The 56,412-nt window shown below is 45.2% G+C and carries 60 protein-coding genes and 4 tRNA genes (2 of these 64 only partly in view); 32 read left to right on the forward strand and 32 right to left on the reverse strand.

What is annotated here, in order from left to right; all coding sequences use genetic code 11:
- The 7 genes from ICN31_RS03235 to ICN31_RS03265 all read left to right on the forward strand — a co-directional run.
- On the forward strand, positions 1-503 hold the 3' portion of the coding sequence (locus tag ICN31_RS03235; RefSeq protein WP_216258525.1) for an acetyl-CoA carboxylase carboxyltransferase subunit alpha. Its footprint begins 469 nt before the window's first position; the window shows 503 of its 972 coding nt (coding positions 470-972); its start codon lies off the left edge, out of view; it ends in the stop codon at positions 501-503.
- A complete protein-coding gene (gene tilS, locus ICN31_RS03240; RefSeq protein ID WP_216258526.1) occupies positions 469-1,764 on the forward strand; it encodes a tRNA lysidine(34) synthetase TilS in 1,296 nt (431 codons plus the stop codon). The genes ICN31_RS03235 and tilS overlap by 35 nt, the downstream gene beginning before the upstream one ends.
- A gap of 84 nt (positions 1,765-1,848) precedes the next feature.
- The gene (locus ICN31_RS03245; protein WP_216258528.1) at positions 1,849-3,099 is read left to right on the forward strand and encodes an aspartate kinase; all 1,251 of its coding nucleotides are present in this window, start codon (positions 1,849-1,851) and stop codon (positions 3,097-3,099) included.
- Positions 3,100-3,176: 77 nt separating this feature from the next.
- Positions 3,177-3,271 (forward strand) — tRNA-Ser (locus ICN31_RS03250).
- Between the two features lie 171 nt (positions 3,272-3,442).
- The gene (locus tag ICN31_RS03255) at positions 3,443-4,018 is read left to right on the forward strand and encodes a phasin family protein (protein ID WP_216258530.1); all 576 of its coding nucleotides are present in this window, start codon (positions 3,443-3,445) and stop codon (positions 4,016-4,018) included.
- Positions 4,019-4,366: 348 nt separating this feature from the next.
- The gene (locus ICN31_RS03260; RefSeq protein ID WP_216258531.1) at positions 4,367-4,663 is read left to right on the forward strand and encodes a hypothetical protein; all 297 of its coding nucleotides are present in this window, start codon (positions 4,367-4,369) and stop codon (positions 4,661-4,663) included.
- A gap of 27 nt (positions 4,664-4,690) precedes the next feature.
- Positions 4,691-5,164: a Smr/MutS family protein gene (locus tag ICN31_RS03265; RefSeq protein ID WP_216258533.1), complete on the forward strand. Its 474-nt coding sequence runs from the start codon at positions 4,691-4,693 to the stop codon at positions 5,162-5,164.
- Here the strand turns inward: ICN31_RS03265 and ICN31_RS03270 are convergent.
- Complete coding sequence (locus tag ICN31_RS03270; protein WP_216258535.1) at positions 5,157-5,675, reverse strand: adenine phosphoribosyltransferase; 519 nt, start codon at positions 5,673-5,675, stop codon at positions 5,157-5,159. The genes ICN31_RS03265 and ICN31_RS03270 overlap by 8 nt on opposite strands.
- An 11-nt stretch (positions 5,676-5,686) precedes the next feature.
- Between ICN31_RS03270 and ICN31_RS03275 the strand changes: the two genes are divergently transcribed.
- Positions 5,687-6,244, forward strand: coding sequence for a 5'-methylthioadenosine nucleosidase (locus tag ICN31_RS03275; RefSeq protein WP_216258536.1), 558 nt, complete (start codon positions 5,687-5,689; stop codon positions 6,242-6,244).
- 7 nt (positions 6,245-6,251) lie between these two features.
- Positions 6,252-7,928 carry an AMP-binding protein gene (locus ICN31_RS03280; protein WP_216258539.1) on the forward strand — a complete coding sequence of 559 codons (1,677 nt, stop codon included), beginning with the start codon at positions 6,252-6,254 and terminating at the stop codon, positions 7,926-7,928.
- Between the two features lie 25 nt (positions 7,929-7,953).
- Here ICN31_RS03280 and ICN31_RS03285 read toward each other — a convergent pair whose 3' ends face one another.
- From ICN31_RS03285 to ICN31_RS03300, 4 genes are all read right to left on the reverse strand, one after another.
- Positions 7,954-9,702, reverse strand: a complete 1,749-nt coding sequence (locus ICN31_RS03285) for an IlvD/Edd family dehydratase (protein WP_216258542.1) — start codon at positions 9,700-9,702, stop codon at positions 7,954-7,956.
- Between the two features lie 70 nt (positions 9,703-9,772).
- Complete coding sequence (locus tag ICN31_RS03290; protein ID WP_216258549.1) at positions 9,773-10,651, reverse strand: transporter; 879 nt, start codon at positions 10,649-10,651, stop codon at positions 9,773-9,775.
- A 19-nt stretch (positions 10,652-10,670) separates the two neighbouring features.
- A complete protein-coding gene (locus ICN31_RS03295) occupies positions 10,671-11,207 on the reverse strand; it encodes a hypothetical protein (RefSeq protein WP_216258551.1) in 537 nt (178 codons plus the stop codon).
- Between the two features lie 113 nt (positions 11,208-11,320).
- On the reverse strand, positions 11,321-12,631 hold the full coding sequence (locus ICN31_RS03300; RefSeq protein ID WP_216258553.1) for a U32 family peptidase: 1,311 nt from the start codon (positions 12,629-12,631) through the stop codon (positions 11,321-11,323).
- A 158-nt stretch (positions 12,632-12,789) separates the two neighbouring features.
- Here ICN31_RS03300 and ICN31_RS03305 point away from each other — a divergent pair, with 158 nt between their 5' ends.
- The 6 genes from ICN31_RS03305 (at position 12,790) to ICN31_RS03330 (ending at position 17,312) form a co-directional block, all read left to right on the forward strand.
- Positions 12,790-13,833, forward strand: a complete 1,044-nt coding sequence (locus ICN31_RS03305) for an alpha/beta hydrolase (RefSeq protein ID WP_370624257.1) — start codon at positions 12,790-12,792, stop codon at positions 13,831-13,833.
- Between the two features lie 87 nt (positions 13,834-13,920).
- Positions 13,921-14,286, forward strand: coding sequence for a hypothetical protein (locus ICN31_RS03310; protein ID WP_216258557.1), 366 nt, complete (start codon positions 13,921-13,923; stop codon positions 14,284-14,286).
- A gap of 80 nt (positions 14,287-14,366) precedes the next feature.
- On the forward strand, positions 14,367-15,050 hold the full coding sequence (locus ICN31_RS03315) for a DUF3313 domain-containing protein (protein WP_216258559.1): 684 nt from the start codon (positions 14,367-14,369) through the stop codon (positions 15,048-15,050).
- A gap of 9 nt (positions 15,051-15,059) precedes the next feature.
- The gene (locus ICN31_RS03320) at positions 15,060-15,320 is read left to right on the forward strand and encodes an EF-hand domain-containing protein (RefSeq protein WP_255530899.1); all 261 of its coding nucleotides are present in this window, start codon (positions 15,060-15,062) and stop codon (positions 15,318-15,320) included.
- Positions 15,321-15,363: 43 nt separating this feature from the next.
- Positions 15,364-16,257 carry an alpha/beta fold hydrolase gene (locus ICN31_RS03325; RefSeq protein WP_216258561.1) on the forward strand — a complete coding sequence of 298 codons (894 nt, stop codon included), beginning with the start codon at positions 15,364-15,366 and terminating at the stop codon, positions 16,255-16,257.
- A 53-nt stretch (positions 16,258-16,310) separates the two neighbouring features.
- Positions 16,311-17,312 (forward strand): sulfurtransferase, encoded by a 1,002-nt coding sequence (locus tag ICN31_RS03330; RefSeq protein ID WP_216258563.1) that lies wholly within the window; start codon positions 16,311-16,313, stop codon positions 17,310-17,312.
- A 73-nt stretch (positions 17,313-17,385) separates the two neighbouring features.
- Here the strand turns inward: ICN31_RS03330 and ICN31_RS03335 are convergent, their stop codons facing one another.
- The 4 genes from ICN31_RS03335 to wrbA form a co-directional block, all read right to left on the reverse strand.
- On the reverse strand, positions 17,386-17,571 hold the full coding sequence (locus ICN31_RS03335; RefSeq protein ID WP_216258564.1) for a hypothetical protein: 186 nt from the start codon (positions 17,569-17,571) through the stop codon (positions 17,386-17,388).
- Positions 17,572-17,666: 95 nt separating this feature from the next.
- Positions 17,667-19,085: an FAD-binding oxidoreductase gene (locus tag ICN31_RS03340; RefSeq protein ID WP_216258566.1), complete on the reverse strand. Its 1,419-nt coding sequence runs from the start codon at positions 19,083-19,085 to the stop codon at positions 17,667-17,669.
- Positions 19,085-19,474 carry a DUF2069 domain-containing protein gene (locus ICN31_RS03345; RefSeq protein ID WP_216258569.1) on the reverse strand — a complete coding sequence of 130 codons (390 nt, stop codon included), beginning with the start codon at positions 19,472-19,474 and terminating at the stop codon, positions 19,085-19,087. The genes ICN31_RS03340 and ICN31_RS03345 overlap by 1 nt, the downstream gene beginning before the upstream one ends.
- A 5-nt stretch (positions 19,475-19,479) precedes the next feature.
- The gene (wrbA, locus tag ICN31_RS03350; RefSeq protein WP_216258570.1) at positions 19,480-20,085 is read right to left on the reverse strand and encodes an NAD(P)H:quinone oxidoreductase; all 606 of its coding nucleotides are present in this window, start codon (positions 20,083-20,085) and stop codon (positions 19,480-19,482) included.
- Positions 20,086-20,104: 19 nt separating this feature from the next.
- Between wrbA and ICN31_RS03355 the strand changes: the two genes are divergently transcribed.
- The 4 genes from ICN31_RS03355 (at position 20,105) to ICN31_RS03370 (ending at position 23,838) form a co-directional block, all read left to right on the forward strand.
- The gene (locus ICN31_RS03355; RefSeq protein ID WP_216258572.1) at positions 20,105-20,953 is read left to right on the forward strand and encodes a YhjD/YihY/BrkB family envelope integrity protein; all 849 of its coding nucleotides are present in this window, start codon (positions 20,105-20,107) and stop codon (positions 20,951-20,953) included.
- A gap of 88 nt (positions 20,954-21,041) precedes the next feature.
- Complete coding sequence (locus ICN31_RS03360; protein WP_216258575.1) at positions 21,042-21,497, forward strand: CBS domain-containing protein; 456 nt, start codon at positions 21,042-21,044, stop codon at positions 21,495-21,497.
- Between the two features lie 53 nt (positions 21,498-21,550).
- Positions 21,551-22,666, forward strand: a complete 1,116-nt coding sequence (gene aroC, locus ICN31_RS03365; protein ID WP_216258577.1) for a chorismate synthase — start codon at positions 21,551-21,553, stop codon at positions 22,664-22,666.
- A 14-nt stretch (positions 22,667-22,680) separates the two neighbouring features.
- Positions 22,681-23,838, forward strand: a complete 1,158-nt coding sequence (locus tag ICN31_RS03370; protein WP_216258579.1) for an MFS transporter — start codon at positions 22,681-22,683, stop codon at positions 23,836-23,838.
- Between the two features lie 12 nt (positions 23,839-23,850).
- On the opposite strand, the gene ICN31_RS03375 is transcribed toward ICN31_RS03370, so the two are convergent.
- Genes ICN31_RS03375 through ICN31_RS03395 form a run of 5 tightly spaced genes read right to left on the reverse strand, consistent with a single transcriptional unit; the run spans position 23,851 to position 27,488 of the window.
- The gene (locus ICN31_RS03375; RefSeq protein WP_216258581.1) at positions 23,851-24,642 is read right to left on the reverse strand and encodes a peptidylprolyl isomerase; all 792 of its coding nucleotides are present in this window, start codon (positions 24,640-24,642) and stop codon (positions 23,851-23,853) included.
- 60 nt (positions 24,643-24,702) lie between these two features.
- Complete coding sequence (locus ICN31_RS03380) at positions 24,703-24,993, reverse strand: BolA family transcriptional regulator (RefSeq protein ID WP_216258583.1); 291 nt, start codon at positions 24,991-24,993, stop codon at positions 24,703-24,705.
- Positions 24,990-25,538, reverse strand: coding sequence for a septation protein A (locus tag ICN31_RS03385; protein WP_216258586.1), 549 nt, complete (start codon positions 25,536-25,538; stop codon positions 24,990-24,992). Before ICN31_RS03385 ends, ICN31_RS03380 begins: the two co-directional genes overlap by 4 nt.
- 38 nt (positions 25,539-25,576) lie before the next feature.
- Entirely contained in the window at positions 25,577-25,987 is a 411-nt protein-coding gene (gene msrB / locus ICN31_RS03390) for a peptide-methionine (R)-S-oxide reductase MsrB (RefSeq protein ID WP_216258588.1), read from the reverse strand.
- A gap of 34 nt (positions 25,988-26,021) precedes the next feature.
- Positions 26,022-27,488: a YdiU family protein gene (locus ICN31_RS03395; RefSeq protein ID WP_216258590.1), complete on the reverse strand. Its 1,467-nt coding sequence runs from the start codon at positions 27,486-27,488 to the stop codon at positions 26,022-26,024.
- 55 nt (positions 27,489-27,543) lie between these two features.
- Here ICN31_RS03395 and ICN31_RS03400 point away from each other — a divergent pair, with 55 nt between their 5' ends.
- Entirely contained in the window at positions 27,544-28,035 is a 492-nt protein-coding gene (locus ICN31_RS03400; RefSeq protein WP_216258592.1) for a PaaI family thioesterase, read from the forward strand.
- Positions 28,036-28,038: 3 nt separating this feature from the next.
- Here ICN31_RS03400 and ICN31_RS03405 read toward each other — a convergent pair whose 3' ends face one another.
- On the reverse strand, positions 28,039-28,896 hold the full coding sequence (locus ICN31_RS03405) for an NRDE family protein (protein WP_216258593.1): 858 nt from the start codon (positions 28,894-28,896) through the stop codon (positions 28,039-28,041).
- Positions 28,897-28,910: 14 nt separating this feature from the next.
- Positions 28,911-29,888 (reverse strand): folate-binding protein YgfZ, encoded by a 978-nt coding sequence (locus tag ICN31_RS03410; RefSeq protein ID WP_216258595.1) that lies wholly within the window; start codon positions 29,886-29,888, stop codon positions 28,911-28,913.
- Positions 29,889-29,908: 20 nt separating this feature from the next.
- Here ICN31_RS03410 and mltG point away from each other — a divergent pair, with 20 nt between their 5' ends.
- From mltG to ICN31_RS03440, 6 genes are all read left to right on the forward strand, one after another.
- Entirely contained in the window at positions 29,909-30,976 is a 1,068-nt protein-coding gene (mltG, locus tag ICN31_RS03415; protein ID WP_216258596.1) for an endolytic transglycosylase MltG, read from the forward strand.
- A 16-nt stretch (positions 30,977-30,992) separates the two neighbouring features.
- On the forward strand, positions 30,993-31,631 hold the full coding sequence (gene tmk, locus ICN31_RS03420) for a dTMP kinase (protein ID WP_370624258.1): 639 nt from the start codon (positions 30,993-30,995) through the stop codon (positions 31,629-31,631).
- Entirely contained in the window at positions 31,632-32,774 is a 1,143-nt protein-coding gene (locus tag ICN31_RS03425) for a DNA polymerase III subunit delta' (protein WP_255530900.1), read from the forward strand.
- Between the two features lie 31 nt (positions 32,775-32,805).
- The gene (locus ICN31_RS03430) at positions 32,806-33,597 is read left to right on the forward strand and encodes a TatD family hydrolase (RefSeq protein WP_216258598.1); all 792 of its coding nucleotides are present in this window, start codon (positions 32,806-32,808) and stop codon (positions 33,595-33,597) included.
- Positions 33,594-34,295 carry an ankyrin repeat domain-containing protein gene (locus tag ICN31_RS03435; protein WP_216258601.1) on the forward strand — a complete coding sequence of 234 codons (702 nt, stop codon included), beginning with the start codon at positions 33,594-33,596 and terminating at the stop codon, positions 34,293-34,295. Before ICN31_RS03430 ends, ICN31_RS03435 begins: the two co-directional genes overlap by 4 nt.
- Positions 34,296-34,361: 66 nt before the next feature.
- Complete coding sequence (locus ICN31_RS03440; protein WP_216258603.1) at positions 34,362-34,889, forward strand: ion channel; 528 nt, start codon at positions 34,362-34,364, stop codon at positions 34,887-34,889.
- Here the strand turns inward: ICN31_RS03440 and ICN31_RS03445 are convergent.
- From ICN31_RS03445 to hyi, 5 genes are all read right to left on the reverse strand, one after another.
- Positions 34,886-35,683: a DUF3108 domain-containing protein gene (locus ICN31_RS03445; protein ID WP_255530901.1), complete on the reverse strand. Its 798-nt coding sequence runs from the start codon at positions 35,681-35,683 to the stop codon at positions 34,886-34,888. The two genes, ICN31_RS03440 and ICN31_RS03445, sit on opposite strands and share 4 nt — an antisense overlap.
- Before the next feature lie 215 nt (positions 35,684-35,898).
- Positions 35,899-36,468 (reverse strand): HNH endonuclease, encoded by a 570-nt coding sequence (locus tag ICN31_RS03450; protein WP_216258607.1) that lies wholly within the window; start codon positions 36,466-36,468, stop codon positions 35,899-35,901.
- A gap of 79 nt (positions 36,469-36,547) precedes the next feature.
- Complete coding sequence (locus ICN31_RS03455; protein ID WP_216258609.1) at positions 36,548-37,135, reverse strand: YqiA/YcfP family alpha/beta fold hydrolase; 588 nt, start codon at positions 37,133-37,135, stop codon at positions 36,548-36,550.
- Positions 37,136-37,144: 9 nt separating this feature from the next.
- Entirely contained in the window at positions 37,145-38,044 is a 900-nt protein-coding gene (glxR, locus tag ICN31_RS03460; RefSeq protein ID WP_216258611.1) for a 2-hydroxy-3-oxopropionate reductase, read from the reverse strand.
- Positions 38,045-38,076: 32 nt separating this feature from the next.
- Entirely contained in the window at positions 38,077-38,856 is a 780-nt protein-coding gene (gene hyi, locus ICN31_RS03465; protein WP_216258614.1) for a hydroxypyruvate isomerase, read from the reverse strand.
- Positions 38,857-39,007: 151 nt separating this feature from the next.
- Here hyi and ICN31_RS03470 point away from each other — a divergent pair, with 151 nt between their 5' ends.
- Both ICN31_RS03470 and ICN31_RS03475 read left to right on the forward strand, forming a co-directional pair.
- Entirely contained in the window at positions 39,008-39,613 is a 606-nt protein-coding gene (locus tag ICN31_RS03470; protein ID WP_216258616.1) for a DUF1344 domain-containing protein, read from the forward strand.
- Between the two features lie 127 nt (positions 39,614-39,740).
- Complete coding sequence (locus ICN31_RS03475; RefSeq protein WP_255530902.1) at positions 39,741-40,460, forward strand: M48 family metallopeptidase; 720 nt, start codon at positions 39,741-39,743, stop codon at positions 40,458-40,460.
- Positions 40,461-40,622: 162 nt separating this feature from the next.
- Here the strand turns inward: ICN31_RS03475 and ICN31_RS03480 are convergent.
- The 4 genes from ICN31_RS03480 to gltX form a co-directional block, all read right to left on the reverse strand.
- A tRNA-Asp gene (locus ICN31_RS03480) sits at positions 40,623-40,699 on the reverse strand.
- Positions 40,700-40,749: 50 nt separating this feature from the next.
- Positions 40,750-40,825, reverse strand: a tRNA-Glu gene (locus ICN31_RS03485).
- Between the two features lie 35 nt (positions 40,826-40,860).
- A tRNA-Ala gene (locus ICN31_RS03490) sits at positions 40,861-40,936 on the reverse strand.
- A gap of 81 nt (positions 40,937-41,017) precedes the next feature.
- A complete protein-coding gene (gene gltX, locus ICN31_RS03495) occupies positions 41,018-42,412 on the reverse strand; it encodes a glutamate--tRNA ligase (protein WP_216258625.1) in 1,395 nt (464 codons plus the stop codon).
- A 64-nt stretch (positions 42,413-42,476) separates the two neighbouring features.
- On the opposite strand from gltX, the gene ICN31_RS03500 reads away from it, so the two are divergent.
- A complete protein-coding gene (locus tag ICN31_RS03500) occupies positions 42,477-43,442 on the forward strand; it encodes an Hsp33 family molecular chaperone HslO (RefSeq protein WP_216258627.1) in 966 nt (321 codons plus the stop codon).
- 15 nt (positions 43,443-43,457) lie between these two features.
- On the opposite strand, the gene ftsB is transcribed toward ICN31_RS03500, so the two are convergent.
- Genes ftsB through ICN31_RS03520 form a run of 4 tightly spaced genes read right to left on the reverse strand, consistent with a single transcriptional unit; the run spans position 43,458 to position 47,683 of the window.
- On the reverse strand, positions 43,458-43,787 hold the full coding sequence (gene ftsB / locus ICN31_RS03505; RefSeq protein ID WP_216258629.1) for a cell division protein FtsB: 330 nt from the start codon (positions 43,785-43,787) through the stop codon (positions 43,458-43,460).
- 21 nt (positions 43,788-43,808) lie between these two features.
- Positions 43,809-45,095, reverse strand: coding sequence for a phosphopyruvate hydratase (gene eno / locus ICN31_RS03510; protein WP_216258631.1), 1,287 nt, complete (start codon positions 45,093-45,095; stop codon positions 43,809-43,811).
- A 53-nt stretch (positions 45,096-45,148) separates the two neighbouring features.
- Positions 45,149-46,012: a 3-deoxy-8-phosphooctulonate synthase gene (kdsA, locus tag ICN31_RS03515; protein ID WP_216258639.1), complete on the reverse strand. Its 864-nt coding sequence runs from the start codon at positions 46,010-46,012 to the stop codon at positions 45,149-45,151.
- A 9-nt stretch (positions 46,013-46,021) separates the two neighbouring features.
- Positions 46,022-47,683: a CTP synthase gene (locus ICN31_RS03520; protein WP_216258640.1), complete on the reverse strand. Its 1,662-nt coding sequence runs from the start codon at positions 47,681-47,683 to the stop codon at positions 46,022-46,024.
- A 122-nt stretch (positions 47,684-47,805) separates the two neighbouring features.
- On the opposite strand from ICN31_RS03520, the gene ICN31_RS03525 reads away from it, so the two are divergent.
- The gene (locus tag ICN31_RS03525; RefSeq protein WP_216258642.1) at positions 47,806-47,994 is read left to right on the forward strand and encodes a superinfection immunity protein; all 189 of its coding nucleotides are present in this window, start codon (positions 47,806-47,808) and stop codon (positions 47,992-47,994) included.
- A 177-nt stretch (positions 47,995-48,171) separates the two neighbouring features.
- A complete protein-coding gene (locus tag ICN31_RS03530) occupies positions 48,172-50,757 on the forward strand; it encodes a bifunctional aconitate hydratase 2/2-methylisocitrate dehydratase (protein ID WP_216258644.1) in 2,586 nt (861 codons plus the stop codon).
- 45 nt (positions 50,758-50,802) lie between these two features.
- Here ICN31_RS03530 and ICN31_RS03535 read toward each other — a convergent pair whose 3' ends face one another.
- Genes ICN31_RS03535 through ICN31_RS03545 form a run of 3 tightly spaced genes read right to left on the reverse strand, consistent with a single transcriptional unit; the run spans position 50,803 to position 56,280 of the window.
- Complete coding sequence (locus tag ICN31_RS03535) at positions 50,803-51,564, reverse strand: spermidine synthase (RefSeq protein WP_255530903.1); 762 nt, start codon at positions 51,562-51,564, stop codon at positions 50,803-50,805.
- An 18-nt stretch (positions 51,565-51,582) separates the two neighbouring features.
- Positions 51,583-55,584 carry a phosphoribosylformylglycinamidine synthase gene (purL, locus tag ICN31_RS03540; RefSeq protein ID WP_216258646.1) on the reverse strand — a complete coding sequence of 1,334 codons (4,002 nt, stop codon included), beginning with the start codon at positions 55,582-55,584 and terminating at the stop codon, positions 51,583-51,585.
- Between the two features lie 21 nt (positions 55,585-55,605).
- Complete coding sequence (locus ICN31_RS03545) at positions 55,606-56,280, reverse strand: ABC transporter ATP-binding protein (RefSeq protein WP_216258648.1); 675 nt, start codon at positions 56,278-56,280, stop codon at positions 55,606-55,608.
- A gap of 50 nt (positions 56,281-56,330) precedes the next feature.
- Between ICN31_RS03545 and ICN31_RS03550 the strand changes: the two genes are divergently transcribed.
- Positions 56,331-56,412: the beginning of an arylesterase gene (locus ICN31_RS03550; RefSeq protein ID WP_216258651.1), read on the forward strand. The gene runs 587 nt beyond the window's last position; only the first 82 of its 669 coding nucleotides appear in the window; the start codon lies at positions 56,331-56,333; the stop codon falls past the right edge of the window.

Raw genomic sequence — 56,412 nt, forward strand, 5'->3', positions numbered from 1 at the left:
TCGTTGATACGCCTGGCGCATTCCCCGGTATTGATGCGGAAGAGCGCAATCAATCTGAAGCGATTGGTCGTAACCTCTATGTTCAGGCGGAATTGGAAGTGCCCATCATTGCTACGATTATTGGTGAAGGTGGATCAGGCGGAGCTTTAGCAATTGCGATGGGTGATGTAGTGTTGATGTTGCAAAACTCCACCTATTCTGTAATCTCTCCAGAAGGATGTGCCTCGATTTTGTGGAAGACTGCCGATAAGGCGCCTGAGGCCGCTGAGCAACTCGGTTTAACTGCTCAAAGACTCAAAACTTTGGGCTTGATTGACAAGATTGTGTCTGAGCCGGTTGGTGGTGCTCATCGAGACTACGACACCATGATGGCAAATATGCGTAAGGCCCTGAGCGAGTCCTTGAAGACTTTTGATGGCATGAAAATAGATGCACTTCTGGAGCGTCGTCATGAGCGTCTGATGAGTTATGGCAAGTTCAAGGAAATCACAGCAAAGTCCTAAGTCAGGAAAGCGAATTGCGGTTGCCTTGAGTGGTGGCCTCGATTCGGTTGTGCTACTGGACACCGTTTGTAAAGCGCAAACTAAAAATCAGCCTTCCCAAATCTTTGCCTTTCATATTCATCACGGTCTACAAAAGCAGGCTGATGATTGGCTGATCTTTTGCGAGAAGCTTGCGAAAAGATATCAAATCCATTTTGATTTCAGGCTTCTCCATTTAATTGGGGAAGAGCGGGGAAATATTGAATCCCGAGCAAGGGCAGGGCGTTATGAGGCCCTTGCTGATCTCTGTATTGAGTATGGCATTGAGGACTTACTCTTGGCGCATCATCAAAATGATCAAGCAGAAACGGTACTTCTTCAACTCCTCCGCGGTGCTGGTGTAGCTGGCGCGTCAGGCATGCCTCATAGCCGAGTCTTTGATACCAAAGAAGGCGAGATCACACTCTGGCGACCTCTACTTAATCAAAATAGAAAAGAGCTTGAGGCTTATGCCAAAGAGCACAAATTGAAGTGGATCGAGGATCCGAGTAATCAAGACGTTCAATACCGTCGCAATGCAATCCGAAAAACAATCATCCCGGCCTTAGAAAAGATTCAGCCCGAAGCTATCGCTAATCTAGCGCGTAGCGCAGGATTACTGGGTGAAGCGCAAGCCTTGCTTGATCGATTGGCTAGCCAAGACGGCAAAACCATCATCCTTAAAGACGGGCTTCAGCTAAAGCCACTGCTTGAACTTGCAAAAAAAGATTTACCTGCAGCCAATAATGTTCTGAGATATTGGTTAAGGACAAATGGGCTGGCGATGCCATCGCAAGAACGACTTGCCGCTTGGTGGAGTGACCTCAATACAGTCAAGGCCGGCGCTCAATTGGAATGGGCCCATGATGAAAAGCGTATTCGGTTTTGGCGTGGATTTTTGCAAATTGAAAATATGAATGCTGGTATGTGGGTTTTTAAAGCAATCCCCAGCTCAAGTAAAACTCCTGGGATTCCAAGTCAATTGGTCAAAGAGGCTCAGAAAGCTGGCCTCATCACTCAAAAAGACAGGTCCGGCTCAGAAAAAATTCAGATCAAAGCAAATACGCCGCGCAAGAGCCTTAAAAATCTCTTTCAGGAGGGTGATGTTCCACCGTGGCATCGCAATGCCCCCCTCTTGTATATCAACGGGGATTTGATTGCTGTGGCAGGGGTCGGCTTGAGCTACCCCCATCTAGTTCATTCGGGGCCCAGGGTACGACCCGAGTGGCAACAGCAGGCTTAACAGGTTTAAAACCCTGTAAAATAAGCCTTTTTTGATCCTCAGGAAATTCGTTTCCTGCTACAGATAGTGAAATAGACAGTTTTTATGGCTCTAATCGTTCATAAATATGGTGGCACCTCAATGGGCTCAACGGAGCGTATTGGGAATGTTGCTAAACGCGTTGCCAAATGGATGCGTGCTGGCCATCAAGTGGTCGTAGTGCCTTCTGCAATGTCAGGCGAAACCAATCGCCTGCTGGGCTTAGCAAAAGAAATTAATTCTGATGCAAATCCTCGTGAGTTGGATCAGATTGCCTCAACAGGTGAGCAGGTCAGCTCTGGCTTGCTTGCGTTGGCATTGATGCGTGAGGGTGTTGATGCAGTGAGTTACGCTGGCTGGCAGGTGACTGTTCATACCGATTCTGCTTTTACTAAAGCGCGCATTAAGAGTATTGACGACAAAAAAATTCTGAGTGATTTGAATGCTGGCAAAGCAGTAGTAGTTACTGGTTTCCAAGGCGTTGATCCAGATGGCAACATCACAACATTAGGTCGTGGTGGTTCAGATACATCTGCAGTGGCGATGGCTGCTGCGCTCAAAGCAGATGAGTGCTTAATCTACACCGATGTCGATGGGGTTTATACAACCGACCCTCGTGTTTGTGAAGATGCGCGGCGCCTAGATAAGATTACCTTTGAAGAGATGCTAGAAATGGCTAGCTTAGGTTCTAAGGTATTGCAGATTCGTTCAGTTGAATTTGCTGGTAAGTACAAAGTTAAAACCCGGGTTCTGTCTTCCTTGACAGACCCTTTGATGCCTTTAGACATAGAGATGAAGTCAGGCACCTTGATTACATTTGAAGAGGACAGCACTATGGAAGCCGCAGTTATTTCCGGCATCGCCTTTGCGCGTGATGAAGCGAAGATTACCGTCTTGGGAGTTCCAGATCGCCCAGGTATTGCATATCAAATTTTGGGACCAATCGCTGACGCCAATATTGACGTTGATATGATTATTCAGAACCAATCAGTGGATGGTAAAACAGACTTTACCTTTACAGTTCCTCGTGCTGATTATCAGAAGGCATTAGATCTACTGAAGAACAGCGTGCAAGCACACATCGAAGCGAAAGAGATCTCTGGTGACCCTAAGGTCTCTAAAGTTTCAGTAGTTGGCGTAGGTATGCGTTCGCATGTAGGAGTTGCTAGCAAAATGTTTCGCACATTATCTGAAGAGGGCATCAATATTCTGATGATCTCCACTAGTGAAATCAAAATTTCAGTTGTGATTGATGAGAAATATATGGAATTAGCAGTACGTGCTCTTCATAAGGCATTTGAGCTAGACCAGAAGTAAGGCGGTAAAAGGGCGGTAAAACCCCACAGAAGCGGTTATCCGTTAAACTGTTGGTCGTTGTAAAGAGTTAGAAATACGGAGACGTGGCCGAGCTGGTCGAAGGCACTCCCCTGCTAAGGGAGCATCGGGGCTAAAACTCTGATCGGAGGTTCGAATCCTCTCGTCTCCGCCAGTGCTTTCAAATAAACCCAGTAAATTCAATGACTTACTGGGTTTTTTGTTGTCCTTAATCCTCCTAATATTGATATTTGTCGGTATTTTTACAACTAAATGTTGCACCACAGCAAATTTGTGTTTAAAATGACGCATCGCAACAAATAAACCAACCTTATTAGGAGAAGTCATGTTTCAAACTCAATTAAACGATCAAATCGCTCAAACTCAAGCTAAAGCAGTTGAAAAAGCGAAACACTTGGCTCAAGTAGCTGTTGAAAGTGCTCAAGAATTAGCTGAAATCAACCAAGCTGCTGCTAAAGATGCATTGGCTGCTGCACAAGATGCAAGCACACAATTGTTAGCAATCAAAGATCCACAGCAATTTACTAAGTTGGCTCAGCCAGAAGTTGCTCAAGAAGCTGCTAAGTACGCTACTGCGTATCAAGCTAAAGTAAACAAAGTCATTCGCAACAGCAACAAAGAAGTTGCTCAAGTATTCGATGCTTCTATTGATGATGCACGCGATGACTTGGTTAAGTTCGTTAAAGAGTCTACTAAGACTGCACCTGCTGGATCTGAGGCTTTTGTATCAGCATTCCACACTGCATTTGATGCTTCACTCCAACAGTTTGACCAAATTCGCGCTACAGCAACTGATGCCTTCTCAAACTTTGAGAAGAGTGTTGACGCTGCTTTTGCAAATATTCAAGGTCAATATGCTCCTAAGTCAGCAAAGAAATCTGCTGCTAAGTTAGCTGCCTAATCAAGCTTTAATGCTTTCCGAAAGCCGCCTTAGGGCGGCTTTTTTCTTACCTCAATTTCCCTAATTTCTAGAAATTAACCCCTGTGTCCTACTACGGGTTTGTCCTATATAAATAAACTTCACAACTTCACAACTTCTGTAGTATAGTAGGTTTACTGGGAGAAGAAATGAAGAGACAAGTACCAAAAACACATCAAGCCTTGCAGTGGGTAGACAAGGGATTAAGCGCTGCGCAAGCGGCGAGGAAGATGGAGATTTCAGAATCCAGTGTGTATGCCGCTCTCAGAAAATCAAAAGCAAAAGATTCGGGCTGTTGCCCAACCTGTGGTCACAAACTAAGGAACTAAGATGAAAAAGACTCTATTAGCAGCGGTATCCATTTCTGTTGCTGCATTTGCTTACGCCAATACGGTTTCAGATTCATCAGCGCTGGTAAGTCAACAGTGCAAAATTTCAGCAGAGGCTGTGTCAACACTAAAGGGCTTGCGATACGGCAATACCTCAATTAAAAAAGATGTCTCTAGCCTGATTAATGCTCACTTGAAGGCGCCAGAGAATCGTGAGATAGCGCAGAAGGCTTTAATCCTGATGATTGATGACAAATCTACGGATGTTGGCACCTTAGAAGGCAAGTACTGCTCATAATATCCTCGGTCCAGTAGATTCTTCAGAGTGTCATTTGCTGCTGAGTGTCCTGATTGTGGGAACGCACGGACATTGTTTGATCAATGCCCGCATTGCGGCTCTGAACAATTACCAACCCTAAATACGGATACGATCGAGATCAATATCAAACAGGGTGGCCCCTATGTTGAGGAGGCTTTGGATCAGCTAACAGAGCAGCTGCGTAAATGTTTGGAGCTGGGAATTAAAGCCATCATTCTGATCCATGGATATGGATCGAGTGGGGAGGGCGGTCGTATCAAATGGGCGATTCATGATGCCCTAGAAAATAACCGATATTCGGATCGCGTAGAGGAGTACTTCTTTGGAGAGAATGTAGCCTACGGTAGTGAGTCTTATCATGCCCTATTAAAACGTCGACCAGGTCTTAAAAGATATTTAAAGCGCTTTAAAGAAGGTAATGCTGGAATGACAGTTCTCTTGCTAGGCACTCACAACACGAGAGGATTTGTTATTAGCTAACCAATACAGATATATTGGCGATGCCGTGTTGATCAAGCATTTGTTTGCCATTTAAGCTTGCTATCTCTAGCAAGGTAATTGCGCCGCATACCTCAAAGCCTGCGCTACGTAATAATTTATCGGCTGCGATGAGCGTTCCACCAGTGGCCAGAACATCATCAATCAGCAAAACCTTAGCATTTTTAGGAATGCTTGATTGCGCAATTTCTAGACAATCAGAGCCGTATTCAAGTCCATAGAATTCTTTGTGACTTGCCAAGGGAAGTTTATTTGGTTTGCGGGCAAGAGCTAAACCTTTATGGGCATGATGAGCCAGAGCTGATCCAAAGATAAATCCACGAGATTCAATGCCCAAAATATGGGTATAGTCAAAGTTCTGAGCCAGAGCCCCCATTTGAGCGATGGCCTCCTTGAAGGCGGCTGGGTTTGCAAGCAAAGGGGAGATGTCCCTAAAGAGAATTCCGGGTTTCGGAAAGTTCGGCACACCGGGTAGATAATCTAATAAATTCATTATTGGCAGACATGAAAACAGATCTCCTCATTATCACCGCATTGGAATCAGAGCTCAAGCGCGATGTACTCCCATCTGGAGTGGAGATGGTTTACTCTGGCATTGGTAAGATAAATGCTGTGCTAGCTAGCACTAAAGCAATTCATCAATTTAGCCCACGCAAAATCATGAACTTCGGCACAGCAGGAAAAGTAAATCCCCAGTTAGATGGTTTACTAGAGATTGGGAAGGTCATTCAACGGGACATGATGGCAGAACCTCTTGCGCCACGAGGAAAGACACCTTTTTGCGATAGGCCTCAGGAATATTTATCATCAGGAAAATATATCTGTGGCTCTGGCGATAGTTTTGTAACTGCTCCTGATCCCTGGCTGCTGAGCCAAGGAGTAGATGTAGTCGATATGGAGTTATTCGCCATAGCCTATGTTGCTAGTCACCATCAGATTCCATGGCACTCCTATAAATACATTACAGATGATGCCAATGAGAGCTCAGGCAATGACTGGCAGCAAAAAGTTCACCACGGGCAAGATTTATTTGTTGAAAAGTTAAAGCAACTCTTGAGCTAAAAAAGATATGGCCATCAATCCTTCTAAGCCTTGGCTAAAAAATTACCCTGAAGGCGTTCCTCATGAAATCGGGCCGCTGATTCATACATCTTTGACCCAATTTTTGGATGAGTGCTTTGACCGCTTTGGAAATCGTAAGGCTATTGAGGCTATGGGAAAGTTTTTCTCATATAAAGAACTTGATAGGCTCTCTAAAGACTTTGCTTCTTATCTACAAACTCTGAATTTAGAGAAGGGTGCCCGCGTTGCATTGATGTATCCTAATGTAATTGAGTATGTTGTCGCAATGATTGGCACTTTGCGTGCTGGCTATACAGTGGTGAACATTAACCCGCTTTATACAGCTCGAGAGCTCGAGGCCCAATTGCTTGATAGTGGAGCATCAGTTTTGGTTGTGATGGAAAACTTTGCTTACAGATATCAAGAAATTAATCCTATAGCGGGTATTGTGCAGGTGATTGTGAGTAGCCCAGGCGAATTAATGGGTCTGAAGGGCTATGTAATCAATTGGGTGGCTAGGAAAGTTAAAAAGTTAATTCCTGCCTGGCAGTTCGCCCACATGAGTTTCAAAGAAGCACTTCAGAAGGGCAGTCAGCAGCATTTTCACAAACCCAATATTGGCCTAGATGACATTGCGTTCTTGCAATACACCGGAGGTACGACTGGAACCTCTAAAGGAGCGGTATTACTTCACCGTAATATTCTTTCTAACGTGATGCAGATCGAGAGCTGGCTCAATCCAGGTCTAAAGCAAAAGCCAGAACAGCAATTGGTATTTCTGTGTGCATTGCCGATGACCCATATTTTTGCTTTAACTGCCTGTGCGTTGTTAGGTATCGCCAAAGGGAGTCTTTTAATACTTGTTCCTAATCCGCGTGACATTACTGGCTTTATCAAAATGCTCATCAAGCATCCAAATATCAATATATTCCCAGGTGTTAACACCCTTTTTCATGCGCTGATTCATCGTCCTGAGTTTAAAAAAGTGAAGCTTCCTAATCTATTAGTTACGATTGGTGGGGGCATGGCGGTTCACAAGAAAACTGCAGACCATTGGCAGGCCCTTACAGGTTCGCCTATTGCACAGGGATACGGTTTATCGGAAACATCTCCTGTTGTCTGCGTGAATACTCCACTAGAGAAGCATTTCACAGGACATATTGGTATGCCGCTACCAAGTACCAATGTTGTGATTCTCGATGACGATGAAGTTGAGTTGCCATATGGCACGCCTGGAGAGATTTGCATTTCAGGGCCACAAGTTATGCCAGGCTATTGGAATAAGCCAGAAGAAACTAGTCATTGCATGACAGCCGATGGTTTTTTTAAGTCGGGTGATATTGGATTTATCACCGATGAAGGCTACGTCGAAATCGTTGATCGTAAGAAAGATATGATCGTGGTGGCGGGGTTCAAGGTCTTTCCGAATGATGTGGAAGATAACCTATCCCAAATGGATGGCATTAGAGAATGTGCTGTGATTGGGGTGCCGCACCGTAAGCTAGGAGAGATTGTTAAGGCTTATGTGGTTAGGGACAACCACCATTTAACTGAAGCAGATATCTTGCAATACTGCAAAGATCATATGACCAGCTATAAACGTCCTCGAAAAGTCGTTTTCATCAATGAGCTCCCAAAATCTAATGTCGGCAAGATTTTGCGCCGAGAGCTCAGAAATATTTAAGAAAACAACACGTGCTATTAGATACTTATTTTCGAGGAGTTTTGCCAACCATCTTGGCTGCTCTTAAGAAATCAAAGTCCACGCCTTGATCTGCCTGTGTCACCGTATCTAAGAATAGCTTCTTATATCCACGCTCAGCAGTAGGCGATGTAATTGGATTTGCTTTGGCGCGCTTAGCCAGCTCTTCATCAGAAATGAGTAAGCTAATTTCTCGATTCTTGACGCTTAAGCGAATGCGATCGCCGTTATGTACATGAGCTAGTGGACCACCAATAGCTGATTCGGGGGTAACGTGCAGCACAATCGTTCCAAATGCCGTACCGCTCATGCGTCCATCAGAGATGCGAACGATGTCTTTTACACCAGAACGCGCTAATTTCATGGGGATGGGAATATAGCCTGCTTCAGGCATACCAGGCGCACCTTTAGGGCCAATGTTCTTGAGCACTAAAATATCATCGGCAGTGACATCTAAATCGGGGCTATCAATCCGACTCGCTAGATCTTCGGCGTTCTCAAACACCACGGCGCGGCCTTCATGCTCCATGAGTTTTTCGTTAGCAGCAGACTGCTTAATGATCGCACCACCAGGAGCGAGGTTGCCATGGAGAACAGCGATACTGCCGCGGGGATAGATTGGCTGATTAAATGGACGCACCACATCTTGATTGAAGCTTGGCGGTGCTGCATCGATTTCCTCGCCAAGCGTTCTGCCAGACACTGTCATGGTGTTGAGTTTTAACTGAGGCTTTAGTTCGCGTAACAAAGTAGCCATACCACCAGCATCATGGAAATTTTCCATGTAATGATCACCAGAGGGTTTTAGATCTACAAGGACTGGAGTTTCATTACCCATTTTGTCTAAGGCGTCTAGATCAATCTCAAGACCCATACGACCGGCAATAGCAGTTAGGTGAACAATCGCATTTGTAGAGCCACCAATCGCTAGTAATACACGAATCGCATTCTCAAAGGCATCTGCCGTCAGAATCTTATCTATAGTTAAGCCATCTTTAGCCATTTGGACTGCACAAGTACCCGTTTCTTCTGCAACCCGAATGCGATCTGCAGTCACGGCGGGTGGGGTGGCGCCACCTGGAACCGTCATACCCAAGGCCTCAGAGATGCAAGCCATCGTACTGGCAGTACCCATGACAGAACAAGTACCAACACTGGCTACTAGCTGATCATTGACCTCATCTTTTTCAATTTCATCGATCTCACCAGCGCGGAACTTTCCCCAATAACGGCGACAGTCAGTGCACGCGCCAACACGCTCGCTGCGATGTGAGCCAGTGAGCATTGAGCCAGTGATTAGCTGAATTGCTGGTAATCCTGCAGAAGCGGCGCCCATCATTTGTGCGGGGACTGTTTTGTCGCAACCACCAATCATCACTACCGCATCCATAGGCTGTGCAAGCAACATTTCTTCCGTATCCATCGACATCAGATTGCGCAAGTACATGCTGGTAGGTGCAGCAAAACTTTCATGAATTGAGATAGTCGGAAATTCCATTGGTAAGCCACCAGCAAGCATGACGCCGCGCTTGACTGCTTCAATGAGCTGCGGCATATTTCCGTGGCAAGGGTTGTAGGCGCTACCAGTATTGATAATCCCAATGACAGGGCGATCTAGGGCGCTATTGGTATAGCCAGCTCCCTTGATAAATGCTTTGCGTAAAAATAAAGAGAAGCCTTTATCGCCATAGCTTGTTAAGCCTTTACGTAAACCCGTCTCAGGTGCTGTTTTAGAATCTTTTGGCTTGGTGCTCATATTTGTCTCAATAAATGATTCATTTAAATACTATTTAATGCTAATTGTAGTCATGCAATCACTGGCTTGCCTATAAGCCTGCGCCCCAGCGATACTGCCAGGAAATACCAACAGCGTTATAGCTCGTATCAGTACGAGAATAGACACCAGTACTGCCAGTCAGACGAATGGCATTGCGCTTATCAACCGGATAAGAGATGGTGCTGCCAAAACGCCAGTTTTCTTGTGAACCACTCACGGCCGAGCCATTGACATAGGTCTGCCCGCCAAAAAAGTAGGTAGCATCAGCCGATATCCAAGCGGTATTGGGGAAGTAATAGATCACATGAGTTTCGGTTGAATACACGGGATTTTGGGATAGGGTGTTATTACCCATATAGTTAGAGTTGTTGGTATAGATCGATGCCATTCCAGCCAATTCTAAGCGCCATGAACCAACCGCTTTTGAAGCACCGATACCAGGTTGAATTACGGTGCGGTTTCCGCCAACATTGAGCATTTGATCGCTGTTGTACTTACCCCATGGAATGGAAGCAGCGAGACTTGCACCAATGATGAGATCTTGTTGATAGTTTTTGAACTCACTTGCCGAAAGAGCAGGTGCACCATATAAGTTAACAGAAGCCTTAATCATGGGGTCTGAGAGACCTTCAGCGGATGCATTGATCGCTTGGCCACCTAAGGTGCCAGTACCAGATAATTCAGAATAGGGTAGCACTAGACTAATTCGCCCGGACTGGCCGGCAACATCTAGGATATGAGTCAAGCTGATTGCTTCAGTGGTTAATTTATAGGGGCCACTCTTGACTTGGGCAATACCGCCCGTAACAAAGTTAATACCAATTGGTGCATTGGAATAGGCGCGGGCTTCAATTTCTTGAGCATTAGACTTAACAGATAGAAATGCGAGAATGCAAAAACAAAATAGTTTTTTAAGGAATGAGTCCACAGCAAACAACTTCAAATATCTACTGATCTGAAGAATCTCTTTTGCCAAAAAGAATATTCATCGTTGTATCTTCACCTAAGGCCAATCTCAAACCAACCAAGACGAGATACGGCCAAACGATTAACCAATAGACGATGGTCATCGCCAAGACATGCAGGGGATTTTTTTGGCCAAAACTTGCCATCGCATCAATAAAGTTTTTACCATGCATGAGTCCATCGATACCTGCTTCGACATAGTTCAAGCTAAGAACAACAAAAATATAGAAAAGCGATTCCAGGAAGAGAGATTTAATAATCCCATTGTTTTTGCTTACCTTAATTGGAAAGATAGCCTGCGCTATCAACATAAACTTAGCGCAGAGTCCTGCCTTAATGAGGGCAATTCCAAAAATGGATAAGGAAACAGGATGTTGTAAGTTAGTAACAGCTAAAAAAGTAATGGCGCAGAACCAAGTAGCAAAATAAGCGGTGAGGGCTAGAGCTTCCTTAGCTTCCGCCTCAACTTTTTTCTTAATGCTGGGCAAATGGCCTTCACTGCTTGCAGGTGTATTCATTACTTCATTTTCTTCATTGAGTTAGTGCCTTTACAGCCTTAGATGTTGAGCAGGGAAATCAAAATAACTACCGGGGTCTTGGTGGAACCATAGGAATGCGCTACAGCGGGTAGCTAATTCGCTTCGCAGCTCGCACAAGAAGAGGCAGTCTCAACTGGAGCTGGCTCTTGGGTATAGCGAGCAATAAATGCGTGCTTACTCTGCAGTGGTAACTTGATCCATACAAAGTGGCCAGAGCCAGGTGCTACATCAATTGGTTCGCCGCTCATATTCCACATGGCATCTAAAACGATATCTTGATTGCCTTGTGGCTCGATGATCTCTAGTTTGTCACCAACAGAAAAACGGTTTTTAACATCTACCTTAACGCGACCAGTAGCCGGGTCGACCACCAGGGTTTCAGCAACATATAGGCTTCTGCCTGAGAGTGAGTAGCCTCTCATATACAGTTGGTACTCCTTATCATGGTGACGCTCATAAAAACCGTCGGTATAGCCGCGATTAGCAAGGCCTTCTAGGTTGCCAAGTAATGTAGTGTTAAATGGTCGGCCAGCAACTGCATCATCAATTGCTGAACGATATGCTTGGCATGTACGTGAAACGTAATAGGGAGATTTAGTGCGACCTTCGATTTTGAAGGAGTCGACACCCATCTTCGTGAGTCTTTCAATATGCTCAACCGCACGTAAATCTTTAGAATTCATGATGTAGGTGCCATGCTCGTCTTCTTCCATCGGCATTAAGTCATCTGGCCTTTTAGCTTCTTGCAGGAGAACGACATCGCCACTAGAAGTTTGTTGGCCTGGTTTGACTTTGTAATCCCAGCGACAGGCATTAGTACAGGCGCCTTGATTGGAATCGCGATGAGACATGTAGCCTGATAAGAGACAGCGTCCTGAATAGGCAATACATAAAGCACCATGCACAAATACTTCAAGCTCCATTTCAGGGCAGTCTTGACGTACTTCTTCAATCTCATCAAAAGAGAGTTCGCGAGATAAAATTACTCGGCTGATGCCAACTGAGCGCCAGAACTTGGCAGATGCACCATTCACTGTATTAGCTTGGACAGATAAATGGATGGGCATATCTGGCCAAGCCTCTCTGGCCATCATGATCAAACCTGGATCAGACATGATGAGTGCGTCAGGCTTTAAAGCAACAACCGGCGACATATCTTTAATATAGGTGCGCGTCTTTGCACCATGCGGCAATAGGTTAGAGACCAAGAAAAACTTTTTGCCTAATTCATGGGCGGTATCAATACCTTGCTTGAGCACTTCAATCTTGCCGAAGTCATTATTGCGAACCCGCAAGGAATAACGAGGTTGGCCAGCATAAATTGCATCCGCTCCAAATTCAAAAGCAGTTCGCAACATGGCAAGGCTACCGGCAGGGGCTAAAAGTTCTGGGGTTTTGGTCATAGGGGGTTATTTTAAAGCTCTTGGCAAGTTTTGGGTTCTTGCTTCTTATGCGGGTAAAAACACGTAAAAAGAGGCTTTTCCTTGCCTGGTCGATCTTTGGGAATGCTATAGTGGCCGAACAATATCAATATAAGGGCATAAGCCCAAAGGGAGACAAAGTGAAATTCATAGCACGATCACTAGTAGCGCTGATTTCTTGTTTATTTCTCGGTCAAGCATTTGCAGCTGGAAAAATCCAGATGAACGAGTACATGGTGCAAAGCGATACGCCAGGTATTTCCCTCTATGTACGCAATAAGCACTTAGTTGGCATGAAGAAATTCACAGCTGAAAAAACCTTGCTCTACGTTCATGGCTCTACTTATCCTGCAGAAACTGCCTTTGATTTATCGCTTGGTGGAACCTCTTGGATGGAATACATGGCAGCAAGAGGCTACGATGTTTGGTTGGTGGATCTGCGTGGCTATGGCAAATCTACCCGACCTCCCGAAATGGATCAGCCCGCCGACCAAAATCCTCCTATTGTCAGAACAGATACTGCGGTCAAGGATGTCTCTAGCGCAGTAGATTACATCTTGAAAAAGCGCAATATTCAGAAGATGAATTTACTTGGTTGGTCTTGGGGCACAACCATTATGGGTAAATACACTACTGAGAATAATGAGAAGGTTAATAAGTTAGTTCTCTATGCACCACAGTGGTTGCGTCAAGGTGGAGCACCTTTAACCGATAAAGGTGGCCCATTGGGCGCCTATCGTGTGGCCTCAATTGCAGATGCTAAAAATCGTTGGCTGACAGGCGTTCCTGAAAGTGCAAAAGCCACCCTCATTCCACCAGGTTGGTTTGAAAAATGGTCTGAAGCTACTTTTGATACAGACCCATGGGGCAGAACGCAAACTCCTAAAAAGCTCAGAGCTCCCAACGGCACAGTTCAAGATGCGCGCGAGTTTTGGACGGCCGGAATTCCTGTATATGAACCTAAAAATATTCGTGTACCAGTCATGCTAGTGCACGCAGAGTGGGATGCGGATTTGCCAAGCTACATGCTTTATGAGTACTTCACAAAATTAGAAAATGCACCCTACAAAATTATGCTGCAGATCAGTGAGGGTACTCACACCATCATTATGGAAAAGAACCGGATGTTGATGTTTACGGGAGTGCAAGAATTCTTGGACAGCAATTTCAAACCAGAGAAGTAGTCGTCCGCAGTAGGGTGTGCCACAAATAGGTAGCAGTGTGCTGCTCACTCTTGGGTTTGATGAATTGGTTTATCTGGAAATGGCTATATGAATCTAAAGCTCAGCTGGAGCACTAGCACTACAGTCTTGATTGCTCTTAGTCTTTCAGCCTGTTCTACAGCTAAATTAGAGGCTCGCCTGGAGGCTAATCCTCAGTGCAAAGAGGCTATCAATCCTAAGACTGGGGCATTAATGCCGTGTCCTGGATCAGATCGGTCGTTTTATGTCGCGGCCGGTCTAGAGGCGCCAAGGCCAGCTAAGATAGCAGCTACCTCCACCATCGGATCTGATTCTCCTGGTATTTCAAATTCAGGGGCAGTAACGCCTACCGCAGCGAAGCAAGCTACAGTTAATTGCAAGCCCCAGATACACAAAAAGACGGGTGGAGTGTTACCTTGTCCTCCTGAGGATTAATTTAGTAGAGATTTGCGCCAGAGCGTTATGATCACTGTGAAGAAGCAAACCACCTTGGATTTATTAAATTGGGTTTAAAAATGAAAAAATTTGGTCTATTGGCAGTGTCTATTTCCACTGTATTTTTATTGGCTGCCTGTAGTAATACTCCCAAGCTTGCTTCTGAGGCAATGCCTAGGTCTGGTTTTTTACCGGACTACTCCGTGCTAGTTCCAATGGCTACTAGCGTTCCTGATGCACGTATTTGGAGATATAGAATCTCTGGTGTTAATCCTAGCTCTTACACAGCAGTCATTTTGGATCCAATTTATTTGAATCAAAGCGCCACTAAAGATGTCAGTGCTGAAGCTATTAATAAGGCAAGGGCAGCATTACAGTCCTCAATGGTTGAAGCAGTAAGTGCGCGCGGCAATATCCAGATTGTTACTAAGCCAGGTCCTGGCGTTGCCCGTGTATCTGTGGGGATTACCGGCGCTGAAAGTTCTAACGATTATTTAAAGCCATGGAACTTCACACCAATTGGACTGGCTGCCAATGCTGCGGCTTTTGCAGGTGGCGTTAATGCTAAAACTCCGGCACTTTTAATTGAGAGCAAAATTACCGATAGTCAAAACAATAAGCTCCTAGGCGAAGGTTTAGTGACTGTTCAAGGTGAATCCTTTAGAACTGCTAGCGGCTCCGTTGAGTCATTTATAGCAATGGCAAAGAAAGCCGTTCAGGTAGCTATGGAAACTTCTGCAAACCCTACACCAACTGGTAAATAAGAGATCTTGATGTATTTTGCTAAAAATATTTTTCTAGTAGCGGCTTGTGCATTATCTTCTTTGCCAATGAGTGCGCATGCAGATGATGCATCTCGTAACAAGGAAATTGCTGAGCGTTTCGCGAAATGCGATACAAACCGTGATGGTAAGTTGACTTTAGCTGAAGCAAAAGGATGTATGCCTCGTATCTACGATCACTTTAGCTATATAGATACTACTAATAAGGGGTATGTCACTGTTGCGCAAATTCAAGCAATGGCGTCTCGCTAGTGACTGCAAGGGCCTCTCGAGGCCCTTTTCTATTGGATAGAATATGCCTGTAATCATTCCCAAGTTTGAGCAAAAAAGAGTCACTGTTAGCTCTGGAGATGGCCCCATAGAAATTGCCTGTCAAGTTGGCGGCAATGGCCCACCGATTTTGTTGCTCCATGGTTTTCCTCAAACTAAGGCTATTTGGGAAATCGTTGCCCCTGAATTAGCTAAAAACTTTACTGTTGTTGCTTCTGACCTGCGTGGCTATGGAGAGTCATCCAAGCCGCATGGCAAGACAGATCATTCAACTTATTCCAAAAGATCTATGGCATCTGACCAGCATGCGCTCATGAAAGCATTGGGCCATGAGCAATTTTTCTTGCTGGGTCACGATAGAGGCGGCAGAGTCTCTCATCGTCTTGCAATGGATTATCCGGAGAGTGTTTTGCGTTTGATGGTCTTGGATATCTCTCCAACTCTCACAATGTATGAGAACACTACGATGGAGTTTGCCAAGGGCTATTGGCACTGGTTTTTCTTAATTCAAGCTGAGCCTATTCCAGAAACCTTAATTGGCGCAAATCCCGAGTTTTGGATCAATAAACACATGGGCCGTCATGCCGGTACAGGTATATTTTCTGCTGAGCGCTGGGCAGAATATCTTGCGGGTGCGAGCAATCCCCAGAGTATGCATGCCATGTGTGAAGACTACCGCGCTGCGGCAACGATTGATTTAATGCATGATCGTGCAGATAGGGCGGCTGGCAAAAAACTCAAAATGCCTTTAAGGGTACTTTGGGGTGAGCATGGTATCGTCAATAAATGCTTTAAACCGATTGAGGACTGGGAAGTAGTAGCTCATGATGTATCTGGGCGGGCGGTCTCTTGTGGGCACTATATTCCAGAGGAGCTCCCAACAGAACTCATTGCTGAAGCCCAATCCTTCTTTAAGTAAGGTTGAGTGTTAAGCTCATTGCTTATTATCTATTCCTAGTTGAAAGTCCTCTCATGAATCAATCTATCAAAAAACTGTTCCTAATCAGTGCTGCACTCATTTCTATGTCTGCATATGCACAGAAAAATGATGCCATTCTTAACACTGCGCAAGTGCAGCAAGCGATTGCTCGAGGAGCCATCATTTGGGATGTGCGTGATGAAAAAAGTTTCTTAGAGGGGCATATACCCGGGGCAATCAATATTGGTGAAGTGGGAAGCGTTCTAAGAGACCCCAACAAAGAGGATTACATCGCTACAGAAAAGATACAAAAGATCTTTAATGATGCTGGCCTGAGTATTAATCGAGACATTGTTGTCTATGGGGCACGTGGCAACCCTTATGCATATTTTGGTCTGTACACCATTCAATATTTTGGCGGCAAGCAAGCTCAGATTTATCACGATGGCTTTGATGGCTGGAAATCGGCTGGGCTACCTATTCAGAAGGAGCGTCAAACATCTGCTCCTGTATCGGTAACTCTTGTACCTCAAGCTCAGCTGGTGGTATCGAACGAAGAAATGGTCAAACTTGCCCAATCTAAGACCATACAGATTTTGGATGTTCGAACACCAGATGAATACTCGGGCAAGGATGTCCGCGCAATTCGGGGCGGTCATATTCCTAACTCGGTCAACATTCCTTTCGAGGATAACTGGCAGGATCCTGCAACGGCAATCAAACTCAGCAAAAAACAGCTTACAGATAACTCTGGCATGAGCTTGAAAAATGAGGCAGACCTTAAAAAGCTCTACGCCAACTTAGACCCTGACAAGGAAACGGTCGTATATTGCCAAAGCGGCGTTCGGGCCGCTGAAACTGCAGTTGTCTTGAAAAATCTGGGATTTAAAAAGGTGAAGGTTTACGACTCTTCCTGGCTTGGGTGGGGCAATAACTTAAAAGCGCCAGTTGCTGATGAGTCCTTTCTCAACGTTGGGGCATTAAATGCCAAGTTGAGCGCAATGCAAAATAAGATTAATCAGCTAGAAGAGGCATTGAAGGCCAAAAGCAATTAAGTATTGAACTTGATGTTTAAAAAACCCTAAATAATTCAATTATTTAGGGTTTTAGCTAATGCTTTGCTGCTGATTACTCTGGATGGAAGTTATTGCTGGCCATGAAGCTGATGGTTCTTTCAAAGCCCAAAATGCGGATATAACGCCAAGCGATATTGCGGTATTTGTTGTCTAGATAGCCAATAGCGACCTCAGGAGTCCTTTTGGACAGGTCGATTTGTTCAATTGCACGGGCCCAGCGTTTGAGTCTTGTTGACATATTTGTCACCTCCATGACCATACAACGCTCCAGAATTGGGTGGAGATGACAAGAATTTCTAAATATTTAACAAATATCTTAAGCGCTTAAAACCCTTAAATTGAGACCACTTTATGGGGGTTGAGGATATTTTGGGGGTCCAGAGCCCTTTTTAAGGCCTTCATCAGATCGTGAGCCACAGCACCCTTATGCGCTCTTAAGTCAGCCAATTTAAGTTGCCCAACCCCATGTTCTGCCGATATTGAGCCCTGGCAACGCTCCACTTGGGCATAAACCAGCTCGTGGATGGCTTTTTCATGGCTGAGATTGAATGCCTTTGGGTCTAATCCCAGAGGCGGGGCAATGTTGTAGTGGAGGTTGCCATCACCCAAATGCCCAAAATTAATGATCCTGACCCCCGGGTACTTTTGTCTCATCAGAGAGTCAGTGTCCTGAATAAAGCTTTCTAAAAAGGAAAGGGGGATGGTGATGTCATGCTTGAGATTAGCGCCTTCCTCGGCTTGTGCCAGAGTAATGTGCTCACGCATATGCCAAAACGCATTAGCTTGACTCAGGTTATTAGCGATGACTGCATCGCTAATGAGATTGCTTGAAAAAGCTTCCTCCAAAATAGTTTCGAGTAGTTTTCGAACATGCTCCTCACTTTCGTGATCGGAGAGTTCAATCAACACAGTGAAGGGCGGATTTCCTTTTAAGGGATTGGCCATCTGTGGAAAGTGTTTTTCATTTAAGGCTAATGATTCTTGAGTCATCATTTCAAAACCCGTGAGCAATGATGTTGCACGCTTCTGAAATAGAGTCAGTAGAGCAATCGTAGATGCAATATTGTCAGTAGCAACGAGTGTTGTCCATTGAGAGACAGGCAGCGGATAAAGCTTCATGACTGCTGCTGTGATGATTCCTAGAGTACCTTCTGAACCAATGAAAAGATCACGCAAATCATAACCAGTGTTGTCTTTACGTAAACCTTTTATGCCATTCCAGATTTCACCTTGGGCGGTAACAACCTCAAGGCCTAGGCAAAGATCGCGAGTATTGCCATAGCGCAGTACATTCGTACCACCCGCATTGGTAGCTAAGTTGCCGCCAATCATACAGCTACCTTCTGCGCCAAGACTGAGTGGAAACAAAAAATCATGTGCTGCGGCTTTTTCTTGAACAGCCTGCAAAATACATCCCGCTTCTAGCGTAATAGTTTGGTTAGCAGTATCAATCGCACGGATTTGGTTCATCCGCTTGAGATTAAGAATGATTTGATTGCCGCTATTGTCAGGAGTAGCACCACCACAAAAACCAGTATGTCCGCCTTGCGGAACGATGGCGACATGATGAGCGGCACAAAGCTTCACAATACTAGCTACTTCATCCGTTTTTTTAGGTAGAAGGACTGCCAAGGCTTTGCCGGTGTAACGTTTGCGCCAATCGGTGAGGTAGGGCACTTTATCTGCATCGTCAGTTAGAACATATTGCTTGCCTAATGCTGCTTCAAATTGTTCGATCAAGCCTTGAATCATTACTCAGCCTGCCTCTTTTGTTTCGCTAAGATTTTTGCTTGCTGCTTAATGGGCTTGAGGTAGAGCAGTAGGCAAATAAAACCAGTTGTAGCGAGGATGGTCTCTAACAGAGCCATCCAAAAATTGCTACCAGTCTCCAGAATGCGAACTAAACCCTCAGTGATATAGAGGAGGATTAACATTGAAGCCCATTGCATGGTGTAGACCTTGCCTTTCCAGAGACCTGGAATTGCAAAGAGCAGGGGGATGCCTTTGAGTATCAACCAAGAACCACCGGGACGAAGTGGAGAAATAAACCATTCCCAGCACACGCACAGAATAAATAAATCGACAAATGCTGCTGTTGCCAGTAGTTGGTAGGGATTCTTTTCAAGCAATTTCTTGAACATCTTGCTTACTTTTTCTGCAAAAGCTTGAGGGCAGTTTCTGCTAAGCGCTTACCTTGGGCTTTTGCTAAACGCTGCTCTTCAGGGCTAATCGGAGCTCGACCATCTGCGTGCGCCAAGTGAGTAACACCATAAGGGCTGCCACCTGTATTCGAGGACATCAAATCAGACTCGCTATAGGGCAGACCGACAATGACCATGCCATGATGCAATAGAGGAATCATCATGGTGAGCAAAGTGCTTTCTTGTCCGCCGTGCATGCTGCCTGTGCTGGTAAATACGCAAGCAGGCTTTCCAATTAAAGCGCCGTTAAGCCATTCGGATGAGCTGCCATCCCAAAAATATTTCATAGGGGCTGCCATATTGCCAAAGCGAGTAGGGGAGCCTAGGGCTAAACCAACACATTCCTGAAGATCAGTGTATTCAACATAGGGTGCACCCTCATTTGGTACAGGAGCTTCTGTGGCCTCACAAACGGTGGAGATTGCAGGAACAGTTCTGAGTCGCGCATTGATTCCAGGAACGCTTTCGATGCCTTCGGCGATCAGGCGAGCCAGATCCCTGGTGGCACCATAACGGGAGTAGTACAAAACTAAAATTTCAGCTTGGTTCATATTCTCTTATGATACGGCGATGCGCCTTATTCGTAATCCTCAATTATGGCTTGCTCTGGGCAAACAGCTCTGGGAGCGTAATCGCGGCCTCAATCTGAATCAGATTGCCGCCAGTTTGGCATTTACGACCACTTTGTCTCTAGTGCCAATGATCACCATCGCCACCATTCTGATTGGCTATCTACCCAGCGTCATCCAGGTAAAAAATACTTTCAGAACATGGTTGCTTGATACCTATATGCCGGGCGGCCTTAATCAGCAAGTATTTACCTATCTGGAACAGTTTTCATCTAAAGCAAGTGGATTAACTTTCATTGGTTTAATTGGCTTAGTGATCACCACCATCATGACATTGGCAGTGATTGAAGCAGCATTTAATCAGATCTTCAAAGTACAAGAACGCCGTCCTTTATTGAAAAAGGTCATCATTTATAGTGCGGCAACTTTTTTGGGGCCAGTACTCTTAGGCGTAGGCGTCTATTTAAGCGGTGTTTTATTTAGCGCCTCTGAGGGATGGATTGAAGCGATATCAATCGGCTTTCGCCTGATGGCAGCAATTGCACCTATTTTTCTGGCTATCGCGGTCTTCACTGTGGTTTATAAAGTGTTGCCTTACTCTAAGATTCTTTGGTCAGATGCTTTTTCAGGCGCCTTCTTTGCAGCCATCAGCTTCGAGTTGATGAAGTTTGGCTATGCTATTTTTCTGAGTCACACCGCCTTCTATAAGACTGTTTATGGCGCCTTCGCCATCTTTCCCCTAGGGCTGCTCTGGATCTATATGACCTGGTGGATCACCCTGGCTGGCGCAATCTTAGTAGCCAATTTGCCTAACATCCGCAGTGGTGTCATTAGGGTTATTCGTTACTAAAAAGAGATCCTCCAGCCCTTGATTGATAGAGATCTTCGGCATATATTGAAACTATCAATACAGTCTTGGCACTGTTTCTGGAGATGAGATGAAAGTTCGCGATATATTGCGCGTAAAGGGCAGCACCTTATTTACTGTTGCTCCCGAGACTGCGCTGCAAACTGCGGTGTTGGTGATGAGTGAACATGACATAGGCTCTTTGGTCGTCATGCAGTACGACAAACTGGTCGGTATTTTGACTTTCCGTGAAGTGATTGCAGCTTTAGCAACACATCAAGGCAAGCTCGATGATCTGCAAGTGAGCGCAGTGATGAATCAAAACCCACTGACTTGCAATATGGAAACGGAGATCGATGAAGTTCGCCGCATGATGTTGGTAGATCACGCACGCTATTTACCTGTAGTGGATCAAAAAATGCTGATGGGCGTAATCTCTTTTTATGATGTTGCCAAGTCTGTAGTTGAGGCGCAAGACTTCGAAAACACCATGTTAAAAGCCTATATTCGGGATTGGCCAGAAGACACTGAAAAGGCTGCCAGCTAGCCCCTAACTGCTTGTTTTAAGCTGATATTCCTGACAAATGACATAATGTCGTTATGTCAGGAAATACTTTAGGCCTCCTCTTTACTGTTACCACTTTTGGCGAATCTCACGGTCCCGCTATCGGAGCGGTGGTTGATGGTTGCCCGCCAGGCATGCCTTTATCGGAGGCGGACCTCCAGTTAGACCTAGATCGTCGTAAGCCAGGCACTTCCCGTCATGTGACTCAGCGCAAAGAAGAAGATCAGGTTGAGATTCTTTCTGGCGTCTTTGAGGGCAAGACTACCGGCGCACCAATTGGCCTATTAATTCGGAATACCGATCAGCGTAGTCAAGACTATGGTGATATCTTGCAAACATTTAGGCCGGGCCATGCTGACTATGCTTATCACCATAAATATGGTTTTCGTGATCCCCGTGGTGGCGGGAGATCTTCTGCGCGCTTAACTGCACCTGTTGTTGCGGCAGCAGCCATTGCAAAAAAATGGCTGCATCAACAATATGGTACGCAGTTCTATGGTTATATGAGCCAATTGGGTTCGCTAGAAATTCCGTTTAAGGATCTTTCTCAGGTTGAAAAGAATCCATTTTTTGCAGCTAACGCTGACATCATCCCGCAACTTGAGACTTATATGGATGAGCTGCGTAAGGCAGGGGACTCTTGCGGTGCACGCATTGAGGTGCGTGCACGTAATGTACCTATTGGCTTAGGCGAGCCCCTCTTTGATAAATTGGATGCAGATATTGCACACGCCATGATGGGAATCAATGCTGTTAAAGGTGTTGAGATCGGTGCTGGCTTTAAATCAGTTGCTCAGCGTGGCAGTGAGCATGGTGATGAAATGCATCCCGATGGCTTTGCTAGCAATCATTCGGGTGGCACCTTGGGCGGTATCAGTAGTGGTCAAGACCTGCGGGTTTCAATTGCTATTAAACCGACCTCTAGCATCATGAGTCCAAAGCAATCGATTGACTTAGATGGCAAGGCTATTACTGTTCAAACCAAGGGGCGTCATGATCCTTGTGTTGGTATTCGTGCTACACCCATCGCTGAGGCGATGTTGGCTTTAGTGGTGATGGATCACGCATTACGTCATCGCGCTCAGTGCGCTGATGTCAATGTGGCAGTTAAGCCTATCCCTGCAGCTCGTCCAGGATCAACATCAGATTGATGGTTAATGTTTAGATGACGCCATCTCTTCGTTGGGCCTTCGGGTCCTTTTTCTTTTTATATTTTGCTTATGTTGGTCTCGTTTCACCGTACGCTAGCCTGTTCTTTTTAGAGCGCGGATTTAGCGTGATAGAGATTGCAGTATTGATGTCAATGCTGCAAATTACCCGCATTATCGGTCCATTTTCTTGGGGCTGGCTCTCTGACTTTTTATCTAACCGCGTTGGGATTATTCGATTTTGCGCCTGCTTTGCGGCGTTAGTCTTTTTATCGATTTACTTTTTACAAAGCTACATCAGCTTTTTTATCTGGATGTTTGTACTCCACACCATCCTGAGCAGTCTGATGCCTCTTGGAGAATCTGCAACCGTACACGCTTTATTTAAAGACAATTCTTTTGATAAACGTTATGGTCGTCTGCGCCTGTGGGGATCCCTAGGCTTCATTTTTATGGTGCTGACTGCTGGTGAACTCTTTCAACGAAAATCAATAGAGCTCTATCCTGCGGTAGGTGCAATAGTTTTGGTATCACTAGCCTTAGTCACTTTCTTGCTCCATGAGCCGAAGATGGAGCGCCGCAAAATGGTCAAAGGTGAACTGCTAGTGGTACTCTTGAATCCAGATGTTCGCTGGTTTTTAATCTCTGGTTTCTTTATGGTGTTTGCTCACGCAGCTCTATATGTTTTTTATTCCCTCTATCTGGCTAATCTTGGGTACGATAAATTTCAAATTGGATTGTTCTGGGCGCTAGGTGTATTTGCAGAAGTCATTTTCTTTTACTTCCAAAGTAAAGTACTGAGTCGTTTAGATGCCGAGGTTATTCTTCAGGCAGCTTTTGGGATTGGGGTGATACGCTTTATTCTGATTGCATTCTTGCCAACCACATCGATTCTGATCTTTGCGCAAGTTTTACATGCAGGTACATTTGCGGCTCACCATAGTGCCGCCACGAAATTACTCCAACGCTGGTTTACTGGGCCTTTACAGGCTAGAGGACAAGCCTTAATGGCAACTGTCTCTTATGGTCTAGGCGGCACCATAGGTGGATTATGCGCAGGCTGGATCTGGGAGCTATCTCAACCACGTGATGTGTTTGTCATGGCAGCATTTGCCTGCGGTTTAGCTGGCATGGCGATTCAAAAACTGAGACCACGCCACTATCAAAGCAGATAAAGAAAATTCTGCTTACTGAATCTTTGCCTTAGCGCGAAGTTTTTGCATCATTTCTGAAAACTTTTCTTTTTGCCAATTCTGATCAGACATGATCATTTGTTTTAGCTGATCTTTCATCTCATCAAAGCTAGGAGCCTTAGCATCACGAGAATCTAGGGTCTTGATAATGTGGTATCCAAATTGAGATTTCACTGGCTTATCCGTAATCTGGCCATTCTTGAGTTGCACCATGGCTTTTGAAAACTCAGGAACCAGGGCTTTATCAGATACCCACCCGAGGTCGCCACCATTTTTAGCCGAACCAGGATCTTTAGATTTAGCTTTGGCCATATCTTCAAAATTAGCGCCAGCCTTGAGTTGAACGATGATTGCTTTGGCATCTGCTTCTTTATCCACCAAGATATGCTCTACGTGATATTCCTTGCCGGCATACTGACCTTTGATGTTTTCATAGGCAGCTTTGAGGTCTGAATCAGTAACGCCTTCGCGCTCTACATAGTCTTCAAAAACAGCCCCTACCAAAACTCCCACGCGGGCTTGCTCTAATTGCTCGCGTACTGCTTCTTTTTGGATGACTCCACGCTTATCAGCATCTTGCAAAATCAATTCACGGGTGATTAGCATCTCGCGGGCTTGATCTCGCACTTGAGGATCATCCGGCTTGCCCATTTTTTCTACTAATTTATCTAATTGAGCCTTAGGAACAGCTTTGCCATTGACGATGACGGCATTCTGAGCAACTGCATTTGCCGATAAGAAGAGGGTAAAAAAACTGATGGTAAATAAGGAGTGAGATTTCAACATAGTGGAGGATTATTTAATAAGTAGTCTGAGTGATCAGGTTTCAATGGCTGTCAGTGTAAATCAAACTGAAGAACCAGACTCACCCGGTGCTATGGCATTAATCGTTAAGGCATGAATCTCTGTTGGGATGTGTCGATTTAAGGCAGCATAGACCGCACGATGTCTAGCGACTAAGCCCAAACCCTTAAATTCTGGGGCAACGATAGTCAGTTTAAAGTGGCCGCCACCAGTGGCTGCACCAGCATGCCCAGCATGAAGATGGCTTTCATCTTCAATCTGAAGATGCTCAATTGCAAAGGATTTATGTAAGTCCTGCTCAAATAGCGTAATACGTGTTTGATTGATACTCATTCAGAAGGATGCTCCATATGACGCGATAGCCACACACCTTGGATAATGACAAAGGCGACTAGTAAACCTGTACTGCCAAAGAGTTTGAAATTGACCCAAGTTTCTTCGGAGAATTCAAAAGCGATATAGAGATTGAGGATGCCCATCAAAAAGAAGAATGCAGCCCAGGCCATATTAAGTCGATGCCAAACAGAGTGCGAATTTTCTGGTTTGAGAGTAACTTGCTTACCCATGAGAACTTGAATCCAATTTTTACTAAAGAATTGGGCGCTAATAAATAAAGCGCCAGAAAATAGCCAGTAAAGGGCAGTCGGTTTTAGTTGAATAAAAGTCTTGTCATGCAAAAAAATAGTCAGACTACCAAACACCAGAATCATGACCAAACTAACCCATTGCATGGCATCGATCTTACGGTGGCGATAGTAAACCCACAAAATCTGTCCGATGGTCGCAACCATGGCAACAATCGTTGCGGTATAGATATCGCCAAATTTGAAGGCGATAAAGAATAGAATGATAGGGAATAGGTCGAATAAAAATTTCATAAGAGGCATTATCCAGCTATTTAATATTTCAGCTCTTTTTAAGATTCGTTTGTAGGCTTAGCATTAGAGCTAGGCTCAAAACTCAAAGATGCAGAATTGATGCAATAGCGTAAACCAGTAGGGTTTGGGCCATCATCAAAGACATGACCTAAATGGGCATCACAGTTGGCGCAACGTACTTCAGTACGAATCATTCCATGACTAACATCTTTAATTTCTTTGATGGCCGATTCTTCCTCTGCTTGGTTGTAACTAGGCCATCCGCAGCCAGCATCAAATTTAGTATCTGAGAGGAAGAGCGGGGTTTCACAGCAAACGCAGTTATATCTACCTTTATCCCAATGGTCCCAATACTTTCCAGAAAATGGCCTTTCAGTAGCAGCCTCTCTAGTGACGCGATACTCAATATCGGTGAGTATTTTTTTGTATTCCGGGTTCGTTTTTTTCATAATAATTCTCTTGGTTTAAATCTATCACAAGGCACTAAGAAGAGCAGCTAACTTCAATGAACTCTAAATCGGGAGGCGGGGGATTTGCGTACTCTTGGTATTGCTCTTGCTCATCAAACGGCCTCTCTAAAACACTCAAGAGTTTCGCTACTTCAGAAAAGTCTTGCTGTTGAGCCTTTTCAATAGCAACTTGAGCTAAATGATTGCGTAATATATATTTTGGATTGACTGCATTCATTCTTTGTTTGCGATCAGCATCAACACTTAATTCTGCCTGTAAGCGAGCGATGTAATCACTAAACCATTGATCAATCGCATCTCGATCAATGAAGTCATTACGTGCCTCGATTTGGTTGATAGGGGCATTTGTATTAATATCTGCAAGCCCTCTAAACAGCTTTGTAAAATCGACTCTTGCGTCATGCATCATCTGGAGCAATCTTTCAATGAGCTCAATATCTTCTTCTTGCGCGTTAACAAAGCCGAGCTTCTGCCTAAATAGTGTCTGCCAAGCTTTCTCAAAGATGGTTGGAAATTCGCTGAGCGCATTAGTGAGTAGCTTTTGGGCTTCTTCTTTAGAGTGATCCAATTCCAGTAAAAGTATAAATGCGCTTGCTAAGCAGGCCATATTCCAATGCATGATCTGAGGCTGGCGATGATAGGCATAGCGGCCACCATGATCACTATGATTACAAATGTGGTCCATTTGAAATCGATCTAGAAAGCCAAAAGGACCATAGTCAATAGTCAGTCCTAATACGCTGATATTGTCACTGTTGAGAACTCCATGACAAAAGCCAACAGCTTGCCACTGAGCAACCAGTATTGCATTACGCTCAGATATCTTTTGAAATAGCGCTAAGTAAGGATCTTTATTATTGCGACATTCAGAATAATGCTGATCCATTAGTAAATCGGCCAGCTCTTTCAGGCGAGCGATATTTTGTGTTGAAGCAAAGTGTTCAAAATGACCAATACGTATAAAACTGGGTGCTAAACGAGCGCATACGGCAGCAGTCTCTAGAGTCTCTCGTAAGACTGGCATTTTTGATCCAACCACCGATAAAGCTCTGCTAGTGGGTATGCCTAAAGCGTGCATCGCTTCGCTACATAAAAATTCGCGGATAGAAGAGCGCAAGACAGCTCTGCCATCACCCATGCGTGAATACCGCGTCTTACCAGCACCCTTTAGTTGTAATTCTTGGCCGGCGATATCACCCAAGAGAATTGCTCTACCATCACCTAACTGTCCAGCCCAGACACCAAATTGATGTCCGCTATAAGCAGTGGCAATCGGGTTGGAAAATTTCTGAGATTGAGTCTCTAGGCTATTACCAGCTAAAAGGTCTAACCAAGTCTCATCTTCTGGATATCCATCACTCTTTAACTTGAGCTTGAGTAATTTGGCTGCCGATGATGAGAAGGCTACCCAGTAAGGCCCTGGAATCGGGCTTGGTTGAAGTTCTTGGATAGCGTCATCGCCGCTTAAAGTAAAGGCCATAAGAACTATTCTAGGGGGATTTCCCAAATGGCGTTTGAGCTACTAAAATCAGAGTATGAATAAACAAGTCCAGATCAATGCCCAAACTCAGCTTGCCAATTTGGGGGAAGAATTAAACGTTCCTTTTTTAAAGCTTCTGGGTGTCCGCTGCCTGAGCGCAGAAATGGGTAAAGGGGAGATCTTACTGGCCCTCAAGCCAGAGCATACTAATACCTGGGCCGTAGCCCATGGCGGCGTTCTTCTCACATTGATGGATGTTGCTATGGCTGTCGCGGCTAGATCGGGTGATCCTGGTGACCGTAGCGTTGTCACGATTGAATTGAAAAATAACTTTATGCAGGCCGCCAATGGGGTGTTACGTGTAAAAGCCGATACGGTTCGTAGTACAGCCACAATGGCCTTCTGTGAAGCTAAGCTTTATAACGATCAAGGTGAGGTGTGCTGTATGGCGACAGGAACATTTAAATACTTAAAGCGCTTAGCAACTCGCAATGCCGATGGTAGCCGTGTTGTGAATGATGACCTGCGTAGCGAGACAAACGATTAAGAATTAAACCGAAAGATTAGAGCCGGGTGCAGCACTCAGGGCTCCAGTGATCACGTCATGGCCAACTGTGCCAGTAGCATCAAACCGACGCTCTACCATTTCAAATTGACCGTCTTTACGCACCCTGAGAACTGTACTAGAACGGGTCCCATAGGTATCGGTTTTGATAAAGGCAGGCGAGAGTGCTTTTTCCCATTCACGAGTAACGCCGGTATTAGGTAGTTCATGGTCACTGGCGTGATGGGTATCGGCTAATAGCTTTAAATACTGGTCTACATTCTTCAATTGACCGCTATCCATGGCAAGTGCCTGCGCAAAGGCCGCTACACGGTGGTTTACTTTTGGCCATGGCGTATCGAGCATGGCATTAGAAAGTCCGTAAACACCAGCATCTAAGGGTTGCTGAGGAAAGACTTTACGAGGACGAATACTTTGACCCATCATCATGCGGTTGCTAACCCAATGCATCTGCGCATTCTCAGGATTACTCAGGTCGGCCATCAAAAGATTAAAGCCGTTATAATTTTGGAAGTGCTTCACATTCTCTTGAATGAAGTGAGAAGGGCGCTCTTTTCCTGAAAGATACATTAAGGAGAGTTCACCACGCGTTCTTGAGTCAGGATTTTTTTCGCTGGGCGCCCTGACATTCGTCAGTGCGGCAAACTTACCGGTCTTAGTGAAGCCTAGCCATGTCCCTGGACTTCCTAAAACATCAGCACGATCTCTACCAGCTAAAATATGGGGGTGCTCTGGCCACCAAGAAATCCCTTCAGTGTCACGCTCATAAAACTCATCGCGATTAGCTGCAACTACCAACGGGTAGTCCGGGTGTGATTTCCAGGCAAAAAGGATCAGGCACATATCAGCAGAAAACCCTAGATTTCAATTAATGGGTAAGGCAATGAATCTATTTTTAACACAGGTCCTTGCACACTTCCCAGATGGATTTCTCCACTTTCGAGCGCATCTAGCTTGCACTCTATCTGGAGGTCGATTCTATTGGGTTCTGTGGGGGATACAGATGATAGGACCACCATACCAGCTGGTTGCGCAGGGTCATTCACCTGAAAAAGCTCAGCACCAGGGGCAATCGAGGCGCTACCTAGGGAGTCTAATGAAGTGTGCGCTAGTTGTAGTCGCCTCTTGATAACGCCTCGGTATTGACTGCGAGCGACGATTTCTTGTCCTGGATAGCAGCCCTTTTTAAAGTCCACTCCTGCAACGGATTCAAAATTGATCATTTGCGGTACAAACTGTTCTTGCGTTGCCAGAACAATTCTCGGAATTGCGCTCATCACTTCAAGATGCTCCCACTGTATGGAATCATGATTGAGATTGTGCTCTGAACCATCACTTTTCCATGCAATCAATGCGCGTGAATACGTGTGATTATTTGTTAAGACATTTGGTAAGCGCAAGCCAATTTGACCAGCTTCTGTTTTGAGATTAGCAATATCTTCTTCCTTGCAGCAATATCCAGAGACAGTCCACTGAGATGATGCATCAATCACTTTTACTTTGGAACGCAGAACAAACATCGACAAACGCTTAGCTGTAGATGCTGCAATATCTTTGGAGAGAAATAGTGCAAAACGATCTGGTGCATTGATATCGTCAGGAAATTGTCCAAGCCAGGCGCTAGCTAGCAATCTTCCTTTTGGGCTGCAATATCCGACTAGTCTGACTGAGTCATGTGTTTGGGCAATTTGCGGTGCGAATGTGCGAGTCAAGCCCAAAACAGAATTGCTGAGCTGATTTTGTAAAAAACTGGCAGCATCAGCGCCCTCCACAAAAATGAGACCCCATTGGGGCAGGTTTGCTTGTATTGGTATATTTTGGGGGTGAATGATCATGACCCTTTTATCATAGCCTGATGAGCAGAAAAATTCAGGAAATCCGTCTTTTTAATAAGAACAAAACTCGAGGCCAAAGTCTAAGAGCTTGGCTATATGGGCTAATTGTGGTGATTGGCATCTTCTACGGCAGCATCTTTTTATGGCCAGTAGTTCCATCCACTCCAAATGTGGCTGATTTGCCGGTTTATAAAGTCAAAGTCAAACCCCAGTCAGGACTTGCTAGTATTTCCGGGCAATTACAAGAGCAGGGTGTTTCTACGACTTCAATCGTATTTCAGATGAGCGCAAGAGCTTTGCTAGTAGGATCCAAGCTAAAACCCGGCACTTATCTTTTGCCAATAAGAGCAAGTTTAGGAACTATTCTTCTTCAAATTGCCCGAGGCGATAGAGTGAAGGAGAGCATTGCTATTGTTCCGGGTATAACGATCTGGCAATTAAGGCAATTGGTGGACGCTCATCCATCATTGCTTCATCAGACCAAGGGTATGGATCCGAAAGAAATATTACAAAAGCTCAATCTAAATTACCCAGGGCTTGAAGGTATTTTTATGCCAGATACCTATATCTTTGATCCGGAGGAGTCTGATATTGAAATCTATCGCAGGGCTTCACAGGCGATGCAAAAACAGCTCTCTCAAGCGTGGTCACAAAAAGAGGCGAACTCTCCTCTAAATACACCCTATGATCTTCTCACTCTGGCCTCCATTGTAGAAAAGGAAACTGGGCGTTCAAGTGATAGAGGCTTGGTTGCAGCCGTCTTCACCAATCGCTTAAGCAAGGGGATGCTGTTGCAAACTGACCCTACCGTCATTTATGGCATTGGCCCTCAATTTGACGGTAATCTTCGTAAAGCAGATCTTCGCAAAGACAATCCCTACAATACCTATATGCGCAAAGGCTTACCTCCAACCCCCATCGCTATGCCGAGTAAGGAATCAATCCAAGCAGCGATTCATCCAGCTGCGAGCAATGTGTTATTTTTTGTGGCTAAAGGTGATGGCAGTAGCTACTTTTCTCAAAGCCTTAGTGAGCACGAGAGGGCAGTGGACCAGTATCAGCGTAAGTCAAGCCGGACATCCCATTAATTCGATTTAATTTCATATGACATCAATGTATCCAGGATATTTCATCAGCTTCGAAGGTATTGATGGCGCCGGTAAGAGCACTCATCTAGAGGCATTTCAGCGGCTGATGCAAGAGCGCTATCCCGACCGTGAGGTGGTCATGACCCGAGAACCGGGAGGCACGCCCTTAGGTGAACAGCTAAGAACATTGTTGCTTGATGCCCCTATGAATTTAGAGACAGAAGCTTTGTTAATGTTTGCTGCTCGTCGTGAACATATTGCTCAAGTGATAGAGCCCGCTTTGAAGGCTGGAAAAATAGTCATTTCAGACCGATTCACGGATGCTAGCTTTGCTTACCAGGGGGGCGGACGGGGATTGAGTCTTGAGAAATTAAATGAACTTGAACGCTGGGTACAAGGCGGCGCTAATGGCCTATTACTCCAGCCCAATCTCACGATCTTGTTTGATTTGCCGGGTGAGGTTGCAGAGGCGCGTCGGTCTAAAGCGCGAGCACCAGATAAGTTTGAAAAAATGGATTTAAATTTCTTTGAGAAAGTTCGTCAAGAATACCTACGCCGCGCTAAAGAAGATCCAACTCGTTTCCATTTGGTAGATGCTACGAAAACTCCAGAGCTCATTTGGAATGAATTAAGTCACCTGAAATTTAAGATTTAGATGAGTGACTTCATGTTAGCCGCGCAAGAAAAGTCTCTGGCACCATGGCTGCAAGGACTATGGGACAACTTGGATTTTTCTAACTTCCCTAACGCGACCTTGTTGCATGGCCAATCTGGTATCGGCAAGTTTGCATTTGCGCTTGAGCTTGCAAAATCTCTCTTGTGCGAGAGTGCCCACGCAGCTTCACGCCCCTGCAACCAATGTGAAGCCTGTCATTGGTTTGACACAGGAAATCATCCTGACTTTATTCCTCTGGTGCCCGAGACTCATCGCAGGCTATTACCGCATGCTGAATATGAGAGTGATGAATCGCCAAAGAAAGGCAAAGTAGTGCGGGATGATTCTGATGGTGAGGCTAGTGAAAAGAAAGAAAAGAAAAATATTTCCATTGAAGAGACTCGTGGTGCTATAGAAGGTCTTTCCATTGGCTCGCATCGAGGCGGTAATCGTGTGATCTTGATTTATCCCTTAGAGATGCTGCGTTCTGATTCTGCCAATACCTTACTGAAGTCTTTGGAAGAGCCCCCAGCAAATACCATCTTTATTTTATTGGCCGATCGAGTGGATCGTGTTTTACCAACCATTCGTTCTCGTTGTCGCTTACTGACCGCGCCACGCCCAGATCGTGATCAAGGTTTAGCATGGTTGCGTACGCAATTACAGAGGATGAATGGTCTTAAAGTGAGCGATGCTGATATTGAGACCATTTACGATGAGCAGGGTGGTGCGCCGTACGCAGTTTTAGATTCATTGATTGCAAGAAACAATCAAGATGAGAAAGATGAATTAACAATCGCCATTCAAGCTTCACGCTTTTTACTTCAATCCATGTCACAAGGGGTGCGGATTAATTGGCTAGATTCCGCTGAGAAGACTCATAAGGCTCGATATAGCTATTTATTGGCCGCCATGCAACGCTGGACCTCTGATCTTCAAGCTGTTGCGCAGGGCGGCAATCCACGGTATTACCCAAAGCACCTTGCAACACTTAAAAGTTTGTCTCAAACCGCTAAGATACCTAAACTGCATCATTTTTGGAAATCCTTGATTCAAGCCCGTCGTCATGAAAATCACCCCTTGGCTAACCGAGTTCAGTTAGAAGCCTTGCTATCTCAATACCAACAGGTTTTTGAGTCTTAATTTAGATCTAGGCAGTCTAAAATAACGAGTCATGTTCATAGACTCTCATTGCCATCTCGATTTCCCAGAATTTCAATCTCGCTTGCCAGAAGTGCTTGCGAATATGGCTGCCGCCAAAGTAGACAATGCCTTGTGCGTATCTGTCGATCTGCCAGACTTTCCCAATGTTTTGAAGCTTGCTCAGGATCATGCCCATTTATATGCTTCCGTTGGGGTTCATCCCGATTATGAGGACACTCCCGAGCCTAGTTACGACTTCCTGGTAGAAACCGCTTTAAAGCATCCCAAAATCATCGCCATTGGTGAAACGGGGCTGGACTACTACCGCATGGGTGATCGTAGTTATGCATCCATGGAATGGCAACGTGATCGCTTTAGAACCCATATCAGAGCCTCAATAGCATCTAAAAAGCCTCTCATCATCCATACGCGCTCTGCATCTGAAGACACTATCAAGATCCTCAAAGAAGAGGGCGCCCAGCAGATTGGCGGGGTGATGCATTGCTTTACTGAGAGCCTAGAAATGGCTCAATTAGCCATGGAAATGGGGTTTTATATCTCCTTTTCTGGAATAGTGACCTTTAAAAGCGCTAAAGACCTTCAGGCAACCTGTAAAGCAGTCCCGCTCGATAGGATGCTCATCGAGACTGATTCTCCTTATCTAGCGCCTATTCCTTATCGCGGCAAGATCAATGAGCCTGCATGGGTGGCCAAAGTTGGTGAATTTGTTGCCAATCTTAAGGGCGTTGCAGTTGAAGAGCTTGCTAAGCGAACTTCAAGTAATTTTTATGAATGTTTTCATATAGATAGAAATTACTCATGATATTAAAGTTTAATAAATTAACGATGGTTTTATGTTTGATTTGCATGGGAAATCAGCTTTCTCACTCACAAACTCCTGTTCAGGTTGCTGATTTTGCTAGAGCAGCTAAATTTGATGATGCCTCTGAGGTCAAAACTTTGCTAAAAAAAGGTGTAAATCCCAACACGGTTGACGCTAATGGCAGCCCAATGTTGGTTTTAGCTATCAGGGAGAAATCTCCTAAAGTTATTGATGTTTTGCTTGGCAATAAGAATATTGATGTTGATTTATCGGATAAGAACGGTGAAACACCCCTAATGATGGCGTCAATAGAAGGAAATTTGCCTCTCGTTAAGACCTTGGTTATAGGTCATAAAGCGCAGCTAGATCACATTGGCTGGACACCTTTGCATTACGCCTGCGCTAAGGGTCAGCTTGAGGTTGCTCAGTTCTTGATTGCAAATGGGGCTATTGTTGATTCCATGAGTCTTGGTAATACAACACCGCTAATGATGGCCGTCCAATCTGGCAATGAGCAATTGGTAAAGCTACTTTTAGACAAAGGCGCAGACTTGCAATTGCGGAATTCTCAAGGCTTAACAGCTATTGATATTGCCGATATATACGACAAGCCTTGGATTAGTGAGGGTCTTAGATCCCGTTGGTTAAAGCTCTACAAGAAGCCTTACGTAGCGCCTGTGAAGGCTAAAGCCTCATAGCATTACTGCGTATAATCATTATTATGTAAAATAAGATATTTCTGTAATCCTCACCCCCAAAGCCCCATGTTCCTTTTAGACCTTATTCACAGCGCTGACCTTCCTAGCTTTGCCACCCTGTTTAGTGAAATCAATACCGATATGGGCAATGGACAGATCTGGTTTGTCTTGCTGTTGGCGTGCTTCATGTTGACGCTTCACGGCATGATTGTTTTATCAATTGCCGGTACGTTTCATTGGTTGGATCAAAAGCTCGAAAATAGACAAATCTATGGCGGCAATTTCGCATCCTATTTCATCGCAATCTTGCTGATTATTGCTGTCCATTTCGCTGAAATTATTGCTTGGGCTTATATCTGCGTGGCATTGAAGGTATTCCCCACCAATCCACAGACTTTCTACTTTGCTGGTGAAATGTATACAACGGTTGGATATGGTGATTACACCTTAACCGAGCACTGGAGGGTTTTACCCATCATTATTTCCTTTACCGGGATCTTCGCCGTATCCATGTCCGGAGCTGCTTTGTATTCAATGATGGTGAACTTACTAGGCCATTCCAAACAAAGCCCTAAATCAGGATCTGGCCTTTAGGGCTTTGTTCCCGCTGGTAAGGGGTTCTTTTGCTTGAATACCAACTCAAGCACCCTACCATTGGCTTCCTGAGACCGAATTCTTCCTGGCAGCCAATCTAAGTCTTTGGCGAGCCAAATATCTACTTGACGCTTAAATGGGTCATTTTCCCGCTGCATTAAGGCATAGCGACGGTTAACTGACTTTCCCAACGAGGGGATGTCTTCAGAAACTACCTCTCCATAACTTTTAAATTGCCACATTTGTAGGGTATTGTAGTCAACCACTGGCAAGGATCGAATACTGCCTGCCTCATCGATCTTACTATCGCCATTGAGTAATGAGGCAAACTGAAACATCAAACTGAATCGATCTTGCGTGCCCGGAAGAAGGTCTGGAGTGAACTCCGGTTTTTCCGAGAAGTACATCCTCCCTCCTCCACTTGCATCCCTATCAAAGCGAGAATAACGAGGTGGCTTAGTCCCGCGCTGAGTCCAGTAAATAGAAGGTGCAATGCCGTATGCATCAACGGTACCTCTGGATTCAAATACAAACGGACCAACAAAAGCAAATGGAATATTGATGTATAGACGATAGTTGTTGCCATCAACAATCCAATCAATCTCCCCTGTCTGATACTGCTGCCCATCGACATAAGCATCGTAATAAATGATGCCTGATTCTGGAAGCTTGAAAGCAACACCCTGTTGATTAATGGCTCCACCCTGCTCGCCACCACTCGCAAGACTTTTTGAGTCTTCAACTGCATTAGTGCTTGTCTTCTTATTTACTTTCTTTCTGGGCGCTTGGACCATCTGAATCTTCTTTGGGGGCTCAACTTTTAGTTCCGTCCTGATAATAAGATCGTCTGCAATCTCTGGCGGTGAATTAAAAGATAAAAAGGGAATGCCAAAAAATAAAATAAAATGGCCAATCAAAGACAGGGCCAATGCAATGAGAATAATTCGCAAAGGCTTTGCGTGAATCAAGTTACTACTTTGGGGGTGACTAAGTTGCTCTAGCTCCAAACTCAGAGAGCGCTCTCGAGTAAACGACTGTTCTTAGGCAAATTGGCAGCCAGGAAGTCCATCTGGTCTGCCAGAATATTTCGCCCTTTAAGAATCATATCTTCGTACAAACTTGGTAGATAAGGGGTATATAACAAACCCATGCCAGCTTGTTCAGGGGTACGGTTACCCTTGCGTTGATTGCAGGGCCTACAAGAAATGACTAGATTCATCCAGGTGTATTTACCCCCGCGACTATTCGGGATGATGTGCTCGGCCTCGGCATGATTTTCGTGGATAGTATCACCACAATAAGCACAGAGACCTCGATCACGCTTAAAAAGTTTATGTTTTGTGATAACTGGTGCTACGTCAAATAAATTAATCTTCGCGCTACCTTTGATAGCGATGATCGAATGAAGTTCAATAATGGATTGCAAACCACTAGCCCGAGAAATGCCACCACGCATTTTCATGATGGGGTCGCCTAGGGTCCACAAAACACTGTTATCAGCGTAATTCTTGGTCGCCTCTTCGGCGTTAACCCAACCCTGGGGAATTCCACCAGCGTCTAGTTTTAAGATGCTCAGCACAAACTCTCCTTTCCCGACCTAGGCAAAGCCATCGATCTATAGACTTATCTTACAGAAGAAATTTGTGTCAATCAATCATCTAAGGGGATATAAACTCCAAGACCCTAGGGAGATGATCCGCATAGTCGGCGATTCCATGATCACTGCCTTCAAGGATCAGTTGATGCGCACCTTGGTAGAATTCACTCATTTCTTTCCAATCGAGCAATTCATCCCCTTTTGCAGCAATTAATAAGTAACGATTGGGATCAGAAATTCTCTCAACCTGTAGGCTCTTGAGTTCGTCGATATATTCAGGCCGAAAATCAAAGGGTTCATCGCTGTCATAGGATGTCATCATCCCCACATGGGGGGCAAGCTCTCTAGCTGCTCGTACTGCTGGATTTAAGGCTATTGCCTTACAGCCATATTTTTCTGCTAGGTAGTTGGCATAAAACCCACCAAGCGATGATCCGATCACAACAATGCGGTCAGCTTTGGACTGGTCTATAAAGGCTGTCACCATATCCATACTAGCTTTAGGCGACGCCAACAACTGCGGGCAATACCAATCGATGGCATTTGCCGCAGTTGCTAAGGTCTTTACTGCCTCACCTGTCATCACCGCTTTACTAGATCTTGGCGAAGATCGAAAACCATGAAGATACACCAATAGGGTTGATGACATAAACAGAACTTAGGCTTTTTGACCTATCTCAAAGTTCGCTAGCTTTTCTAAAGCCTTGACCATCGCTGAATGATCCCAGGCTTTGCCACCATGCGCAGAGCAGGAATTGAATAATTCTTGGGCAGTAGCGGTATTCGGCAGTGAAACACCTAGGGCACGCGCACTATTGAGTGCAAGGTTTAAATCCTTTTGATGCAATTCAATCCTAAATCCAGGATCAAATGTGCGCTTCACCATGCGCTCACCATGCACTTCAAGAATCTTCGAGCTCGCAAAACCACCCATGAGTGCCAGGCGAACCTTAGCAGGATCTGCCCCAGCTTTAGATGCAAATACCAGCGCCTCAGCTACGGCTTCAATATTTAAGGCCACAATAATCTGGTTCGCAACTTTAGCAGTTTGGCCATCACCATTGCCGCCGACCAAGTTAATATTCTTGCCCATAAGATCTAGTACAGGCTTTATTTTATTAAATACGGCCTCATCACCACCAACCATAATCGAGAGCGTGGCATTTTTAGCGCCGACTTCGCCACCAGAAACGGGCGCATCAAGATAGTCGCAACCCAAGGCATTTATTTTCTTGGCATATTCTTTAGTGGCGATTGGTGAAATAGAGCTCATATCAACGACAACCTTGCCTTTAGATAAACCAGCCGCAACGCCTTTATCACCAAACAATACTTTTTCAACATCTGGTGTATCTGGAACCATAGTGAAAATGATGTCTGCTTTTTGGGCAACTTCGCTTGGGCTTACGCATTGAATGGCTGTTGAAGAAGCCAGCTCTTGAGGAACCTTACTTCTGGTTGTAATAAATACCTCATGACCTGCTTTAACCAGTTGGCCTGCCATAGGGGCGCCCATAATTCCAAGACCAACAAAACCTAATTTTAATTTATCGCTCATATCTTTTCCTTTTGTATTTGCTTTGATTTATTTTATGAAGTTAACTTTTGTATCCAACCTAGACCTGCTTCGGTAGTGGTTGCAGGTTTGTATTCACAACCAATCCAGCCTGAATATCCAATCCGGTCTAAGAATTTAAATAGATGTACATAATTGATTTCGCCCGTGCCAGGTTCGTTGCGACCGGGATTATCGGCTAATTGAATATGTCCAATCTTGCCAAGATTCTTTTCCATGGTGTTGCAAAGCTCACCTTCCATCCGTTGCGCATGGTAGATGTCGTATTGCACGAAAAGATTATCGGCAGCAACCTCCTTGAGAATATCTAGCGCTTGCTGGGTTGTGCTTAAAAAGAATCCAGAAATATCAAAAGTATTGATTGGTTCAATTAGTAGCTTGAGGTTGGCTTTCTTTAATTCAGCTGATGCGTATTTAAGGTTCGACACGAAGGTATCGTGCAACAACTTGTTATCCACTCCAGCGGGGGCTTTACCAGCCAGACAATTGAGCTGCGGAACACCTAAAACCTTGGCGTATTCAATGGCTTTGGCAACACCTTCACGAAATTCAGCTACTCGATCAGGGTGACAAGCAATTCCACGCTCTCCAGCATCCCAATCTCCAGCAGGTAAGTTATGAAGAACAAGCTTTAATCCATGTTGATCTAACTTATCTTTAATTTCAGCAGCCGCAAATGGATAAGGGAAGAGAAACTCAACCGCCTTAAATCCAGCATTGTGGGCTTTCTCAAAACGATCTAAGAACGGCGTCTCTGTAAAAAGCATTGTTAAATTTGCGGCAAATTGAGGCATTTCATACCCTCCTTAGGGTTTCAGAATCAAACAGAGATCTTATCAAAGATGGAGGCTCTAGTCCCAACCCCCAATTAGCGCCTTGAAAGGCTTATAAATGCTAAAAGTGAGCTAGTATCCAGATATGAAGTGCTTATCTAGAAGGAAAATAATGAATATCAAATCCACAACCATTTCACTATCCATTGCCGCTATATTAGCCTCCCCCACTTTGGTGATGTCCCAAGCAAAGCCGGCCGATTCTGCTGCTAAGCCAATGGTGATCGACGCTGCTGTAGTCGATAACCGCTACCAACTATATGAGGGCACCATAGTTGCTATTGATAAGAAGACCCGCACGATTACCTTTAAGAATAAAGAAGGCGAGTCCAAATTTGTTGCTGGCCCAGAAATTACCAATTTTGATCAGATCAAAAAAGGCGACCAAGTTAACGTTACCTATGAATTAGCTGTTGCAATTGAGCTGATTAAAACGAAGAGCAATGGTATTCGTAGCAAAGTAGAGACCAATACAGTTACTGATTCAAAGCCGAATGAAAAGCCATCTGAAGTCATTGCCAATAAGACCACCATCATTGCGGATATCGTTGCGGTGGATCGCAATAAGAAACTAGTTTCTGTAAAAGGCCCTAGCGGCAAGATTACGACGGTTACAGTTAAAAACCCAGCCCTCTTGGCTGATGTGAATGTTGGCGAACAGGTCAAAGTGATTTACTATGATGCGATGGCAGCCTCTATAACAACTCCGAAGAAATAATTTGTAGTGAATGATATATAAGCTGTTCAGTTCTAGAGCTGTTGCAACTCTTACTTTAAGCTCTCTACTCCTAGCTTGTGCTAACACCACAAGATCAGGTGCGGTAGGAATCAGTAGATCACAATTTATGGTGGTCTCTTCTGCTGAGGTGGATCGACTCTCTGCCATAAGCTATAACGAGCAGAATCAGAAAGCTAAAGAAAAGAACATTCTAGTGAGTTCTGGACCAGCTTATGACCGTCTCAAGTCCATTTCGAATCGCTTGATTCAACAAACATCCATTTTTAGAGACGATACACGTGATTGGAATTGGCAATTAACCCTGATTAATGCGCCAACTCTTAATGCGACTTGCGCCCCCGGTGGAAAAATCACTTTCTATTCCGGATTAGTAGAACAACTCAACTTAACAGATGATGAAATTGCGGCAATTATGGGTCATGAGATTGCTCATGCTTTGCGTGAACATGGCAGGGAAAGACTATCCCAGGCGATGGCTCAAAGCGCTGTTACCAATATTGCCCTAGCAGCGGCTGGCAGCTATGGATCTGCAATCAGTGCAGCCAATCAAGCAGCTCAATATATATTGGTTCTACCAAACTCAAGACAGAATGAATCTGAGGCAGACGCAATTGGTTTAGAGTTAGCCGCTAGAGCCGGCTACAACCCCCAGGCTGCCATTAGCGTTTGGAAGAAAATGATTAGAGCTACCGATGGAAAAGCTTCCCCTGAGTTCTTATCTACCCACCCATCTGGGGAAACCAGGATAGAGCAACTTACAGTATTGATGCCGACTGTTGAGCCACTTTATCTAAACGCACAAAAACCAAGCCTTAAAAAATATTAGTTATTCAGGTTTGGATTTTTTTCAAGAGATCTCGTATTTTGCCGTCACCCTCAGCTAGTAGTCTAAAGCGAGATTCACTCACCAAAATCGCTGGGTACTAGCGCTCTTTAATTGAAGATGTAAATAAAAAAGCCCCCTTATACAGGGGGCTTTTGATTGTCTTGGCGGAACGGACGGGACTCGAACCCGCGACCCTCGGCGTGACAGGCCGATATTCTAACCAACTGAACTACCGCTCCAAAATACATCGAGAAAAACATCACACTACATTTTACTGCCACCAGAATTCTGGCGTCCCCAGGGGGATTCGAACCCCCGTACTCACCGTGAAAGGGTGATGTCCTAGGCCTCTAGACGATGGGGACCTGGACTGCTTCTGATTACTACAATTTCGAATGTTTGGTGGAGATAAGCGGGATCGAACCGCTGACCTCTTGCATGCCATGCAAGCGCTCTCCCAGCTGAGCTATACCCCCGAAATCCCACAATAAACCTGCAAGACACTCAAAACAATCCAAGATTTTAGCCTATTTTTGTGCAACTGCGCAAATTGCCTACTAGACTACCTTGGAGAGCCGTTTGAGTGCTTCTTCTCGGCCCAATACCACCAATACAGAATCGATTGCTGGGGTTTGAGTGGCTGCGAATAATGCATAACGAACAGGCATCGCTAGAGCGGGCATTTTAAGTTGATGTTTGGCTAGAACTTGTTTAAATGCGGCGCCATAAGCTTCCTTTGTCGGCTCCGAATTCTTAATCGCCTCAATTAGATCTTTCAAGGCAGGAACAACAGATGATGGAATATTGGCAGCAATCTCCTCTGCACTATGAGCAGGCGCTGGTAAATAAAAAAGCTTAGCCCCTTCTGCAATTTCAATCAATGTATTGGCGCGATCTTTTAATAGACCTACTACTTGAGTAAAGTCTGGGCCATTCTCGGTGTCAATCCCAATTTGATGTGCGAAGGGTTTGGTCGCCTGCGCTAGTTTGCTTGGGTCTGCATTCTGGATATATTGATGATTGAGCCACAGCAGCTTCTCTGGATTATGTTGTGCAGGTGAACGACCTAGACTATCTAAATCAAACCAGGCCACAAACTGTTCTTTAGTAAATACTTCCGCATCACCGTGAGACCAGCCTAAGCGCGCCAAGTAGTTCAATATTGCTTCAGGCAGATAACCTGCTTTTTGGTAATCCCGGACGCTCATAGCTCCATTGCGTTTGCTCATCTTCTCGCCAGAGTCATTTAGGACCGTGGGTAGGTGTGCATAGATAGGTGGATTACCACCGAGAGCCCTCATGATATTAATTTGACGAGGTGTATTGTTTACATGATCATCACCACGGATGACATGGGTGATTTTCATATCCAAGTCATCCACTACTACGCAGAAGTTATAGGTTGGTGTGCCGTCTGGACGAGCAATGACCAGATCATCGAGTTCATCGTTGCTAATCTCAATCTTCCCTTTAACAGCATCTTCCCAGATAACTGATCCACCAATGGGATTTTTAAAGCGAATCACTGGCTGAGCATCTTCCGGAATTGCTGGTAGAGTTTTTCCAGGCTCAGGCCTCCACAAGCCGTTATAGCGTGGCTTTTCTTTATTAGCCATTTGCTGATCACGAAGTTTATTCAATGCTTCTTCACTCATATAGCAAGGATAAGCAAGTCCTGCATCTAGCATTTGCTTGACAACTGCACGATAGCGATCAATGCGCTGCATCTGATAGATTGGACCCTCGTCTAAATCAAGTCCTAGCCAGGCCATCCCCTCTATGATCACATCTACAGCTTCTTGTGAAGAGCGCTCAAGATCAGTGTCTTCAATGCGTAGAATGAAGTCGCCTTGATTATGGCGCGCAAATGCCCATGGATATAAAGCGCTGCGAAGGTTGCCTAGATGAATGAATCCTGTGGGGCTGGGAGCGAAACGTGTACGAATATGCATAAACTACATTATCTCAGGTCACATGAATTGGCGGCGAAATTCAAAAACGTGGATACTTTGCCCTATGAATGAATTACTAGTGTTTGTCTGTGATGGGGCCCCTGTTCGCGGGGAAATTGTCTCCATTAGCACTGCTTGGCAGGCTGTTTTAGAGCGTCGCAATGATCCGCCTGCAGTCCGCCGTATCTTAGGGGATTTTGTTGGCGCCGCTACTCTTCTATGCGCAAGCCTGAAGTTTGACGGCACTCTGATTATTCAGGCCCAAAGCAAAGGTCCCATTGCGCTTTTAATAGTCGAATGTAAGTCAGATTTATCTATGAGAGCTACTGTTAAGCTCTCGGTAGATCCCTCAGAAATAACCCCCAATGCTAGCCTTGGTGAGCTCTTAGATGCCACTAGTTCTGGAAGACTGGTCATTACACTAGACCCATCAGAGCGTGAATCCGGTCAGCCACCCTACCAAGGTATTGTTGCTCTCCAGCAGCAACATGGCAGCACCATCAAAGCCGTATCTAGTGCTGCGGAGGCCATTGGACTATACATGCAAAAATCAGAGCAATTAGATACGCGGATATGGCTAGCATCAAGCGATACTCATGTTGGCGGCCTCTTATTGCAACGCATGCCTGACTCAGGTGGTCATGCACACCTTGATGCACAAAATGCGGCTGAAGGATGGACTCGTATCCAGACTTTAGGAGAGACCATTACTAACGATGAGCTCCTTACCCTTCCCCCAGAAACGATCCTCAGGCGTCTATTTCTGGAAGAGTCTACTGAGAATGGTGTGCGCAGCTTCCCGCCACGCCAAATCCGCTTTTCTTGTCGCTGTTCGCGTAACAAGGTGGCAGATGTTTTACGCATGCTCGGCGAAGAAGAGGTTCAGGGAATATTGGCTGAACAAGGTGTGGTCGAGACTATCTGTGAGTTTTGCGCAAAGCCTTATCGATTCGACGCTGTAGACTGTTTGCAGGTTTTTAAAACAGACTTACTGAGTGATGCTACTAGGCCGCCTTCTAGCGGGCACTAATCTTTATTGCTGAGTTTATTGCTTAGTGGCTGGTGTTTTCAGTCCATCAACTGCAGGTGCTATGCTAGCTTTATCAACTGGCAAGATCTGCACAAAATATTCACCCTCTTTAATTAAGCCATGTTCAGCTCTGGCCCGTTCCTCGATCGCACGCGTACCATCTTTTAAATCTTTCACATCGCCAGCTAGTTTGGCATTGCGTAGAGCTAAAAGACTATTTTTAGCCTCTTGTAGCTCTACTTGTTTTTCCATTTCATAAACCTTAAGCCATCCACCCTTTCCCAGCCAAAGCGGGTACTGGATTGCAATGAGCAATAACAGCATGGAGTAGATGACTATCCGCATAACAAACCAATTTTCTGGGATTTAGCGTTTTAAATTATAGAAAACGGATTTGCCTGGATAGGTCGCAACATCACCTAAATCCTCTTCGATACGTAATAGCTGGTTGTATTTAGCAATGCGATCAGAGCGTGACAAAGAGCCTGTCTTAATCTGGCCAGCGTTCGTACCCACCGCAATATCGGCAATCGTGCTATCTTCAGTTTCACCAGAACGATGAGAGATCACTGCAGTGTAATTAGCGCGCTTTGCCATCTCAATGGCTGCAAAGGTTTCTGTAAGGGTGCCAATCTGGTTAATCTTGATCAAGATGGAATTAGCGACTCCCTTCTCGATACCCTCCTTGAGGATGCGAGTGTTGGTTACAAATAAATCATCGCCAACCAACTGAATCTTCTTACCCAGTTTATTGGTGATATCAGCCCAACCATCCCAATCACTCTCGTGCATACCATCTTCAATTGATACGATAGGGAACTGATCTGCCAGATTACCGAGGTAGTCTGAAAACTCGCTGGAGGTCAGTTGCAACCCTTCCCCTGAGAGATGGTATTTGCCATCTTTATAGAACTCGCTTGCGGCACAATCTAGCGCCAACAACACATCTTCACCGGCTTGGTAACCAGCACCCTCAATCGCTTTCATGATGGTTTGCAGGCACTCTTGATTGCTCTTGAAGTTTGGTGCAAAACCACCTTCGTCACCAACTGTAGTAGGCATGCCTTGAGCGCCAAGGATTTTTTTCAGTTCATGGAAGATTTCAGCGCCGCAACGCAACGCATCGCGGAAATTTTCTGCGCCAACAGGCATCACCATAAACTCTTGGATATCTAGACTGTTATTGGCATGCGCGCCGCCGTTCACGATATTCATCATGGGTACAGGCAATTGCATGCCACCTGAACCACCAAAATAACGATACAAAGGTAAGCCCGCTTCTTCGGCGGCTGCTCTGGCAACGGCCATCGAAACAGCCAAGGTTGCATTAGCACCCAAGCGAGCCTTGTTGTGTGTGCCATCTAAGTCGATTAGGGTGCGATCTAAAAAAGCCTGTTCAGTGGCATCCAAGCCAAGAATGGTTTCTGCAATCTCAACATTAATGTTTTGAACTGCATTGAGAACGCCCTTACCTAAATAGCGAGCCTTATCGCCATCGCGTAACTCAATCGCTTCGCGTGAGCCTGTAGAAGCGCCAGAAGGTACTGCTGCACGCCCCATGACCCCTGACTCAAGCAATACATCACACTCTACCGTGGGGTTACCGCGTGAATCTAAAATTTCTCTACCGATGATGTCAACAATGGCGCTCATGCACCTTCTCCTTAAAGCAATACAAAATGGGAATTAATCAATTCGCTGCAAATTTATTTGAAGCTATTTTCTAAAAATGGACCACTAGATTTCACTACCGTATCAATCGCAACTAGCGATTCCAGTAACTCTTTCATCCGATGCAAGGGCACTGCATTAGGTCCATCAGATAAAGCTTTGGATGGATCTGGATGGGTTTCCATAAACAGGCCGCTGATACCTACCGCAACTGCCGCACGAGCCAATACCGGTACAAACTCCCTCTGACCACCGCTGGCTGTACCTTGGCCACCAGGCAACTGAACAGAATGGGTCGCATCAAATACTACGGGTGCATTTGCTTCGCGCAAGATAGCAAGACTTCGCATATCAGAAACTAGGTTGTTATAACCAAATGAAGCGCCGCGCTCACAAACCATAAATTGATCTGGAAGGTTTACTTCTTTGGCAGCCGCCCTAGCCTTCTCAATGACATTGAGCATCTCATGAGGCGAAAGGAACTGCCCTTTCTTGAAGTTGACTGGCTTACCGCTCTGAGCGCACGCTCTAATGAAATCCGTTTGTCTACATAAAAAAGCAGGGGTTTGAATTACATCAACTACTTTAGAAACTGCCTCGATCTCACTAATATCATGGACATCAGTCAGAATCGGTACGCCCACTTGTTTTTTAACTTTAGCTAAAATCTCTAAGCCCTTTTCCATACCTAAACCCCGGAATGAATTTCCAGAAGAGCGATTTGCTTTATCAAATGAAGATTTATAGATAAACGGAATTTTTAGGGCGCTGGTGATTTCTTTTAATTGGCCTGCAACATCAATCGCGGACTGCTCGGATTCAATCACACATGTCCCAGCAATTAAGAAGAAGCGTTGGTCTAGGCCGACATTGAAACCACATAGCTGAAATGAGCTCATCAGTTCCTCTTAAGCAACTTGTTTTAATGCAGCATCTTGGTGAATCAGTGCTGCACCAATAAATGCTGAGAACAAAGGGTGACCATCACGAGGTGTAGAGGTAAATTCTGGATGGAACTGCACACCAAAAAACCAAGGATGTATTGACTCCGGTAATTCCATCATCTCAGGCAAAGACTCATTTGGTGTTCTGGCAGAAATAATCAAACCAGACTTCTCAAGTTTTGGAACATAAATGTTATTTACTTCATAGCGATGGCGATGGCGCTCATTTACTTCCGAGCCATAAATGCGATGTGCCAAAGTTCCGGCTTTTACTGGGCACCGTTGGGAACCCAGGCGCATGGTGCCACCAAGATCAGAATCATTGCTGCGCTTCTCTACTCGCCCTTCTCTATCCATCCACTCTGTAATGAGAGCAACTACCGGGTTCTCGGCTTGTGGATCAAATTCAGTACTATTCGCATTGGCGATGTTAGCAACATGGCGCGCAAACTCGATGACTGCCAACTGCATACCTAGGCAGATACCAAGGTACGGGATATTGTTTTCGCGGGCATAACGAATAGCAGAAATCTTACCTTCCGTACCGCGCTTACCAAAGCCGCCTGGAACTAGGATAGCATCCAAATTCCTTAAACAATCAATGCCATCTTTTTCAATGACTTCTGAATCAATGTAATTAATATTAACTTTGGTGTGCGCATGAATACCAGCATGGCGTAAAGCTTCAATTAACGATTTATAGGATTCAGTCAACTCAACATATTTGCCAACCATACCAATGGTGACCTCATGCTGTGGGTTGGCCATTTCATAAACTAAATTTGCCCACACAGAAAGATCGGCTGGTTTAGCTTTGATATCTAATTCACGACAAATCAAATCGTCCATGCCTTGTGCATGGAGCATCTCTGGAATCTTATAGATCGTGTCGACATCCCAAACGGATATCACGGCTTCTTCACGCACATTAGAGAAAAGAGAAATCTTGGCGCGCTCATCTTCTGGAATGGGACGATCAGCACGGCATAGCAAAACGGTTGGCATGATGCCGATCTCGCGCAACTTTTGTACAGAGTGTTGGGTTGGTTTTGTCTTGAGCTCACCAGCACTATGAATATAAGGCACCAGAGTTAAGTGGACAAAAGCGCAACTGTGTAATGGAAGACGCAGACTCATCTGTCTTGCAGCCTCCAGAAATGGTAGCGACTCAATATCGCCAACGGTGCCGCCAATCTCACAAATCGCAATATCTGCATTGCCATCATGGCTAGCCTTAGCGCCGCGCTCTACAAATGCCTGAATTTCATTGGTAATGTGGGGAATAACTTGAACTGTCTTTCCTAGGTATTCGCCGCGACGCTCTTTACTGATCACCGACTCATAAATCTGACCAGTGGTGAAGTTATTACTCTTACGCATCTTTGCTGATACGAAGCGCTCATAGTGGCCCAAATCCAGATCTGTTTCGGCACCATCTTCAGTCACAAAAACTTCTCCATGCTGGAGTGGACTCATAGTGCCCGGGTCAACATTGATGTAAGGATCTAATTTTAGGAGGGTGACTTTCAGGCCGCGGGATTCAAGAATCGCGGCAAGCGAGGCAGCTGCGATTCCTTTCCCTAAGGAAGAAACCACACCACCAGTGACAAAAACGTATTTGGTCATCGCTTAAGCTCTGTTGGAAAAAGTAATTATAACGATAGCCTTAGTGATTCAGGAACTTTCAAAATCGGATATATATTAGATAAATCGCTTAAATTTCCACTTTTTCAGCCTAATCGACCATCATGCGCCTATTCTTTGCTGTATTAATTACCATTTTGTCCCTCTTTTATTTCTTGCCTTTTGCGATCGCTTTTCATCGAAAAAGGGCGAATACCGGGGCTATTTTTGCCCTGAACCTCTTTTTAGGTTGGTCCTTGATTGGATGGGTTGTGGCGCTGGTTTGGGCATTAAAGGATGAGCAAATCATCTAATTTTGGGTAAATCAGCCTCTTTTAAGTCTAGTTTTCATCTAAATAGCCCCAATGGGCTGAAATTAAGGGAATTTAAACTCTTATATAAGACTTAAATAAGTAACTATAATGTGGCTGTTCGGGAGAAAATTCCCGTTTAGTCATTCTATAGAACTCATTTACCTCATAGGAAACACCATGTTAGAAGCCTATAACGCTACCGTTGCCGAACGCGCAGCACTTGGTATACCGGCACTCCCGTTAACTAAGGATCAGACTGCTGAGCTGGTTAAATTGTTTAAGAATCCACCGGCAGGCAAAGAGGCTGAACTTGTAGAGCTCATTACGCATCGTGTACCTGCTGGTGTTGATGAGGCCGCAAAAGTAAAAGCAGAATTTTTAGATGCCATTGTAAAAGGTACAGAAAAATCGCCCTTGATTTCTCGTGTGAAGGCAACTGAACTTTTAGGCACCATGCTCGGTGGCTACAACATTAAACCTTTAGTTGAATTATTAAGTGATGCTGAATGTGGCGCTGTTGCTGCGCAAGCTCTCAAGAAAACGCTCTTGATGTTTGATTACTTCAATGATGTGCTTGAGCTTGCTGAGAAAGGTAATGCAAATGCAAAGGCCGTGATGAAAAGCTGGGCTGATGCGGATTGGTTTACTAGCCGCCCCGCAGTTCCAGAAAGCATGAAGCTCACGGTATTTAAAGTTACTGGCGAGACGAATACAGACGACCTCTCTCCCGCACCTGATGCGTGGAGCCGTCCAGATATTCCGTTGCATGCAACGATCATGCTGAAGAACCCACGCCCTGGTATTGAGCCGGATGAATCTGGTGTTCGTGGCCCCATGAAACAAATCGCTGAGCTGCAGAAAAAAGGCAATCAAATTGCTTATGTTGGTGACGTTGTTGGCACTGGTTCATCACGTAAATCTGCTACCAACTCTGTTCTCTGGTGGACTGGTCAAGATATCCCATTCGTACCAAACAAGCGTTTTGGTGGTGTTTGTCTTGGTGGCAATATTGCTCCAATTTTCTTCAACACCATGGAAGATTCTGGTGCGCTACCAATCGAATTAGATGTATCTCAAATGAATATGGGTGACGAGATTGAGTTGCGCCCATATGAAGGCAAAGCATTTAAGAACGGTAAAGAAATTACTGCTTTTTCGCTCAAGTCACCAGTAATTTTGGATGAAGTTCGTGCTGGCGGTCGTATCCCATTGATCGTAGGGCGTGGCTTAACCGCAAAGGCCCGCGCGGCATTAGGTTTACCTGCCTCAACAGAATTCCGTCTCCCAGTTAGCCCACCTGATAATAAAAAAGGTTTCAGCCTGGCTCAAAAGATGGTTGGACGCGCATGTGGCTTACCAGAGGGGCAAGGTATACGTCCTGGCACCTATTGCGAGCCACACATGACTACCGTTGGCTCCCAAGATACAACCGGTCCTATGACGCGTGACGAATTGAAAGATTTAGCTTGCTTGGGCTTCTCTTCTGATTTAGTCATGCAATCCTTCTGTCACACCTCTGCATATCCAAAGCCAGTAGACATTCGTACTCAACACGAGTTGCCACCATTCATGACCAATCGTGGTGGTGTTGCATTGCGTCCAGGTGATGGCGTGATCCATAGCTGGTTAAATCGCTTGCTGCTTCCCGATACCTGCGGCACCGGCGGCGATAGCCACACTCGCTTCCCAATCGGCATTTCCTTCCCCGCTGGCTCCGGCCTAGTTGCTTTCGCGGCAGCGACTGGTGTTATGCCCTTGGATATGCCTGAATCTGTTTTGGTTCGCTTCAAGGGAAAGATGCAGCCTGGCATCACCCTACGTGACTTAGTTAACGCCATCCCTTTGTACGCAATCAAAAAGGGCTTGCTGACTGTTGAGAAGCAAGGCAAGAAAAATATTTTCTCTGGCCGCATCCTTGAAATCGAGGGTCTACCTGATCTTAAGGTTGAACAAGCATTTGAATTGTCGGATGCTTCTGCTGAACGCTCTGCTGGTGGCTGCACTGTTCATTTGAACAAAGAGCCGATTATTGAGTATATGCAATCCAATATCACTTTGATGAAGTGGATGATTGCAAATGGCTACGAAGACAAGCGCACCCTTGGCCGTCGTATCAAGGCCATGCAAGCTTGGATTGCAGATCCACAATTACTGCAACCTGATGCTAATGCTGACTATGCAGAGATTATCGAAATCAATATTGATGAAATCAAAGAGCCTATCTTGGCCTGCCCTAATGATCCAGATGATGTGAAGTTCCTTTCGGAAGTTGCTGGTGACAAGATTGATGAAGTCTTTATTGGTTCTTGCATGACTAATATTGGACACTTCCGCGCAGCAGGTCAAGTCTTGCAAGGCAAGAAAGATATGCCAACCCGTTTATGGGTGGCTCCTCCGACGAAGATGGACGCCATGGTGTTGATGGAAGAAGGCTACTACGGTATGTTGGGTGCAGCTGGTGCACGCATGGAAAGTCCAGGCTGTTCACTCTGTATGGGTAATCAAGCGCAGATTCGTAAAGGTTCAACAGCCGTATCAACCTCTACACGTAATTTTCCTAACCGCTTAGGTATCGATACTCGCGTGTATTTGGCTTCTGCTGAGTTAGCCTCCGTTGCCGCCCTTTTGGGACGGCTACCTACTCCTGCCGAGTATTTAGAACAAGTGAAGGCGCTAGATGCTAAGGCCAGTGATGTTTATAAATACATGAGCTTTGACAAACTCAAGTCATTTAGCGATGTCGCAGATACTGTGACTGTCTAAAAAGAAAAGGCGATCAACTGATCGCCTTTTTTTCTGATGCAAGTTTTATATCGAGAGCTGTAACTGCTGTCGAGCATTCACACTGCTAATACCTGATACCCACTTATTGGTCTGTAGCTCTGTTTTTTCTTTAATCAGCTTGGCGCGCGCTGAAACAGCTTTCCATTGGGCTTCTAACTTAGGACCCTTAAAAGCAATGGCGACTACATTGCAATCATGCGATTCGGGAAATAACAGAACACGATTAGAAAATGCTTCGCAGATGTTCTTGAGATTGATGTTAAAGCTCTTATGGCGTGAAAATAAATTAACTGTCAAAACGCCTGGTTCTTTGAGAATGTCGTAGCAACCCTGATAAAACTCCAAAGAGCTTGCTGATGGACCATCACAAATAGCATCATACAAATCTACTTGGACTGCATCGAAGGTATTTTTGTATTTAGGACTCTTTACAAACTGCTTGGCATCAGTTTGTAGCGTTTCAAGCCTACGATCATCATCTGGCATTGAAAACATACTTCTTGCCGACACAATGACGGCAGGATTAAGTTCTACAACAATTGATTTAACGGCTGGGCAATGAAGGTGCGTAAACTTTGTTAAAGCTCCAGTTCCAAGGCCCAATTGCGCAACCCGCATGCCAGGCTTGGTTTCTAAAAAGAGTAGCCAGGCCATCATTTGCTGGTTGTACTCGAGGTAAATTTCATTGGGGTCGCGAATACGCATTGCTCCTTGAATTAACTCAGTACCAAAATGAAGATAACGCACTCCTCCGCTCTCAGAAAAGGTTACCGGCTCCATCAACATGGATTTGGATGCATTGACTTACTTGGCCCAGCGGCGTGCGTTACGGAATAAACGTAACCATGGGCTTGCCCCATCAGCAGTGTTTAGCCATTCAGGTGGACACCAGCTCATCTGCACAGCCCTAAATACTCGCTCAGGGTGCGGCATCATCACCGTAAAGCGACCATCTGGCGTTGTTACACCTGTTAATCCACCCGGCGAACCATTTGGATTCATCGGATAGGTTTGGGTCGGATTGCCTTCATGATCAACAAAGCGTAAGTTTGCCAAACCTTGCTGTTGTAGCAGATCTAAATTACCCTGCTGGCTGAAATTAGCAAAGCCCTCACCATGCGCTATGGCGATTGGTAATTGACTGCCTTCCATGCCTTGGGTGAAGATTGAAGGAGAAGCAAGCACTTCTGCCATCACTAAACGGGCCTCATACTGCTCGGATTGATTGCGCGTAAATTTAGGCCAAGCTTGTGCACCAGGAATAATTCCAGCAAGATTACTCATCATCTGGCAACCATTGCAAACGCCTAAAGCAAAACTGTCTTGACGATTGAAGAATGTTGAGAATTGATCTCGAAGTTGCTGATTAAAGAGAATCGTTTTTGCCCAACCTTCGCCAGCACCAAGAACATCGCCATAGCTAAATCCACCACAAGCGATGAGACCTCTGAAGTTATCGAGCTTTGCTTTGCCACTCAAAAGATCAGACATATGAACATCGTAGCTATCAAAGCCAGCCCAGTTCACAGCATAGGCCATTTCTACATGGGAGTTAACGCCCTGCTCGCGAAGAATTGCCACTTTAGGGCGAGCATTTTTTCCAATAAATGGTGCAGCAACATCCTCTGCAACATCAAAGGTGAGCTTAGGTGTCATGCCTGCATCAGATAGATTGTCTAAGAGGGCAAATTCACTATCGGCGCATGCTGGGTTATCACGTAAGCGTGCTATTTGATAGCTGGTATTAGTCCACATCTTTTGCAAGATTTCACGGGGCTCTGCAAAGATATTTTTAGCATCACACCAAATCTCAATACGGCCATTGGTATTCGGTTTTGCAATAACATGACTAAATGCACTTAAACCAAGCTTGCGAAGCACTGCAAATACTGCATCCCGTTCTTCTCTGCGTATCTGAATCACTGCGCCAAGCTCTTCATTAAATAAGGCGCGCATTGTTTGTTCATGGCGGCGACCAGATACTTGCTGTGCCCAGTTTTTAGCATCACCATGGTCTGGCTCTTGACTGGGATCCACTGCAATCATGTCAACATTGATTGAGACGCCACAATGAGCTGCAAATGCCATCTCCGCAATACAAGCCAATAAACCACCATCAGAGCGATCGTGATAAGCCAAGAGCTTATTTTCTTTACGAAGCTCAATGATGGCCGCAGCCAAGTTCTTCAAATCTTCGGGTTGATCTAGATTTGGAACCGCTTTTCCAGATTGATTCAATACTTGAGCCAGAATGCTACCAGCCATTCGGTTTTTTCCTCGACCAAGATCAACCAGAATCAATTCAGTATCTAGCGCTGCCCCATCTTGTGCTTTGAGCTTTAGCTGAGGAGTCAGCGTCTTACGAACATCTTGCACTGAGGCGAATGCTGAAATAATCAAGGAAACAGGCGCAACGACTTTCTTATCTTGTCCTGCATCTTGCCAAGCTGTTGCCATCGATAAAGAGTCCTTACCAACGGGTATTGAAATCCCTAAAGCGGGACACAGCTCCATGCCGACCGCTTTTACAGAGTCATAAAGCTTGGCATCCTCACCTGGAGAGCCACAAGCAGCCATCCAGTTTGCTGACAACTTAACATCTTCTAAATGACGAATATCGGCAGCTAGAAGATTGGTAATGGCCTCACCAACAGCCATTCGAGCTGCTGCGGGAGCATCAATCACTGCTACAGGAGTTCTCTCTCCCATACTCATGACTTCACCACGATAGCCCTTGTAATCCATTAAGGTGACAGCACAATCTGCTACTGGAACTTGCCATGGGCCAACAAATTGATCACGAGCATTTAAGCCCCCAACAGTTCTATCGCCAATGGTGATCAAGAATGATTTGCTAGCAACCGTAGGCTGTTGCAATACCCAGGCAATAGATTGAGCAAGATCAGCGTCGGTGACATTAAGCTCGTTAAATTTCTGGGCTAGCCGTTGAACATCACGATGCATCCGCGGAGGTTTGCCCAGTAGCACTTCCATTGGCATATCAACGGGCATTGCCGCATCAGCACCTGCACTTTGTTTAGAGTCAATCAGTTGTAATTGACGCTGTACTGTAGCCTCACCGACCACAGCAAATGGGCAACGTTCACGCTCACAAAGGGCCTTAAATAGCTCTAAATCTTTTGATTCAATGGCCAACACATAACGCTCTTGTGATTCGTTGCACCAGATTTCAGCAGGGCTCATGCCACTCTCTTCAAGCGGTACATTGCGTAATTTAAATTTGGCACCCAAGCCAGCTCCATCAGCTAGCTCAGGGAAAGCATTTGATAATCCACCAGCACCAACATCATGGATAGATACGATCGGATTTTTTTGACCCATAGCGCGACAAGCATTAATAACCTCCTGTGCACGACGTTCCATTTCTGGATTACCGCGTTGGACAGAGTCAAAATCTAAATCTGCAGTATTGGTTCCGGTAGCCACTGAACTACCTGTAGCGCCACCCATGCCAATCCGCATGCCAGGACCACCGAGTTGAATCAATAAGTGCCCAGCCTCAATTGCTTTCTTGTTCGTGTGAATAGCATCAATACTGCCGATACCACCCGCAATCATGATGGGTTTGTGATAACCCCGCCGCACACCATCCAAAGTTTGCTCAAACACGCGAAAGTAACCGCCTAAAATTGGTCGGCCGAATTCGTTATTAAAGGCTGCGCCACCCAATGGGCCATCAATCATGATCTGTAAGGGCGTAGCTATACGTTCAGGTTTGCCGTACTTTTCACTTTCCCATGGAAGGTCTGTTCCAGGAATGTTTAGATTAGAGACTGAGAACCCTGTTAAGCCTGCTTTTGGGCGGCCGCCCACCCCTGTGGCACCTTCATCCCGAATCTCACCACCCGCACCTGTGGAGGCTCCTGGGAATGGTGCAATTGCAGTGGGATGGTTATGTGTTTCTACCTTCATTAAGGTATGCACTAAACGTGTATCTTTTTGGTAGCGGTGATCATCACCTTGTGGAGCCCAGGTTTCTGATTCACAACCAGCCATCACAGCTGAGTTATCAGAATACGCAACAATTGTTCCCTGCGGGTGTAGCTGATGGGTATTGCGAATCATGGCAAACAATGATTTCTCTTGATCATCGCCATCTATAGTCCAGCTTGAATTAAAAATCTTATGGCGGCAATGTTCGCTATTAGCTTGCGCAAACATAATGAGTTCTACATCACTAGGATTGCGCTTGAGGCGAATGAAATTTTCTGTTAAATAATCAACTTCATCATCAGAGAGAGCTAAACCAAGCTCTTGATTGGCCTGATCTAGTGCCGCCCTGCCATTCTCCAAAACCGCAATCCGATGTAAAGGACGATCCTCTAGAGTTTGATACAAGGCATTGGCCTCATCAATCGATTGAACGACAGTTTCAGTCATGCGATCATGAACTGCTGCCAATACCATTTGCTCTTGAGATGCGCTCAAAGATTTTTTAGCTTTCCATGAGAACTGTGCACCACGCTCAATGCGCGATATATTTAATCCACATTGGCGGGCAATATCAGTTGCCTTACTTGCCCATGGAGAAACCGTTCCGAAGCGCGGAATGACCACAGTACCTTTTCTAGAAGCAGCGCCGGTAAATGGTTGACCATAAGTTAACAAACTGGCTAGAACTTCCTGATCTTGAGCGCTTAATGCTGTATCAGACCAAATGAAGTGAAGATATTGCGCCTCAATAGAATCTAGCTCGATACCTTGAGTTACTAAAGAGGCTAAAAGACGCTGTTGGCGAAAGGAAGAAAGCGCGTTTGCGCCAGGTAAAAAATGGAAAAAAGACATCCCTAGATTATAAGGTTTTGCCTACAGTAAGCGCCCGCCTTGGAGGTGTAATTGGCGCTGGCACCTGTTAGCTAAGGCTGGATCATGGGTGACTAAAACCAGGGTGGAATGATTGGCCTGATTTAGCTCAAAAAGAAGCTCAATCACCCGATTACCGCTCGCCTCATCTAGACTTCCAGTGGGCTCATCGGCAAATAGAATGGCCGGCTGAGTGATAAAGGCTCTAGCCAAGGCAACTCGCTGCTGTTCTCCACCAGAAAGGGTCTTCGGGAAGTGCTCAAATCGCTCGCCAAGTCCAACTCGCTCTAGCCAAGCCATAGCAGTAGCTTTGGCATTATCCATACCAGCCAGCTCCGCTGGAAGCATGACATTTTCTAGCGCTGTTAAGTGTGGTAGCAATTGGAAAGACTGAAATACAAAACCAACTTGTAAGCCTCGAAGCTTTGCCCGCCCATCTTCATCAAGGGCATTGAGATTCTTCCCCATTAGAGTGACATTACCCTGGCTTGGCAGATCCAAGCCAGCCAGAAGTCCCAGTAAAGTGCTCTTACCGGAGCCAGAGCTGCCAGTAATGGCAACACTTTCACCAGCTTCTAAATCAAAGCGAATGTCGTGCAAAATAGTCAAAACACCATCACTAGATAAAACAGACTTACCTAGATGGTTTGCGCTGAGGACTTTTTTTGAAGTGCTCATAAAAAGGGAAAGCAATTTAAAGGCTTTTTAGCCTTAAAGTAACTAAATAGATGAATCAAAATAATCAGTCGACCTTCGTATCAAAAAAAGTAATTGCAATAGGCTTATTTTGCCTGTTAATTTCTTTTGTCA

The organism is Polynucleobacter sp. UB-Piko-W3, assembly GCF_018881635.1.
Classification (GTDB): Bacteria; Pseudomonadota; Gammaproteobacteria; order Burkholderiales; family Burkholderiaceae; genus Polynucleobacter.

Bases quoted from the DNA above. Each gene is read 5' to 3' on its own strand.
- tilS (WP_216258526.1), top strand. From the start codon at position 469: ATGGCAAGTTCAAGGAAATCACAGCAAAGTCCTAAGTCAGGAAAGCGA.
- ICN31_RS03245 (WP_216258528.1), top strand. From the start codon at position 1,849: ATGGCTCTAATCGTTCATAAATATGGTGGCACCTCAATGGGCTCAACG.
- ICN31_RS03255 (WP_216258530.1), top strand. From the start codon at position 3,443: ATGTTTCAAACTCAATTAAACGATCAAATCGCTCAAACTCAAGCTAAA.
- ICN31_RS03260 (WP_216258531.1), top strand. From the start codon at position 4,367: ATGAAAAAGACTCTATTAGCAGCGGTATCCATTTCTGTTGCTGCATTT.
- ICN31_RS03270 (WP_216258535.1), bottom strand. From the start codon at position 5,675: ATGAATTTATTAGATTATCTACCCGGTGTGCCGAACTTTCCGAAACCC.
- ICN31_RS03275 (WP_216258536.1), top strand. From the start codon at position 5,687: ATGAAAACAGATCTCCTCATTATCACCGCATTGGAATCAGAGCTCAAG.
- ICN31_RS03280 (WP_216258539.1), top strand. From the start codon at position 6,252: ATGGCCATCAATCCTTCTAAGCCTTGGCTAAAAAATTACCCTGAAGGC.
- ICN31_RS03285 (WP_216258542.1), bottom strand. From the start codon at position 9,702: ATGAGCACCAAGCCAAAAGATTCTAAAACAGCACCTGAGACGGGTTTA.
- ICN31_RS03295 (WP_216258551.1), bottom strand. From the start codon at position 11,207: ATGAATACACCTGCAAGCAGTGAAGGCCATTTGCCCAGCATTAAGAAA.
- ICN31_RS03300 (WP_216258553.1), bottom strand. From the start codon at position 12,631: ATGACCAAAACCCCAGAACTTTTAGCCCCTGCCGGTAGCCTTGCCATG.
- ICN31_RS03310 (WP_216258557.1), top strand. From the start codon at position 13,921: ATGAATCTAAAGCTCAGCTGGAGCACTAGCACTACAGTCTTGATTGCT.
- ICN31_RS03315 (WP_216258559.1), top strand. From the start codon at position 14,367: ATGAAAAAATTTGGTCTATTGGCAGTGTCTATTTCCACTGTATTTTTA.
- ICN31_RS03320 (WP_255530899.1), top strand. From the start codon at position 15,060: ATGTATTTTGCTAAAAATATTTTTCTAGTAGCGGCTTGTGCATTATCT.
- ICN31_RS03325 (WP_216258561.1), top strand. From the start codon at position 15,364: ATGCCTGTAATCATTCCCAAGTTTGAGCAAAAAAGAGTCACTGTTAGC.
- ICN31_RS03330 (WP_216258563.1), top strand. From the start codon at position 16,311: ATGAATCAATCTATCAAAAAACTGTTCCTAATCAGTGCTGCACTCATT.
- ICN31_RS03335 (WP_216258564.1), bottom strand. From the start codon at position 17,571: ATGTCAACAAGACTCAAACGCTGGGCCCGTGCAATTGAACAAATCGAC.
- ICN31_RS03340 (WP_216258566.1), bottom strand. From the start codon at position 19,085: ATGATTCAAGGCTTGATCGAACAATTTGAAGCAGCATTAGGCAAGCAA.
- ICN31_RS03345 (WP_216258569.1), bottom strand. From the start codon at position 19,474: ATGTTCAAGAAATTGCTTGAAAAGAATCCCTACCAACTACTGGCAACA.
- wrbA (WP_216258570.1), bottom strand. From the start codon at position 20,085: ATGAACCAAGCTGAAATTTTAGTTTTGTACTACTCCCGTTATGGTGCC.
- ICN31_RS03355 (WP_216258572.1), top strand. From the start codon at position 20,105: ATGCGCCTTATTCGTAATCCTCAATTATGGCTTGCTCTGGGCAAACAG.
- ICN31_RS03360 (WP_216258575.1), top strand. From the start codon at position 21,042: ATGAAAGTTCGCGATATATTGCGCGTAAAGGGCAGCACCTTATTTACT.
- aroC (WP_216258577.1), top strand. From the start codon at position 21,551: ATGTCAGGAAATACTTTAGGCCTCCTCTTTACTGTTACCACTTTTGGC.
- ICN31_RS03370 (WP_216258579.1), top strand. From the start codon at position 22,681: ATGACGCCATCTCTTCGTTGGGCCTTCGGGTCCTTTTTCTTTTTATAT.
- ICN31_RS03375 (WP_216258581.1), bottom strand. From the start codon at position 24,642: ATGTTGAAATCTCACTCCTTATTTACCATCAGTTTTTTTACCCTCTTC.
- ICN31_RS03380 (WP_216258583.1), bottom strand. From the start codon at position 24,993: ATGAGTATCAATCAAACACGTATTACGCTATTTGAGCAGGACTTACAT.
- ICN31_RS03385 (WP_216258586.1), bottom strand. From the start codon at position 25,538: ATGAAATTTTTATTCGACCTATTCCCTATCATTCTATTCTTTATCGCC.
- msrB (WP_216258588.1), bottom strand. From the start codon at position 25,987: ATGAAAAAAACGAACCCGGAATACAAAAAAATACTCACCGATATTGAG.
- ICN31_RS03395 (WP_216258590.1), bottom strand. From the start codon at position 27,488: ATGGCCTTTACTTTAAGCGGCGATGACGCTATCCAAGAACTTCAACCA.
- ICN31_RS03400 (WP_216258592.1), top strand. From the start codon at position 27,544: ATGAATAAACAAGTCCAGATCAATGCCCAAACTCAGCTTGCCAATTTG.
- ICN31_RS03405 (WP_216258593.1), bottom strand. From the start codon at position 28,896: ATGTGCCTGATCCTTTTTGCCTGGAAATCACACCCGGACTACCCGTTG.
- ICN31_RS03410 (WP_216258595.1), bottom strand. From the start codon at position 29,888: ATGATCATTCACCCCCAAAATATACCAATACAAGCAAACCTGCCCCAA.
- mltG (WP_216258596.1), top strand. From the start codon at position 29,909: ATGAGCAGAAAAATTCAGGAAATCCGTCTTTTTAATAAGAACAAAACT.
- tmk (WP_370624258.1), top strand. From the start codon at position 30,993: ATGACATCAATGTATCCAGGATATTTCATCAGCTTCGAAGGTATTGAT.
- ICN31_RS03425 (WP_255530900.1), top strand. From the start codon at position 31,632: ATGAGTGACTTCATGTTAGCCGCGCAAGAAAAGTCTCTGGCACCATGG.
- ICN31_RS03430 (WP_216258598.1), top strand. From the start codon at position 32,806: ATGTTCATAGACTCTCATTGCCATCTCGATTTCCCAGAATTTCAATCT.
- ICN31_RS03435 (WP_216258601.1), top strand. From the start codon at position 33,594: ATGATATTAAAGTTTAATAAATTAACGATGGTTTTATGTTTGATTTGC.
- ICN31_RS03440 (WP_216258603.1), top strand. From the start codon at position 34,362: ATGTTCCTTTTAGACCTTATTCACAGCGCTGACCTTCCTAGCTTTGCC.
- ICN31_RS03445 (WP_255530901.1), bottom strand. From the start codon at position 35,683: ATGGTCCAAGCGCCCAGAAAGAAAGTAAATAAGAAGACAAGCACTAAT.
- ICN31_RS03455 (WP_216258609.1), bottom strand. From the start codon at position 37,135: ATGTCATCAACCCTATTGGTGTATCTTCATGGTTTTCGATCTTCGCCA.
- glxR (WP_216258611.1), bottom strand. From the start codon at position 38,044: ATGAGCGATAAATTAAAATTAGGTTTTGTTGGTCTTGGAATTATGGGC.
- hyi (WP_216258614.1), bottom strand. From the start codon at position 38,856: ATGCCTCAATTTGCCGCAAATTTAACAATGCTTTTTACAGAGACGCCG.
- ICN31_RS03470 (WP_216258616.1), top strand. From the start codon at position 39,008: ATGAATATCAAATCCACAACCATTTCACTATCCATTGCCGCTATATTA.
- ICN31_RS03475 (WP_255530902.1), top strand. From the start codon at position 39,741: ATGGTGGTCTCTTCTGCTGAGGTGGATCGACTCTCTGCCATAAGCTAT.
- gltX (WP_216258625.1), bottom strand. From the start codon at position 42,412: ATGCATATTCGTACACGTTTCGCTCCCAGCCCCACAGGATTCATTCAT.
- ICN31_RS03500 (WP_216258627.1), top strand. From the start codon at position 42,477: ATGAATGAATTACTAGTGTTTGTCTGTGATGGGGCCCCTGTTCGCGGG.
- ftsB (WP_216258629.1), bottom strand. From the start codon at position 43,787: ATGCGGATAGTCATCTACTCCATGCTGTTATTGCTCATTGCAATCCAG.
- eno (WP_216258631.1), bottom strand. From the start codon at position 45,095: ATGAGCGCCATTGTTGACATCATCGGTAGAGAAATTTTAGATTCACGC.
- kdsA (WP_216258639.1), bottom strand. From the start codon at position 46,012: ATGAGCTCATTTCAGCTATGTGGTTTCAATGTCGGCCTAGACCAACGC.
- ICN31_RS03520 (WP_216258640.1), bottom strand. From the start codon at position 47,683: ATGACCAAATACGTTTTTGTCACTGGTGGTGTGGTTTCTTCCTTAGGG.
- ICN31_RS03525 (WP_216258642.1), top strand. From the start codon at position 47,806: ATGCGCCTATTCTTTGCTGTATTAATTACCATTTTGTCCCTCTTTTAT.
- ICN31_RS03530 (WP_216258644.1), top strand. From the start codon at position 48,172: ATGTTAGAAGCCTATAACGCTACCGTTGCCGAACGCGCAGCACTTGGT.
- ICN31_RS03535 (WP_255530903.1), bottom strand. From the start codon at position 51,564: ATGTTGATGGAGCCGGTAACCTTTTCTGAGAGCGGAGGAGTGCGTTAT.
- purL (WP_216258646.1), bottom strand. From the start codon at position 55,584: ATGTCTTTTTTCCATTTTTTACCTGGCGCAAACGCGCTTTCTTCCTTT.
- ICN31_RS03545 (WP_216258648.1), bottom strand. From the start codon at position 56,280: ATGAGCACTTCAAAAAAAGTCCTCAGCGCAAACCATCTAGGTAAGTCT.